The 57,671-nt window shown below is 54.3% G+C and carries 55 protein-coding genes and 1 other annotated feature (2 of these 56 running past the window's edge); of the genes, 12 read left to right on the top strand and 43 right to left on the bottom strand.

The features are described from left to right. Positions 1-303, top strand: the 3' portion of a protein-coding gene (locus tag IAE55_RS05425; protein ID WP_105444480.1) for an MFS transporter. It extends 912 nt beyond the left edge of the window; 303 of the gene's 1,215 nt are visible here — the last part of the coding sequence; its start codon lies off the left edge, out of view; the stop codon is at positions 301-303. 138 nt (positions 304-441) lie between these two features. Here the strand turns inward: IAE55_RS05425 and murA are convergent, their stop codons facing one another. Beyond that, the gene (gene murA, locus IAE55_RS05420) at positions 442-1,737 is read right to left on the bottom strand and encodes a UDP-N-acetylglucosamine 1-carboxyvinyltransferase (protein WP_167527090.1); all 1,296 of its coding nucleotides are present in this window, start codon (positions 1,735-1,737) and stop codon (positions 442-444) included. A 220-nt stretch (positions 1,738-1,957) separates the two neighbouring features. Here murA and IAE55_RS05415 point away from each other — a divergent pair, with 220 nt between their 5' ends. Then, positions 1,958-2,851 (top strand): LysR family transcriptional regulator, encoded by an 894-nt coding sequence (locus tag IAE55_RS05415; protein WP_200631344.1) that lies wholly within the window; start codon positions 1,958-1,960, stop codon positions 2,849-2,851. 50 nt (positions 2,852-2,901) lie between these two features. On the opposite strand, the gene IAE55_RS05410 is transcribed toward IAE55_RS05415, so the two are convergent. From IAE55_RS05410 to IAE55_RS05380, 7 genes are all read right to left on the bottom strand, one after another. Further along, entirely contained in the window at positions 2,902-4,998 is a 2,097-nt protein-coding gene (locus tag IAE55_RS05410) for a multicopper oxidase family protein (RefSeq protein WP_200631342.1), read from the bottom strand. A gap of 202 nt (positions 4,999-5,200) precedes the next feature. Next, positions 5,201-6,220 carry a DNA polymerase III subunit delta gene (gene holA, locus IAE55_RS05405; RefSeq protein WP_200631340.1) on the bottom strand — a complete coding sequence of 340 codons (1,020 nt, stop codon included), beginning with the start codon at positions 6,218-6,220 and terminating at the stop codon, positions 5,201-5,203. A 376-nt stretch (positions 6,221-6,596) separates the two neighbouring features. After that, positions 6,597-7,850 carry a zf-HC2 domain-containing protein gene (locus tag IAE55_RS05400; RefSeq protein ID WP_200631338.1) on the bottom strand — a complete coding sequence of 418 codons (1,254 nt, stop codon included), beginning with the start codon at positions 7,848-7,850 and terminating at the stop codon, positions 6,597-6,599. Further along, positions 7,847-8,395 (bottom strand): RNA polymerase sigma factor, encoded by a 549-nt coding sequence (locus IAE55_RS05395; protein WP_076169765.1) that lies wholly within the window; start codon positions 8,393-8,395, stop codon positions 7,847-7,849. The genes IAE55_RS05400 and IAE55_RS05395 overlap by 4 nt, the downstream gene beginning before the upstream one ends. Before the next feature lie 365 nt (positions 8,396-8,760). Beyond that, a complete protein-coding gene (locus IAE55_RS05390; protein ID WP_200631336.1) occupies positions 8,761-11,460 on the bottom strand; it encodes a ComEC/Rec2 family competence protein in 2,700 nt (899 codons plus the stop codon). Positions 11,461-11,654: 194 nt separating this feature from the next. Beyond that, a complete protein-coding gene (locus tag IAE55_RS05385) occupies positions 11,655-12,173 on the bottom strand; it encodes a deoxycytidylate deaminase (protein ID WP_076169763.1) in 519 nt (172 codons plus the stop codon). Between the two features lie 107 nt (positions 12,174-12,280). Continuing rightward, the gene (locus tag IAE55_RS05380) at positions 12,281-12,958 is read right to left on the bottom strand and encodes a ComEA family DNA-binding protein (RefSeq protein ID WP_325168606.1); all 678 of its coding nucleotides are present in this window, start codon (positions 12,956-12,958) and stop codon (positions 12,281-12,283) included. Between the two features lie 194 nt (positions 12,959-13,152). On the opposite strand from IAE55_RS05380, the gene comER reads away from it, so the two are divergent. Then, a complete protein-coding gene (gene comER, locus IAE55_RS05375) occupies positions 13,153-13,986 on the top strand; it encodes a late competence protein ComER (RefSeq protein WP_200631328.1) in 834 nt (277 codons plus the stop codon). Here comER and leuS read toward each other — a convergent pair. Beyond that, on the bottom strand, positions 13,983-16,427 hold the full coding sequence (gene leuS / locus IAE55_RS05370; protein WP_200631327.1) for a leucine--tRNA ligase: 2,445 nt from the start codon (positions 16,425-16,427) through the stop codon (positions 13,983-13,985). The two genes, comER and leuS, sit on opposite strands and share 4 nt — an antisense overlap. A 110-nt stretch (positions 16,428-16,537) precedes the next feature. After that, positions 16,538-16,773 (bottom strand) — a binding site (T-box leader). A gap of 178 nt (positions 16,774-16,951) precedes the next feature. Here leuS and IAE55_RS05365 point away from each other — a divergent pair. The 3 genes from IAE55_RS05365 to IAE55_RS05355 all read left to right on the top strand — a co-directional run bounded on the left by IAE55_RS05365 (position 16,952) and on the right by IAE55_RS05355 (position 21,317). Beyond that, positions 16,952-19,252, top strand: coding sequence for a helix-turn-helix domain-containing protein (locus tag IAE55_RS05365; protein WP_145158011.1), 2,301 nt, complete (start codon positions 16,952-16,954; stop codon positions 19,250-19,252). A 154-nt stretch (positions 19,253-19,406) separates the two neighbouring features. Then, positions 19,407-20,270, top strand: a complete 864-nt coding sequence (locus IAE55_RS05360; RefSeq protein WP_145158008.1) for an AraC family transcriptional regulator — start codon at positions 19,407-19,409, stop codon at positions 20,268-20,270. A 72-nt stretch (positions 20,271-20,342) separates the two neighbouring features. Continuing rightward, positions 20,343-21,317: a phosphotransferase enzyme family protein gene (locus tag IAE55_RS05355; RefSeq protein ID WP_145158005.1), complete on the top strand. Its 975-nt coding sequence runs from the start codon at positions 20,343-20,345 to the stop codon at positions 21,315-21,317. Between the two features lie 103 nt (positions 21,318-21,420). Here IAE55_RS05355 and IAE55_RS05350 read toward each other — a convergent pair whose 3' ends face one another. Continuing rightward, entirely contained in the window at positions 21,421-23,034 is a 1,614-nt protein-coding gene (locus IAE55_RS05350) for an extracellular solute-binding protein (RefSeq protein ID WP_145158002.1), read from the bottom strand. Positions 23,035-23,458: 424 nt separating this feature from the next. Here IAE55_RS05350 and IAE55_RS05345 point away from each other — a divergent pair, with 424 nt between their 5' ends. Next, positions 23,459-23,617, top strand: coding sequence for an asparagine synthase (locus tag IAE55_RS05345; protein ID WP_076169753.1), 159 nt, complete (start codon positions 23,459-23,461; stop codon positions 23,615-23,617). Between the two features lie 128 nt (positions 23,618-23,745). Here the strand turns inward: IAE55_RS05345 and IAE55_RS05340 are convergent, their stop codons facing one another. From IAE55_RS05340 to IAE55_RS05275, 14 genes are all read right to left on the bottom strand, one after another. Continuing rightward, positions 23,746-24,618 carry a PhnE/PtxC family ABC transporter permease gene (locus IAE55_RS05340; protein WP_397351440.1) on the bottom strand — a complete coding sequence of 291 codons (873 nt, stop codon included), beginning with the start codon at positions 24,616-24,618 and terminating at the stop codon, positions 23,746-23,748. After that, the gene (locus tag IAE55_RS05335; protein WP_234489371.1) at positions 24,615-25,421 is read right to left on the bottom strand and encodes a PhnE/PtxC family ABC transporter permease; all 807 of its coding nucleotides are present in this window, start codon (positions 25,419-25,421) and stop codon (positions 24,615-24,617) included. Before IAE55_RS05335 ends, IAE55_RS05340 begins: the two co-directional genes overlap by 4 nt. Then, complete coding sequence (gene phnC, locus IAE55_RS05330; RefSeq protein WP_145157999.1) at positions 25,393-26,181, bottom strand: phosphonate ABC transporter ATP-binding protein; 789 nt, start codon at positions 26,179-26,181, stop codon at positions 25,393-25,395. The genes IAE55_RS05335 and phnC overlap by 29 nt, the downstream gene beginning before the upstream one ends. A 48-nt stretch (positions 26,182-26,229) precedes the next feature. Then, positions 26,230-27,288: a phosphate/phosphite/phosphonate ABC transporter substrate-binding protein gene (locus IAE55_RS05325; RefSeq protein WP_145157996.1), complete on the bottom strand. Its 1,059-nt coding sequence runs from the start codon at positions 27,286-27,288 to the stop codon at positions 26,230-26,232. Between the two features lie 70 nt (positions 27,289-27,358). Then, positions 27,359-28,108: a phosphonate C-P lyase system protein PhnL gene (locus IAE55_RS05320; protein WP_145157993.1), complete on the bottom strand. Its 750-nt coding sequence runs from the start codon at positions 28,106-28,108 to the stop codon at positions 27,359-27,361. Beyond that, complete coding sequence (gene phnM, locus IAE55_RS05315; RefSeq protein WP_260986839.1) at positions 28,056-29,342, bottom strand: phosphonate metabolism protein PhnM; 1,287 nt, start codon at positions 29,340-29,342, stop codon at positions 28,056-28,058. The genes IAE55_RS05320 and phnM overlap by 53 nt, the downstream gene beginning before the upstream one ends. Beyond that, positions 29,329-30,174: an ATP-binding cassette domain-containing protein gene (locus IAE55_RS05310; protein WP_145157987.1), complete on the bottom strand. Its 846-nt coding sequence runs from the start codon at positions 30,172-30,174 to the stop codon at positions 29,329-29,331. Before IAE55_RS05310 ends, phnM begins: the two co-directional genes overlap by 14 nt. Continuing rightward, entirely contained in the window at positions 30,171-31,034 is an 864-nt protein-coding gene (locus IAE55_RS05305) for an alpha-D-ribose 1-methylphosphonate 5-phosphate C-P-lyase PhnJ (RefSeq protein WP_145157984.1), read from the bottom strand. Before IAE55_RS05305 ends, IAE55_RS05310 begins: the two co-directional genes overlap by 4 nt. Continuing rightward, complete coding sequence (locus IAE55_RS05300; protein ID WP_145157981.1) at positions 31,025-32,173, bottom strand: carbon-phosphorus lyase complex subunit PhnI; 1,149 nt, start codon at positions 32,171-32,173, stop codon at positions 31,025-31,027. The genes IAE55_RS05305 and IAE55_RS05300 overlap by 10 nt, the downstream gene beginning before the upstream one ends. Further along, the gene (gene phnH, locus IAE55_RS05295) at positions 32,161-32,769 is read right to left on the bottom strand and encodes a phosphonate C-P lyase system protein PhnH (RefSeq protein WP_145157978.1); all 609 of its coding nucleotides are present in this window, start codon (positions 32,767-32,769) and stop codon (positions 32,161-32,163) included. The genes IAE55_RS05300 and phnH overlap by 13 nt, the downstream gene beginning before the upstream one ends. Before the next feature lie 12 nt (positions 32,770-32,781). Continuing rightward, a complete protein-coding gene (gene phnG / locus IAE55_RS05290) occupies positions 32,782-33,207 on the bottom strand; it encodes a phosphonate C-P lyase system protein PhnG (RefSeq protein ID WP_145157975.1) in 426 nt (141 codons plus the stop codon). Between the two features lie 58 nt (positions 33,208-33,265). Next, entirely contained in the window at positions 33,266-33,967 is a 702-nt protein-coding gene (locus IAE55_RS05285) for a GntR family transcriptional regulator (protein WP_145157972.1), read from the bottom strand. A 22-nt stretch (positions 33,968-33,989) separates the two neighbouring features. Beyond that, positions 33,990-34,631, bottom strand: coding sequence for a DapH/DapD/GlmU-related protein (locus IAE55_RS05280; protein WP_145157969.1), 642 nt, complete (start codon positions 34,629-34,631; stop codon positions 33,990-33,992). A 13-nt stretch (positions 34,632-34,644) separates the two neighbouring features. Continuing rightward, on the bottom strand, positions 34,645-35,493 hold the full coding sequence (locus IAE55_RS05275) for a PHP domain-containing protein (protein WP_145157966.1): 849 nt from the start codon (positions 35,491-35,493) through the stop codon (positions 34,645-34,647). A 397-nt stretch (positions 35,494-35,890) separates the two neighbouring features. On the opposite strand from IAE55_RS05275, the gene IAE55_RS05270 reads away from it, so the two are divergent. From IAE55_RS05270 to IAE55_RS05260, 3 genes are all read left to right on the top strand, one after another. Next, the gene (locus IAE55_RS05270; RefSeq protein ID WP_145023468.1) at positions 35,891-36,181 is read left to right on the top strand and encodes an ArsR/SmtB family transcription factor; all 291 of its coding nucleotides are present in this window, start codon (positions 35,891-35,893) and stop codon (positions 36,179-36,181) included. A 74-nt stretch (positions 36,182-36,255) separates the two neighbouring features. Then, positions 36,256-37,437, top strand: coding sequence for an MFS transporter (locus IAE55_RS05265; protein ID WP_145157963.1), 1,182 nt, complete (start codon positions 36,256-36,258; stop codon positions 37,435-37,437). A 19-nt stretch (positions 37,438-37,456) separates the two neighbouring features. After that, the gene (locus IAE55_RS05260; RefSeq protein ID WP_145157960.1) at positions 37,457-38,791 is read left to right on the top strand and encodes an ISL3 family transposase; all 1,335 of its coding nucleotides are present in this window, start codon (positions 37,457-37,459) and stop codon (positions 38,789-38,791) included. A gap of 102 nt (positions 38,792-38,893) precedes the next feature. Here the strand turns inward: IAE55_RS05260 and IAE55_RS05255 are convergent, their stop codons facing one another. The 16 genes from IAE55_RS05255 to spoVAC all read right to left on the bottom strand — a co-directional run bounded on the left by IAE55_RS05255 (position 38,894) and on the right by spoVAC (position 52,663). Continuing rightward, positions 38,894-39,613 (bottom strand): 3-ketoacyl-ACP reductase, encoded by a 720-nt coding sequence (locus IAE55_RS05255; protein ID WP_089550323.1) that lies wholly within the window; start codon positions 39,611-39,613, stop codon positions 38,894-38,896. A 179-nt stretch (positions 39,614-39,792) separates the two neighbouring features. Further along, positions 39,793-40,560: a class I SAM-dependent DNA methyltransferase gene (locus IAE55_RS05250; protein WP_089548254.1), complete on the bottom strand. Its 768-nt coding sequence runs from the start codon at positions 40,558-40,560 to the stop codon at positions 39,793-39,795. A gap of 48 nt (positions 40,561-40,608) precedes the next feature. Beyond that, positions 40,609-41,529 (bottom strand): CvfB family protein, encoded by a 921-nt coding sequence (locus tag IAE55_RS05245; protein WP_116229462.1) that lies wholly within the window; start codon positions 41,527-41,529, stop codon positions 40,609-40,611. Then, complete coding sequence (rsfS, locus tag IAE55_RS05240) at positions 41,526-41,873, bottom strand: ribosome silencing factor (RefSeq protein WP_076169738.1); 348 nt, start codon at positions 41,871-41,873, stop codon at positions 41,526-41,528. Before rsfS ends, IAE55_RS05245 begins: the two co-directional genes overlap by 4 nt. Then, a complete protein-coding gene (gene yqeK, locus IAE55_RS05235) occupies positions 41,870-42,448 on the bottom strand; it encodes a bis(5'-nucleosyl)-tetraphosphatase (symmetrical) YqeK (RefSeq protein WP_145157957.1) in 579 nt (192 codons plus the stop codon). The genes rsfS and yqeK overlap by 4 nt, the downstream gene beginning before the upstream one ends. Then, complete coding sequence (nadD, locus tag IAE55_RS05230) at positions 42,420-43,022, bottom strand: nicotinate-nucleotide adenylyltransferase (RefSeq protein WP_145157954.1); 603 nt, start codon at positions 43,020-43,022, stop codon at positions 42,420-42,422. The genes yqeK and nadD overlap by 29 nt, the downstream gene beginning before the upstream one ends. A gap of 15 nt (positions 43,023-43,037) precedes the next feature. Next, a complete protein-coding gene (yhbY, locus tag IAE55_RS05225; protein ID WP_076169735.1) occupies positions 43,038-43,328 on the bottom strand; it encodes a ribosome assembly RNA-binding protein YhbY in 291 nt (96 codons plus the stop codon). A 42-nt stretch (positions 43,329-43,370) separates the two neighbouring features. Next, the gene (locus IAE55_RS05220) at positions 43,371-44,243 is read right to left on the bottom strand and encodes a shikimate dehydrogenase (protein ID WP_145157951.1); all 873 of its coding nucleotides are present in this window, start codon (positions 44,241-44,243) and stop codon (positions 43,371-43,373) included. Between the two features lie 54 nt (positions 44,244-44,297). Beyond that, a complete protein-coding gene (yqeH, locus tag IAE55_RS05215) occupies positions 44,298-45,425 on the bottom strand; it encodes a ribosome biogenesis GTPase YqeH (protein WP_145157948.1) in 1,128 nt (375 codons plus the stop codon). Then, on the bottom strand, positions 45,422-45,949 hold the full coding sequence (locus tag IAE55_RS05210) for a YqeG family HAD IIIA-type phosphatase (protein ID WP_116229458.1): 528 nt from the start codon (positions 45,947-45,949) through the stop codon (positions 45,422-45,424). The genes yqeH and IAE55_RS05210 overlap by 4 nt, the downstream gene beginning before the upstream one ends. 119 nt (positions 45,950-46,068) lie before the next feature. Continuing rightward, entirely contained in the window at positions 46,069-48,300 is a 2,232-nt protein-coding gene (locus IAE55_RS05205; protein WP_145157946.1) for a transglutaminase TgpA family protein, read from the bottom strand. Beyond that, a complete protein-coding gene (locus IAE55_RS05200; protein ID WP_186381893.1) occupies positions 48,297-49,541 on the bottom strand; it encodes a DUF58 domain-containing protein in 1,245 nt (414 codons plus the stop codon). Before IAE55_RS05200 ends, IAE55_RS05205 begins: the two co-directional genes overlap by 4 nt. 3 nt (positions 49,542-49,544) lie before the next feature. Further along, positions 49,545-50,501, bottom strand: a complete 957-nt coding sequence (locus IAE55_RS05195) for an AAA family ATPase (protein WP_076169730.1) — start codon at positions 50,499-50,501, stop codon at positions 49,545-49,547. A 285-nt stretch (positions 50,502-50,786) separates the two neighbouring features. Continuing rightward, the gene (gene spoVAE / locus IAE55_RS05190) at positions 50,787-51,137 is read right to left on the bottom strand and encodes a stage V sporulation protein AE (RefSeq protein WP_076169729.1); all 351 of its coding nucleotides are present in this window, start codon (positions 51,135-51,137) and stop codon (positions 50,787-50,789) included. Between the two features lie 3 nt (positions 51,138-51,140). Then, positions 51,141-52,163 carry a stage V sporulation protein AD gene (gene spoVAD, locus IAE55_RS05185; protein WP_105444465.1) on the bottom strand — a complete coding sequence of 341 codons (1,023 nt, stop codon included), beginning with the start codon at positions 52,161-52,163 and terminating at the stop codon, positions 51,141-51,143. Beyond that, on the bottom strand, positions 52,160-52,663 hold the full coding sequence (spoVAC, locus tag IAE55_RS05180; protein WP_076169727.1) for a stage V sporulation protein AC: 504 nt from the start codon (positions 52,661-52,663) through the stop codon (positions 52,160-52,162). The genes spoVAD and spoVAC overlap by 4 nt, the downstream gene beginning before the upstream one ends. A 511-nt stretch (positions 52,664-53,174) precedes the next feature. On the opposite strand from spoVAC, the gene IAE55_RS05175 reads away from it, so the two are divergent. Continuing rightward, positions 53,175-54,248: a M42 family metallopeptidase gene (locus tag IAE55_RS05175; protein ID WP_145023442.1), complete on the top strand. Its 1,074-nt coding sequence runs from the start codon at positions 53,175-53,177 to the stop codon at positions 54,246-54,248. Positions 54,249-54,384: 136 nt separating this feature from the next. Here the strand turns inward: IAE55_RS05175 and IAE55_RS05170 are convergent, their stop codons facing one another. Then, positions 54,385-54,966: an NADPH-dependent FMN reductase gene (locus tag IAE55_RS05170; protein ID WP_145157943.1), complete on the bottom strand. Its 582-nt coding sequence runs from the start codon at positions 54,964-54,966 to the stop codon at positions 54,385-54,387. A 222-nt stretch (positions 54,967-55,188) separates the two neighbouring features. Here IAE55_RS05170 and IAE55_RS05165 point away from each other — a divergent pair, with 222 nt between their 5' ends. Next, a complete protein-coding gene (locus tag IAE55_RS05165; RefSeq protein ID WP_076169723.1) occupies positions 55,189-55,542 on the top strand; it encodes a LytTR family transcriptional regulator DNA-binding domain-containing protein in 354 nt (117 codons plus the stop codon). A 220-nt stretch (positions 55,543-55,762) separates the two neighbouring features. On the opposite strand, the gene IAE55_RS05160 is transcribed toward IAE55_RS05165, so the two are convergent. After that, positions 55,763-56,899 carry a glycerate kinase gene (locus IAE55_RS05160; protein WP_200631325.1) on the bottom strand — a complete coding sequence of 379 codons (1,137 nt, stop codon included), beginning with the start codon at positions 56,897-56,899 and terminating at the stop codon, positions 55,763-55,765. A gap of 114 nt (positions 56,900-57,013) precedes the next feature. Beyond that, positions 57,014-57,671, bottom strand: the 3' portion of a protein-coding gene (locus tag IAE55_RS05155) for a D-2-hydroxyacid dehydrogenase (RefSeq protein ID WP_200631324.1). Its footprint extends 314 nt past the window's final position; 658 of the gene's 972 nt are visible here — the last part of the coding sequence; its start codon lies off the right edge, out of view; its stop codon occupies positions 57,014-57,016.

Genomic DNA, 57,671 nt, shown 5'->3' with positions numbered 1-57,671 from the left:
GTCGTCCGCTTCCTGTACGGCTGCTTCTTCTGCGCCGTGTTCCCGGCGCTGAACGGGCTTGTCGTCCGGTCTACGCCGAGCGATTTCCGCGGAAGGGCCTTCAGCCTCAACCAGACCGCGAACCAGCTCGGCGGTATGCTGGGACCGCTTGCGGGCGGCGCAATCAGCGGCGTGTTCAGCATTCATACCGTGTTCCTCATTACAGGGTTATTCCTGCTGCTGACGATGGGCCTCGCCTACTGGTCCCAGCGTTTCGGGAGCTTGTCCGCTCAGCAGGCCTCGACTAAAGCGATTGACGGGTAGAAACCTCTGTATCTCGCATAAGGTTGATCCGAGTCATAAAACAAATCGAAATAGCCCCCGCTGCCGTTCTTCCGGTTTGGGGGCTGTTTGCCGTCAACAACACATAAGCTAAAACAGCCCTAAGCAGCCGGCCGGCGCTCACGCCGTTGTCGTATATTCGGTGCCGTCCGGAGCGGGTTCGCCTTCGTGGATCACCAGCCCGATCCCCGCCTGGCCGAACAAATGCACCGCGTCCTCATAGCCGCGCTCAATATGCTCGATGCCCGTGATTCGCGTCGCCTGCTCCGACTGCAGGCCGGCCATGATCAGGCAGGTTCCCGCCCGGACATCGGTCGCATGGGCGTAGCCGCCGTGCAGCGGCCTGCCGCCTTTAATGATGGCATAGCCGTTCTTCGCCTGGATATCGGCGCCAAGCCGGTTTAATTGGGCGACATGGCTGAAACGGTACGGGTACACCTTTTCCCTGACGGCACTGTAGCCCGGCGCCTTCAGGAGCAGGCTCGTAATCGGCTGCTGCATGTCGGAGTTGAACACGGGATACATGCCCGTCCGTACCCGCGTCGGTTTGATATTCCCCTGGCTGCTGGCGATGATGTAATCGTTCCCGCTTTCAAATTCAATGCCGATTTCGCTCAGCTTGGCCATGATGGACCGCACATGCTCGGGGATGACCTGTTTCAGGGTCAGCGTGCCGCCCGTAATGCCCACCGTCATCATAAACGCCCCCGCAATGAGCCGATCGGGGATGACCCGATACCGGCATCCTGTCAGAGACTTCACGCCGCGTATACGGATCGTGTCCGTACCGGCTCCGGTGATGTCAGCTCCCATCCGGTTCAGCAGCTGGCAGACGTCCACCACTTCCGGATCCGTCGCGCAGTTGTGCAGATGGGTTATTCCGGCCGCCAGCGAAGCGAGCAGCACCGCATTGATCGTTGCGCCGGATGTCAGCAGATCGAAGCAAAAGTCAGTGCCCGTGAGCTTTTCCGCCGATACTGTGTACTGTTTCTCTTCCAGCGTCACGTCCGCCCCGAACGCCTTGAATATTTTCATATGCTGGTCAATGGGCCGCTCTACGAAATTATCACCCCCCGGATAACCGAGCGTCACCCGCTTGTACTTACTGAGAAGCCCCCCGATCAGATAATAGGAAGCGCGGAACGAAGACGTCAGCGCCTGATCGAGGACGGATGAATGAATCCGGGATGAATCCACAACAAAATGGCCGTCATCATTTTTGCTCACCTGCAGGCCGATGCGGCTTCCAATTTCTCCAATGGCGCGGATATCGTTAATATCCGGTATGCCCTCCAGTATTGTCGGTGTGTCTCCAAGAACGGCAGCGGCGATGAGCGCGAGGGAACTATTCTTGGACCCTGGAATGATCACGCTCCCGTCGAGCGGGCCTCTCTGCTTCACTTCTAACCAGCGCATGCGAACTCCACCATTTCTATATAGTTTTTGGTCTGGAACAATCATAAGGTAGAATATGCTGCACACTTGCCGGAGGACAATCTGAATTGGAGAAATAGCCTCGCACCCCGGTTAAGGCACAATAATATGCCTCCTTTCCCTCTTCATCATTTATTGATTCACATGAGTCTATTTTTATCTATAATAAAATAGATCCACAGGAATGTGAGGTGCATATACTTTGGAACTGCTTCAGCTTGAGTACTTTCGAACGGTAGCTCGTTTGGAACATATGACCGAGGCTGCGGGGGAATTACATGTTACCCAGTCTTCGCTTAGTAAGACGATTCAGCGGTTGGAAGAAGACCTGGGCGCCCCTTTATTCGACAGAAGCGGCCGCAATCTACGGCTAAATGCGTTTGGCCGTTCTTTTTATCAACGTGTCGAGCGGGCTTTGTTTGAATTGGAGGAAGGTAAACGCGAAATCGCGGATATGACCAGTGCTGATTACGGAACACTGACGCTGGCCGTTAACACGGCTTACATGCTGCCCGATATTCTTAACCGATTTCGTAAAATTCGGCCGCAGGTTCAGTTCCATGTAGAGCAGCTGGGAACCCATGAAATGGAAACCCGGGTAAAGAAGGGTGAGGTTGATTTTTGTTTGTCTTCCCCACCCATTCTGGGCAGCGAACTCGTATGCGATGTCGTTTTCCAAGAGCAGATCTATGTGACCGTTCCAGCAACCCACCGGCTGGCGGGCAGAAGCCGAATTCGTTTATCCGAACTTAAGGAGGAACGGTTCGTCAGTTTAAAAAAGGGTTACGGGATCCGCGACTTGATGGATCGTTATTGCGAACAGGCCGGATTTGTACCCAGTAACGCTTATGAAGGCGATGAGCCCGCAACCTTGGGTCCTTTGGTCCTAACCGGGCTTGGCATTGCCTTTATACCCGAATCCGCATTACAAGCGGGGTCCCGTGCCAACGTGGCTTGCCTGCAAATCGAGGATCCGGTGTGTACACGGGAAATTGGGCTGACAAGACACCAGAGCCGCTATTTTACAAGTGCAGCCAAGGAATTCCGCCAAGTCATCATCGAGCACTTCCGGAACATGGCTCAAACCGAGATTTAACTTCGACCCGCTGTGTCTAGTTAAAATATAGCTCAGGGTGAACCCATGGCTTATTCCGGCTGGTTGGATGTTTTCTTTCCGACTTCAAACGGTGTGGTGATCCCTTCATAGGACAAGTGCATCGTCATTCCCTTTTCGGCATGCCATAAATTATGGCAATGATCCATCCAGATCCCCGGATTATCTGCCTGAAACGCAACTTCATAGACTTCACCGGGAGCGACATCCAGCGAATCGGTCCACCAAGGGCTCCCTGTCGTTGGTTTTCCGTTCCGGCTGAGGACGAGCATCGTATGCCCATGAAGATGCATCGGATGATGATCCCACCCGCGGTTAATAAAAGTTGTTTTTACCAGATCACCTTCTTTGACCGTTAACATAGGTGTGTCCGGAAAGACGCGTCCGTTAATGGTATATAAAGCGTATATTTTACCATTATAGAACCCGAGGCGCGAATCCAAAACGATGTTGAAGGTCCGGTCAAACTTGCTGTGGATGCCGAAAGGAGTCGGTTGCTTTTCCCCGTAAGTCCCCGGATCAAAGACAGCATTTTTTTCATTTATAGCCGGGGTTGAATGGGTGACCGCCTCACTAAACACGATCCCCGGGGTGACGCCTGCCTCACTTCGGCTGCTCAATCTTACAGGCGTTTTGGGCATGGTGAATAAAATATCATATCGTCCTCCGCCGGCGATCATTAGCTTCTGATCCTTTATGTCGGTGGGCGAGTGAATCTCGTTGCCGTCAATAGCCGTCACTTCGAACGGGACTCCCGATAGTTGGAACGTTTGCGGGTAGTTCTGGGCGTTAATCAGGCGCAATTTGACCTGGGTGCCGGCTGGAATCGTTTGACGATCCAGCGTGTCCTTTAGCCCATACGTCGGGGTTAATGCGCTGCCGTCCGACAATTGCCAAGCGTGGCTTAGTATGGTGATGTCCTTCGTATTGAGCTGGGAAAGATCGTTGGGTTCAACGATAAGCGAACCGAACAGCCCTTTGATCACTTGTTTGGCCGATTGTTGATGGGAGTGGTACCAATACGTTCCCGCTTGTTTGGCTTCGAAGCGGTATACATGCGTTCCACCGGGCGGCACAGAATCTTGGGTCACCCCGGCAACTCCGTCTTCTGCATTCGGCACATTATAGCCATGCCAGTGAATCGTCACCCCCTCTTCAATATCTTTATTTTTCAAAACAACTTCAACAATCTGCCCTTGTTTCACGCGTAATTCCGGCCCCGGAGCAATCCCGTTAAAGGTCCAGGCCTCCATCGTCTTGCCGGAACTTAATTTCACTTGCTTCTTCTGGGCGACCAATTCGAAATGGCGGTCTGCTTTCTCGGTTTGAGGACCTGTTAATGCGGTTACACTTATTTCTTTAACGTTCATGGTATTACTCATGGTATGGTTCATGGAATGATTCATCGCTTGCATATCCATTTCGTGATCCATGCTACCCATGTTCATATGGTCAGGCAGCATGGACGCTTTCATCGATAAGACGTACCAGCCGCCAATGAGAATCGCAAGGCAGGCACTGGAGATTACCACATGCTGAAGTCTTGTAGATACCGTCATCGCATAATTGGCTTTGACTCGTTTTCGGCTGAGGCGTTGTTGCCGAAACCACAAAACAACGATAACCGCAGCGAAGGACAGCCATAGAATAACGGCATGTAACACATTTAACTCAAATGGGTAAACAACATAGGAAAAGTAACAGCCTGCGATCGAACTGATCAGAGCCGCTTGCGCGGGAAGCATAAGCCCGGGTGAGGTCAGGACCTTCCGATCCGTTTCGTCTACAGTGGATTGTAGATTTTCCGGTATTCGGCGGGTGAACTTGCGCAGCATCGAAAGGGGTACTATCGTAGAGATTACAGAAGGAATGAACAGCGGCATGGTAAGGAGGACCTTCTCTTTTATAAATTCCCATCCATACGTCCCTAATAAAAACAGGATGACGACTTCGGCAATGACCAGACCTTGAGCGATAAAGAAAGGGATCATTAACCGGGCGATACTTCGCTGCAGCTCCTTTTTTGTGGACCGGTAGGGTAGACGGCTCAAACGATTCGTTATCACCGCCCACATCATAATCAAGAGAAACAAGACGATAAAATCAATCAGATAGATCAGTTTGAACATGATTAGCAAGCTCCTTCCTCTATAAAAGACGAGAATATTTACTGATGTCAAACCCATCATAAAAAAATTCATTCATTTATTCCAACGCATTTAAATCAATAAAAGCATTGACTCGAAGGAATGAATAATAAAATAAAAAACACCGCCCTTACGCTCCAAAGCGCAAAAACGGTGCCTCTTTCACATCCATTCGATTGTTGCGCTACCCCGCCAGTCTGAGCAGGAACAGCTCCAGGCCGAGCACTTTATCAATAGCCCCGGTCTTCATCTGGTAATCGAGATCTCCGAGCCTGCTGAGGATCGCCTTCAGCTGGTTCGGCTGAAACTTGCGCGCCTGCTCCCCGGCAATCTTGACCGCATAAGGATGCAGTCCCAGTTGGGAAGCGATTTGCTGCTGCGAATAGCTTTGGCCGCCGAGGTCCTTCACCTGCAAAATAATGCGGAATTGGCGGGCGATCAGCGCTGCGATTTTGATCGGCTCCTCCTTCTGCTTCAGCAGCTCATAGAAGATGCCCAGCGCCTGATCCAGCCGCAGATTGGCGATCTCCTCAACGAGGGCAAATACGTTCTGCTCCGTGCTCCGCGCCACCAGCCGGTCCACGATGTCCGTCGTCACGGTACCGCCGCTGCCAGCATACAGGCACAGCTTGTCCACTTCGGCTGCAAGCGTCTGCAGCTGTGTGCCCGCGTTGCGGACCAGCATCTCCGCCGCCCCCGGGGCGAAGCTGCATTCGCGCTGCTTGGCCTTCTTCTCGATCCACCGCAGCAGCTCGTCGCTGCCCATCGGCATAAAGGAAAGCACCGTGCCGGCGCTTTTAACCGCCTTAACGACCTTTTTGCGCTCGTCCAGCTTCTCGTTGTTCACCAGGAAGATCAGCACGCTGTATTCCGCCGGATTACCTATGTATTCAAGCAGCGATTCCATGCGGTGTTCGACTTTGCCTGAGTCCTTCCCTGCGGTAAATACGGCTGCGTCCCGAACGAAAATAAGCTTTCGCTGCACCATAAAAGGAATCATTTCTGCCTCTTCCACGACTTCCTGGATCGGGGTGTCGGCCAGATCATAGTGTACGATCGCAAAATCCCGCTCCTCCTTCTGCAGCAGCTGGTCCTCCATAAGTGAGGTAAATTCATTCATCTGGTATTTCTCGGTTCCGTACAGGAGGTAGACCGGCGATACATCACCCTGTCTGATCGCTTTCACCGCCGCCTTTACATCCATTGTTGCTCCCCCTTCTCTCTATCCATGCCCATTTGATATCTGCTATTCCCGTTCGCAAGGTACATCGTTCCAATGCCCCATCCATCCGGCCACAAAAGCGCTACATCCATTCTACCAAAAACGGCGGGGAAGAAAAACAGGCCTCCCCCGGCAGGCCGAATTATGGTGAACGCGCAACAACAAAAGGACCCCTGCTGTTCGCATAAGGTCCCTTTGTTCCAGCACATCTATTATAAACACCAGCGTGAAAAGCTCTAGAAACTTAACCGCCGGTGGTCATACGACGTTTTGGATCCTGCGTAATATAACCTATTCCATATCTCTATCATGTGTGCATCATGAACAGCACATTTTTTATGCTTTATCATCAGGCGGCTTACGGTGTGGAGCCGTCCTGTTTGCCCACCTGATACGTCTGGCTTACCGTCGAGCCGCTGGCATCCGTGGTCTGGTACGTAAACACGGTGCTGTCGGCAGACCACACGCCCGATACCCACGTTCCCGGCAGATCAAGGGAACTTACCTGCTTGGAGCTTCCGTCCGAAGTTACGCTGTAGATGACCAGCTTTTTGTTTTCGACAGAGGCCGCATACTGACCGTCAGGAGAATAGAACTTGTTCGAATCAGTTTTGGGCTTAATGGCCATAATGCCCATTTGTCCCGACGTGTCGCCTTCTTGAGATCCGTTAACCTCAGGAGTGGAGCTATCCGCCGCTTGACCGCCGTCTCCATCCGGAGGAGTAACGTCCTTCTGGACATCATCCCCTTTCGGAGGCGGGCTCTCTGTGTCGGTTGGAGCGCTTAGCGTCGCCTGGCCATCATCCCCTTCCTGCATGCCGGTGCTGTTGTCAGCCGATTCGGTGGACCCGGCTTTGCCGGCATTGTCCTGGCTGCCGGTGTCCGCTTTCCGGCTTGCCTCCGCATCCTGGGCCGGAATTTTGGACGAGTCCTGCTGCTGCGCATAGGTCTGGGCCTCCTGGCCGGTGGCCTTGTCGCTAGACGCTGTGTCGCTGCCGCCAACTTGGCTCTCGCTGAGCTGCGAAGGATCCGAAGATGCCGGCGTTTGCCCTTCGGCAGGGTCCTGCGCGGGCTCCGAAGAACTTGCATTTTGTTCGACGACGTTGCTCTTCGATGCTTCTGAGCCTGAGGTCGCCGCCGATTCCATGCTGCTGGTCTCATTGGACGCCGCCGTATTAACAGGCGGCTCTTCCGCCGTAGTTAGTTGCTTCGGATTATAATTCAGCACCGCCACCCCAAGAATGACTACAGCCGCAGCGCCTCCGAGCGCTGTACGTCCAGCTACCGTATTCCAGAACTTGCCCTTGCGGGCCGGACGGGACGGAACAGGTACCATTTCGGCTGGCGCCGGCATTTCTTCGAGCGATGCGCTCTTCTCGTGGCGCGCCTGATCGATCGCATCCAGCTGAGGCATGATGGCATCGACGAGACTGAACTTAGGCGTTACTTTTGGCAAATCTTCGAGGTCTCTGGACAACGATTTCAGCAGCCGAAAGGTATCCGCACACTCAGGGCATGTCTTCAAATGTTCATAGAGCTTGACGGTTTCCTCTTCGTCCAAGTCGTAATCCAAGTAACGGTGCATCCACTCCACCACCTCTGGACACTTCATCCTGATACACCACCTTTCTGATGCTCTTGGAGCATGTTCTGCAGCTGCTGTCTGGCCCTGAATAAATAGGATTTCACCGTATTCAGCGGCAGGTTGAGACAGTCAGCGATTTCATTGTAGGAGAAATCCTGCAAATATCTAAGGACGATCACAGTCCGGTGATGATCCGGCAGTTGATTGATGGCCTCCTGGATGTCCTGGGCCAAATAAGAGGATAAAACCTCTTTCTCAACATTCTGTTTGTCCTGAAAAACGAGCTCATGTTCGTCGATCGAAACCGTAGGCTTCGTCCGCCGGAACTTGTCGATACAGATGTTCGTGACGATCCGCTGTATCCACGTTTTAAACTGTGCCTTCTCTTCATAGGAATCGATTTTGGTATAAATCCGAATCAATGCTTCCTGGGAAGCGTCGAGCGCATCCTGCTCATTATTCAGAATATAAAAAGCTGTCCTGTAAACATGTTGTTCAATTTCTCTTAATAGGGTGATTAGAGCGTCGCGATCGCCCGATTGAGCGGCTCTGATGAGTCCCTGCTCTACCACAAAGGATCCCCCTCTCCCTGCAATCTTACAGACGTGTAAGACCAGCAAATTGTTGCAATTTGTAACCACATTTTTAAAGTTGCTGAAAAGGCAGGCCCCGGGAGTGCTTGCCATTCCTAAAAAAAAAACGGATATAACCTTCAACCGAAAGCGGTTTTTTCTTCTGCTTCGATCCACCCGTATCGTTTTGTTAAATCTGCTTCCCGTAAAAATCCGGAAGGTATGTACGTCAAGAGTGACACCACCGTTTTACTTCATCTCTGCTGATGAAAACCACAATTAAGAATACCAAATTCCAGAGGCGGAGTCACCTGAAGATTCTGCGGCCAACTTCATCATTCTAAGCGTTTTTCATAGACAAATCATTACGATTTTGTTATCAGCTTGGTTCTGACGCGGATTTTCCCGGATTTTACCGAAAATTGGATTTCTCCCTGCAGATCGGTCCTGTAAACGGCCGCTCCTTCCTCGGAAATCCGCTGCAGCACATCGGCATGCGGATGGCCGTACAGATTGTTCACGCCGGCCGAAATAACGGCGGCGGCTGGCTTCCACCGGCTCAGCCATTCCGCTGAACTGGCTGTCTTGCTGCCGTGGTGCGCGATTTTGATCACATCCACGGGTGCTTCCAGCAGCTCGCCTGCGGTTTGCAGCGCCGGCTCATCGACGGCTTGCCCATTATCCGCCACCGCCTCACCAAGCCGGCCAGAGTCCAGTGTCTCAAGAATCTGCTCCTCGGACGCCTTGTCCATATCTCCGGTGAACAGGAAGCGTCCCCCGTTCATTTCGAGCAGGAACACGACCGAGTCATGGTTCTGGTCCTTGACGACCGACAGCGCTTCCTGATCGGTCTGCGACAGGATCGGGCCGAGAAAAACCAGCTGCGTCCGGCCGTCCGGGGCATAGTTCATTCCTTGGTGAATGGCATAAATCGGAATATCCTTGTCTACGGCGGCAGCCATCAGCCGATCAAAGGCAGCCGTACCGGCCATCGTCCCATTGAATAAAAACGCCCCGACCGGAATCTGTTCCAGCACCGCCTGCATGCCTCCGGCGTGATCCTGGTCCCCGTGCGTTACGATGACCGCGTCCAGCCTGTGGATTCCCCGCTTCTTTAATAATGGAACGAGAACCTTGGCGCCGACCTCAAACGGCTGCTTCCGCTCCTTCCACCCGTCCTCCGCCTTGCGGAAGCTGACGGTTCCGCCCCCGTCGACCAGAACGTGCTTTCCTTGCGGAGTCGTGATCAAAATGCTGTCACCCTGCCCCACGTCCAGTACCTGCACCGCTCCAGTACCGCGGAAGTGCTCCGGCTGGTATCCCGCGTACAGAAGAACGATGAGTATGCATATTCCCCCAAGCGCTCCGGCGGCAAGCCGGGTTTTCGTCCGGGAAGGCAAAGCCGCTTCCGAGCGGCGGGCTGCAGGAGGCACACCCAGGGGCACGGTCGCGTCCGGCTCTACTGCCATATGTCGCCGGCTCAGCGACCACCCTTTTCCGAAATAGAGCAGCCCATACAGCGCTATAAAATAGGAAGCGATCCAAACCGGCGAAGGTGACTTCCAGATCGTCACGAACTGCGGATACCCATTCATCCATTTCACCAGCCAGAAAGACAGATCGTCCAGCCACTCGGCTGCCGCCGCCAGCATCTTGCCCCCGGGCAGCCATAACGATCCGAGGAGCAGCGCTGCCGTCCCCACAGGGAGAACGAGAAAGGTAATGAAGGGAACGAGCACAAAATTGGCCGCAAACGATAGTAAAGAGAACTGATTGAAATAATAGATCGTCAGCGGAAAAGACACGAGTTGGGCAATGAGGGTAACGCCGACCGCACCGGCGATTTTGGATGGCAGAAAGGACAGCTGCGGATGTATCAACGGAACATAGACCATCAGGCCTGCTGTCACGAGAAACGACAACTGGAAGCTTACGCTCAGCAGATAATATGGATTCCAGAGCAGCATGAGCAGCGCCGCCGCGCTGAGGATGTTCAATCCGTCCTTCAGCATCCCCTTTCGGGCTGCATACAGCCCGATCATACTCATAATCCCCGCCCGCACGACGGACGGACTGACTCCTGACAGAAGAACGTACAGGGGCACGAGCAGCATGACAAGCAGCAGCGATTTTTCACGGGAGAGGCGCAGCAGGGAAAGGATATAGAGCAAACAGCCAACGTACACGGCGACGTGCATACCCGAGATCGCCAAAATATGGGTCAGGCCCAGTTGGGAGAATTCTGCGTAGGTTTCGGGATCCAGGTCGTCTTGAAGCCCGATGATCAGCCCCTTCATATAACCGGCATGGGGTTCCTGGAAAATCCGGTCGATCATTCCGCTCAGGCCGTTCCTCGCCTGATCGTTCCAGCGCAGAAGAAGGGTCATGCCAAAGCCGGACGGAGCTGAAGCCTGGACATTGGAGGCTCCGGTGGCTTTAAACAACCAATGAATTTTCTGGGTCACCAGGTACTGACGGTAATCGAAGCCGCCGAAGTTCCGGGCGCTCTGCGGCTGCGTGAGGCTGCCGGAAATCCGGACCCGGTCCCCCCGCTGCCATTGGCGGGCTGCTTCCTGCTCCTGCTGGCTTTTTAGCTTGACCTGTACCATGACCTTTTCGGACACCGCACGCTCGCTGCCCGTACTCGTTCCGGCATCCCGTGAGTTGGATTTACCGCTGGCTGCGGTCCCACCGATAGGTACCGCTTGTCGAACGCTCATGACAAAATCGGCTCGGTCCCCGTCGACTTCGACGGCGGAGGCGATCATGCCTGTCATTCGGACACTGGCTCCGTCCATTTGGGCAGCATCAGCCGCCTGAAGGGCTTCGGGGAGCTTGGATACATTTGCGGCTTCCTGCAGCTCCCAATACGCTCCCGACGCCGCTAAGGCGCACCAGATGATGATCACGGTCCGGAGGAAGTCTCTCCGGTACATACCGAGCGCTGCCAGCAGCAGCGATGCACCTGCGATCAGGAGAAGCAGCCTTGAACCCGAACAGGCATACGCTGCGCTGCTGCCGGCGATCCAGCTTACCGTGAATACGATCAGCGGTCTTTGTTTCATATCACACACTTCCCTTCTTTACATATAGGCTTCCGACGGTTTCTCATACGCACTTCGCCTGCGCCTTCTTTACGGAAACCAAAAAAGGACCCCTGCCGGCAGCCGTGCTGCGGACAGAGGTCCTTCCCCTAATGATGGTGTATTCCATATTTCCGAATATTCCTGTGTAACCGTATGTTCAGTCTTTCTGTCAATTAATCCGCTACCGTCATCACCGTTTCCCGTGGCGGCTCATAGACGGGCAGCCGGCGGAAGGTAATGCCCTTCTGCCGCATCATTTCCGTAACCTTCTCCGTATCCTTAGGATACGGACGGTGATACACGATCTCGGTCACGCCGCTGTTCGCCAGCATGTTGGCGCACGTCCAGCAGGGCTCGTCCGTAACATAGACGGAGCTGCCTTCCCGGTCGATGCGGTCGGTGAACAGCAGCAGATTTTGCTCGGCATGAATCGTCCGGACGCAGCGCTGCTTTTTCACCATTTCCTGCTTCCCGTCCACGTCCACAAGCTCGTACTCCTCAGCGATCATGCACCCCGCTTCCGAGCAGTCAGGCACGCCCATCGGCGCTCCGTTATACGCGGTGCCGAGCAGCTTCTTCCCTTGAACGAGCACGGCTCCGACATGGCGCCGGGAACAGCGCGAACGCGTCGATACCATATATGCAATATCCATAAAGTAAGTGTCCCAGTCTTTTCGGGTATCAACCGTCATGAATCCATCACCTGATTTCCGTAGAATGTGTACATATTGTATCACAAGAAAAACGTTTACCGATATACCTACATGGGAGACAACGCATTTAGCGCCTAACGGATCACCTACAGCTGTATGTACGGCTTCATTTTTTCCAGCATTTTGGGCCCGATGCCTTTGACCTTGTCCAAATCCGCAACCGATTTGAACGGTCCGTGCTGATTGCGGTATTCCAGAATGGCTTTGGCCTTGGCCTCACCGATCCCCGGAAGATCGGTCAACTCCGTTAGTCCTGCGGTATTGACGTTGACCTTTTTGCCCTGCGCTCCGGCATCTGTCTGCGAACCGGACACCGCGTCAGCCGAACCTCCAGGCGGTGGCTGCTTGGATGAAGTTCCTGCCGGCCCTGAAGCCGCATTCGCCGCAAGTTCAGCGTCAGAATGAGTGCTTCCGTTTGCCGCTTGGCCCGCCGCCACTTCATCTCCCGAACTCTGCGCTTGATCTGTCGTATTTCGGCTGACATTCGCCTGCGCGGATCCCGAGGGTACGGCGTCCTGCTTGGCAGCCGGGTTGGCGTCCTGCTTAGAACCTTGCTCCTGCTTTTGTTTGTCATCCGCTGCCGCGGCGCCTTTAGGCAATTCGCCTGCCGAACCGCCCGTTTTTTCGTTCAGAACGCTTTCAACCCTGCCGTTGAGCGGCTGCCACTGCTCCATGCCGCTGCTTGTATGAATTCCTGACAGCAGAATGGCCCCGCTTCCCAGCACGGCACAAACGATGCTGACGACTGCCGATATTCTTTTCACAACATGACACCCCGATTCTATGAAATGACTTGAAATGACTCGCTGTCGGTCCATAGATGAAGTACAAAATAACATACACTGAAAATTTATAACTCTATAATGCTGAATTAGCCGTCATGGTGGCCAAGTTATAGCGCATACACTAATGGGAACGATCATGTCGTTACTGCGAAGCACGAAAGGAGGGAACCTATATGAAGGTAGGATTTATCGGAACCGGCAGCATGGGCAGCCTGCTGCTTGAGGCCCTGATTGCTTCGGGTTCGCTCGCTCCAAACCAGGTCTATGCCAGCAACCGTACCCCCGAGAAGGTTATCCGGCTCCAGCAGCGACACCCCGGTCTGCATGTATGCACCAGCAACGCGGAAACCGCGCACAACAGCGATCTGATCTTTTTGTGCGTGAAGCCGCTTCAATTTAAAGCAATTCTGGATGAAATCGGGAGCACGCTTCGGCCCGATCAAATGGTGGTATCCATCACGAGTCCGGTGCAGATCCATCACTTGGAGTCGGCTTTGTGCTGTAAGGTGGCCAAGATCATTCCGAGCGTGGCCCACCGCGTTCAAAGCGGCGTCTGTCTATGTATGTATGGCAGCCGGATAAAAGAGGAAGACAGGCAGCTCATCGAGCATCTCCTGTCTCCCATCAGCAAGCCCATCATCATCGATGAATCCTTTGTCAGGATCACATCGGATTTATCCAGCTGCGGGCCTGCCTTTTTAAGCTTTTTTCTGGATCAGTGGATCAACGCCGCCGTAGAAACGACCGGCATGGACCGCGGCGAACTGACGTGGATCGCCGGGGAAATGCTCCTCGGTACGGGTAAACTGCTGACGCAGGGAGGCTTAACGCCCCATGAGCTGCAGAAGCGGGTAACCGTTCCCGGCGGCATTACCGCCGAAGCGCTTGCCCTGCTGGACAGCAGCTTAACCGGCGTCTTTCACCGTCTGATCGCCACAACCCACGGCAAATATAAAGAGGATCTGGAAAAGTGTGACGCCCAGTTCGGCGGCCCCGGTGCCGATTAGTTCGCAACGATGTTTACAAGCTTACCCGGTACCGCAATGACCTTACGTACGGTTTTCCCGTCAATGGCCTGCTGCACGTTCTGCAGCGACATGGCATGTTCCTGCATGGCTTCCTGGCTCATATCTTTGGCGATCATCGCCCGCTGAACGATTTTGCCGTTGACCTGAATGACGATTTCGACTTCCGATTCCACGGTCCAGGATTCGTCATAGGACGGCCACGGTACGTAAGTAATGCTCTCCTGATGGCCCAGACGCTCCCAAAGCTCTTCCGCGATGTGCGGAGCGAGCGGCGACAGCATCTGCACGAAGTTCTCGATCGCCAGACGCGGCAGCGCATCCGCTTTGTAGGCTTCGTTGATGAAAATCATCAGCTGGCTGATCGCGGTGTTGAAGCGCAGATTCTCCAGGTCGTCGGTCACTTTCTTGATCGTTTTATGCCATGTCCGCTTGAACTCATCGCTGCCATCGCCGTCCGTAATTTTGCTGCTGAGGCTGCCATCCTCGCTGACGATCAGGCGCCACACGCGGGAGAGGAAGCGGTGCGCGCCTTCCACGCCGTTCTCGTTCCAAGGCTTGGTCGCTTCCAAAGGCCCCATAAACATTTCGTATACGCGCAGCGTGTCGGCACCGAACTGCTCTACGATTTCGTCCGGGTTAATGACGTTGCCGCGCGATTTGCTCATTTTCTCATTGTTTGTTCCCAGAATCATGCCTTGGTTGATCAGCTTCTGGAACGGTTCCTTGGTCGTGACGACACCGAGGTCGTACAGGAATTTATGCCAGAAACGGGCATACAGCAGGTGAAGCACCGCATGCTCGGCTCCGCCGATGTACAGATCGACAGGCAGCCATGCCTCCTGCTTCTCCGTCGAGCACAGCTCATCTGCATTATGCGGATCGATGTAGCGCAGGTAATACCAGCAGCTGCCGGCCCATTGCGGCATCGTATTGGTCTCGCGGCGGGCTTTCATGCCCGTCTCGGGATCGATCGTCTCCACCCAGTCGGTGACGTTGGCCAGCGGCGACTCCCCTGTACCCGACGGCTTGATTTGATCCACATCCGGCAGCAGCAGCGGAAGCTGATCCTCGGGAACGGTCTTCATTGTGCCGTCCTCCAGATGCAGAATCGGAATCGGCTCGCCCCAATAGCGCTGGCGGCTGAACAGCCAGTCACGCAGGCGGTAGGTTACCTTGCCCTGGCCTTTGCCGTTCTCCTCAAGCCACGCGATCATTGCAGCGATGGCTTCTTCGGTGTGCAGTCCGTTCAGCGGGCCCGAGTTTACATGCTCTCCGTCCCCGGTATAAGCTTCCTCCTGCACGTTTCCGCCTTTGACCACTTCGACGATGTTCAAGCCGAATTTCTTGGCGAATTCCCAGTCGCGGGAATCATGCCCCGGCACCGCCATAATGGCTCCGGTTCCGTAGCCTGCCAGCACGTAATCCGCAATCCAGATCGGGAGCATCTCGCCGCTCACCGGATTGACGGCATAGGCTCCGGTAAACACACCGGTTTTGTCTTTGGCCAAATCGGTGCGCTCCAGATCGCTCTTGCGGGCTGCCTGCTCCTGGTAGGCCTTCACCGCATCCTTCTGTTCAGGCGTCGTAATGCGCTCTACCAGCTCCTGTTCGGGAGCGAGCACGCAATAAGTAGCGCCAAACAGCGTGTCGGGACGGGTCGTAAATACCGTCAGCTTGGCGTCATGCCCCTCGATGTCGAACTGCACTTCAGCGCCCTTCGATCTTCCGATCCAGTTGCGCTGCATATCCTTCAGGCTTTCGCTCCAATCCAGGTCATCCAGATCTTCCAGCAGCCGGTCGGCATACTCGGTAATCTTCAGAATCCATTGGCGCATCGGCTTGCGGACGACCGGATGGCCGCCGCGCTCGCTCTTCCCGTCGATGACTTCCTCGTTGGCCAGTACGGTCCCGAGGGCTTCACACCAGTTCACAGGCACTTCGGCAACATAGGCAAGGCCGCGTTTGTACAGCTGGATGAAAATCCACTGCGTCCATTTATAATATTCCGGATCGGTCGTGCTGATCTCGCGGTCCCAGTCATAAGAGAAGCCGAGCGACTTGATCTGACGCCGGAACGTGTTAATGTTCTTGATCGTGATTTCCCGAGGGTGCTCGCCCTTATCCATCGCATGCTGCTCCGCCGGCAGGCCGAATGCGTCCCAACCCATCGGATGCAGCACGTTATAGCCCTTCATCCGTTTGAAGCGGGAAACGATGTCCGTCGCCGTGTACCCTTCCGGGTGGCCGACATGAAGCCCGGCTCCGGACGGGTAAGGAAACATATCCAGCGCGTAAAATTTCGGCTTTTCAGGATCCTCTGTCGTCTTGAATGTGTGATGCTCATCCCAATACTTCTGCCATTTCGGTTCAATCACCTTGTGCTGGTAGCCCTGGCCTTGAACCTGCTCTTGGTTACTCATGCTCATTTGCCTCCTAAAGTGCGCCCGCTGCCCGCCCGTTATTCCGGGACGGCACGGCGCTCGTCTTTCATGTTTGCAACAAAAAAACCTCTCATCCATAGCGTATCATCGCTAGGGACGAGAGGTTTGATTCCCGTGGTACCACCCTAGTTAGCGGAGGACATGCTTTATCCCCGCTCCCTTTGCACCCTTAACGCGGGTGAATCGATGATCTTTGACGCGTTCTGAACGCGCTTCACATCATAGCTCAAAGGCGAGTTCATCCCAAATCGTCAACCGGCTTGCACCCCCCGCCGGCTCTCTGTATGACATCCCTGGAACTAATACCCCTTATCATCGCTTCATTTGCAGTTTTTCATGGTTGAAACATTGAAACATATTATATATAAAAAAATCCATCGAGTCAACGTATCCAGCCTGGCGGACAAGCCCCGCTTTTCCCGCCAAAAAACCCGCCAGCCGGAATTATTCCATGTCCGATAGGGAATTTTTTGTTATGATTGAACCAAAGGGAGGCGGAAAGTTTGAAGCGTAACCTCAGAAGGTACTTGAAATCGAAGCTGTTTTTGAAATATATATGGTCTTATCTGTTTATTTTGCTGCTTCCTCTCGTTTTTGTAACCGTCTTCATCTACCAAAGCGCCGCGGGCAACCTCCGGGAGGAAATCGAGCAAAGCCATCTGAACCAGCTGACGCAGGCGGAAAGCATCGTCGACGGCCGTATGAAGGAGCTCGGCGACATCGCCTCAAGGATCGCCTACGACGACCGCCTGATCTCTTACCGGGTCCATGATCCGTTCTATTCCCGGGAGGCGATCGACGCTCTGGATCAATATAAGTCAACCAGCTCCATCATCGGAGATGTATTTTTATATTTTCATCATGACGACCGGATTTACTCCTCGCAGGGGCTTAGCAGCCTGGACGTGTTCAGCGAGAAGTACATATTCCAGAATTGGTCCAAAGACAGCCTGATGGGCGATTTAAACGACGTGTCTTTTCCCACTATGCGTCCGGCGGACCGGGTGATCCGGGGCACTTACAGGCAGCAGTCGCTGCTTGCCTACCTGGTGCCGATTACGCCGAACAGCCCGAATCCCCACGCAACGGTCATGTATTTGATCGATGAGTCGGAGCTCACGGGTCTGATCGATTCCATTCTGGGCAGCTACAAGGGGCTGGCGTACATTTTCGACAACCACGGACAGGTGCTGGCCGCCAACAATCACGGCGAAACGATCAACGGCCTGGACACGGGACATCTGTTTTCCCTCGATCCGGGCATTCACAGCGTGGAGCTGGGCGGAAAAGCGCATTCCGTCGTGTCCACCAAATCGGACATGAACGGCTGGACGTATGTGACGCTGATGCCAAGCGATCAGTTTTTCAGCAGCGTGCTGCACATCCGCAGCTTTATCATCATGCTGTTCAGCATCGTGGTGCTGGCAGGCATCGGCATCGCCCTGCTTCTGGCCCGCAGACAATATCACCCGATTTCGGCCCTAGTCGATTTCGCCAATTCGAAGTCCAGAAACGACCGGGGAACGGGAGATGCGCTCCTTCCGGGCAATGAACTGGAGCATATCCGCTCCGCGCTGCAGGAATACAGCTCCCGTGCCGACCTACAGGAACCGTACGCCCGGAATCATCTCCTGCTGAGACTGCTCCAGCAGGGAGAAGACCGGGAGCTCGAGCCGGATCTGCTGGAAGCCTTTAATATCAGGTTTGACCGTTCGCAGTTTTTTGTCATCGCCATGGAACGAGGCGAGCTTGCTGACCCTTCCCAGGATTACCAGGATTGGCAGACGCTCGCTTCCCTCCTAGCTGAAGTGGACATCCCCGGGCTCCGGGCATCCGCTTACAGCGTGGAGCTGCCGCGCCGGGACCAGATGGCCCTCATTGTCTGCTTTGACCCGCACCCGGCGATGGAGAGCTTCATCCATATGAGCCGGATCGTCGATGCAGTCCGCAGCAATATCCTGGAGGCGTTCGACTTTAACCCCATCATGGGCGTCGGCACCGGATATTCACAGGCGGGGCAGCTCAATCAGTCTTTTATCGAAGCCTGCTCGGCACTGGAATTCCATACTCCGTCGGAGAAAGGCGGTATTACGTTCTTTGAAAAACTGGCGCCGGCGAGCGAGGAAGCCTTCTGGATTCCGAAAAACGTGCTGCTGAAGCTGTCCCAAAGCTTGAAACAGGGCAGCCATGACGTCTCTGCCCACATGATCGGCGAAGCGATGACGAGCCTAAAAGAGGGCAGCCCGTCACCGCTGCTCTCCCGCTGCATCTGCTTTGACATTCTCAATACGATGCTGAAGACCGCCTCGGAGCTTGGCATCCACCATATTACGCAGGAGATTCCGACCAGCAGCGCTTTTCAGTCCCTGGATGAATTCGAGGGGCAGCTCAGGAAGCTGGCCTCCTATATTTGCACGCAAGTGCAGCAGGAGACCAAGCATAAGGAGAGCTCGCTGAAGGACCAGATGCTCGGCTATATTGACCAGCACTTTATGGATCACAGCCTGAGCCTGGAGAGCCTGGCGGATCTGTTTGAAATTTCTCCATCGCATTTCAGCCGGACGTTTAAGGAAAATGTGGGGCTGAACTTTACCCAGTACATCTGGCAGAAAAGGATGGAGGAGGTCAAGCGGCTGCTCGTGACGACCCAGGAACCGCTCAAGGAAATCATCGGCCGGGTCGGGTATGCCGACACCCCGAATTTTATCCGCAAGTTTAAAAAGGAAACCGGCTACACGCCGGGACAATTCCGCAAGCTGAACCATCCGGACGGCGTGTTGCTCGGCGAAATGCTTCAGGACTGACAACGAACAGCTGATTTGTTCAGCTGTTCGTTTTTTCTTTTAGGAACTGCAGCGTATGTGGTAAGGCAAGACGGAAAACCTGATATTTCTGTGCATGGAATGCAAGGCTTCATTTTCGGTACTCCATATAATTAATGTTGAAGGGACGATCTGTATGGATTGGCTGAAACGCATGAATCATGCGTTGGAATACATCGAAACGCATCTGTCGGAAGAGATCAACTATGACCAAGTGGCCGGAACGGCCTGCTGCTCGGCTTACCATTTTCAACGCATGTTTTCGTTCATCACAAACGTTTCGCTGTCCGAGTATATTCGGCGCAGACGGCTTACCCTTGCCGCATTTGAACTGCAATCCGGTGGTGTAAAGGTGATCGATATTGCACTGAAGTATGGTTACGAATCACCCGAGGCATTTTCCAGGGCGTTCAAAAAAATGCACGGTGTCATGCCAAAGGCTGCGCGCGACAACGGTGTGTCGCTTAAGGCTTATCCTCGGTTATCCTTTCACATTTCGATTCGCGGAGATGTCGAGATGAACTACAGAATGGAAGGAAAACCTGCCTTTGAAATGTTCGGCGTTTCGACTGTGATCCATGCCGACGGCGAGAATCCGTTTATCGAAATACCCGCGTTTTGGCAAAAGTGTATTTCCGATGGAACGGTCAAACGAATCCGCGCTGCCGCAGGTTTAGGCGAACACGGCCAGCTCCATGCGGTTTTATACAACAAGCAAGGAGAACAACTTTCGTACATGATCGGTTACTTTTTACCCCAAAGCGGCTTGCCTGAAGGATTTGAAAAGCTTCAAATCCCCCCTCAGTCTTATGCGATTTTTTCAACCGGAATCAATCCGAGTGGACAGAATGACATTCATGGATTGTGGAGGCGGATCTGGGGCGAGTGGTTTCCAAGCTCTCATTACGAAGCGGCAAACGGTCCCGAATTTGAAATGACTTACGATCGTGGTAACAACATGTACGAAATGGAGGTTTGGATTCCTGTCATTAAGCTGTAGTTCAGCTCTAGAGCGAGTATCATATCAATCCCCCGGTGTTAGGGGCTATTTCCTTTAGAAGGTGTGAATCGAATGGATCTTGCAATCATCGCGCAGCATGCGTTTGCTCAGTACGATATAAATGCTGTATCCGTGTCGCCCGTAGCACAAAGCGGTGCCGCGGTTTTCAAAATTGAAGATCATCATGGGCTGCTGTACAGCCTGCGTGTTCACAAATCTAAAATCAGTACGCTTGAAACCATGTGGACGCGCCGGGATGTACTGGAATCTGAGCTGGTATGGTTGGATGCGCTTAATCGTGATACCCATCTCACCCTCCCTGTGCCAAAACGTAATCGGCTGGGTTCTTATGTTACACAAGTGGACGATATAAGTTGTACGATGCTCAGTTGGGTGGAAGGCGAGCAAAAACAGTACTTTACCAGCGATCAGGAATTGAAGTCCACCGCTGAAATGACGGCAGCTTTGCATCAGCATGCCAGTATGTGGCAGCCCCCTTCGTCTTTTATCCGTCCAACGGTTCATCGTGAACGCATACAGAACGCTCTGGACCTGCTCAAGCAGCAGGTGCGGGAAGGGTTATTAGATGCACATGATGTTCAGATTCTTGAAGCCGCCGGGGAAAAAGCGATGGCTTTGCTGGACACACTCCCTAAAAACAAGTTGACTTGGGGTGTATTGCACGGAGATATCGTTCCTCCCAATATCGTGTTTGCAGATGGGGCTGCCAATCCCATTGACTTTGGCGCGTGCGGATTCGGTCCTTTTCTCACTGACCTGGCCATCACATGTACCTTTATTCATCCCACTGCCAGACAACAGTACATAGACTGGTACGGAGAGCACTTTCCGCTGCCCAATGAGTATGTGGCCCAAATCGAAGCATTATTTATTTCGCTCGTGCTAATCGGGATGAGGAACGCTCTTGGTATGCCTGAATCGAAGCAGGGATTGCCGACGCATGCGAAAAAGTGTGCTTCTCGCGAATTTGGCAGGTATGTAAATGGGGAAGGTTTTTTATTTACAGGCACGCCATTTTGGGAATGAAACGCAATGGTTGTCGTCATTTTAGTTCAATTCGTGCTCAACAAAAAAAGGCCGCCACATCGGCGACCTTTTTTCCATCCCTTGCTTCACGCGCACTGCTGATCTACTTGGACTCTTGACCGTCCCAGCGGTCGTAGGCGGCCTGGTAGATTTCCACGATGCGGTCTCCGCCCATTTTCTTCACCTGGGCTTTATACTTGTCCCAGTTCGACAGCGGCTCCTGCCCGGTCACAAACTTGGCTTCCATCTGCTCCACGTAGTTGTTCAGGTCCGACAGCAGCGAAGTCACCTCGGTTTGTTCCTCTTCCGTCAGGAATACGTTCGGATACGGCACTTTGGCATACGGCAAAATTTTCTCCTGGTTCTCCTTTTCGACCCACTCGTCGATGTCGGAACGCAGTCCCTTGCTCACTTCCGGAAGGCTGACGCCCGGCGTCGTGATGCCGTAGTTCGGAGTCAGCTTGCCGCGGTAGTTTTCGCGGTCGCCTCCATCCGGTACCGGAAGCCATTCTTTGACGTGGTTTGCCTCGTCTTTGTATTTCCACAGCACGCCTTCTGGCCCCTGGTTGAACAGCGTAGAACCTTCATAGCTGTACTGGTAGTCAACCCAGCGCATCGTTGCCTCCGGAGCAGGGTTGGTGCTCGAAATGGCAAACGTTCCATTTTTCGAAATTCCCGAATTCTTGGCCACGACCGGCGAGTCCGGGAAGCCCGTTTTCAGTGGCTCCATGAACGGGTTGTCGGTGTTCGGCTCACCGCCCAGCATAAAGTACGGCAGCCAGTCGTTGAACAAAGCCACCTGATTGTTTTTGCCCTTGGCCTTCTTCTGGTCGTCAGTCTGTGAGAATGTTTCATGGTCAAGCAGATCGTCCTTCCACAGCCGGTTCAGAAAGGTCAGATACTCCTTGAACCCTTCCTCCTGCGGCGTGTAGTGAACTTTCCCCTGCTTGTCGGCATAATACACCTCGTCGTAGATGCCCCAGAAGCCTAGCATCTGCACGCGGATATCCTTCAGCTTGGTCGACGTGAGCGGAATTTCGTCCGCCTTGCCGTTGCCGTTCGGATCCTCGGTCTTAACCCGTTTCAGGTAATCGAACAGCTCGTCCGGCGTTTCCGGAAGCTTGGTGACACCGAGCTTCTTGAGGAAGCTTCCGTTATAGTACAGAGGACTCTTGTACCATACCGCGCCTTTATCCACATAAGGCAGGGCGTAAATATGCCCGTCGGGGGTCGTGATCGACTTTCTGACGTCCGGATTTTCGTCCAGCAGCTTCTTGATGTTCGGCGCATATTCATCAATCAGCTTTTCCAACGGAATCAGCGTTCCCTGACTTCCGTACGTCACCTGCTCAGCCGGCGTCAAAGCCGAAGCGTAAAAAATATCCGGCAGGTCGCCGCTCGCAAAAATCAGATTTTTCTTTGTCTCGAAGCTGTCGACCGGAACCGTCTGGAAAGTGAGCTTGATGTTCGTCATTTTCTCCATGTCTTTAAACACCTGCATCGTATCCCACTTGGCGCTGCCCACGTCAGGCGCAAATACCGACAGCGTGATCGGCTTGTCGACGATCGGGAAGCCCTCCTTGTGTACACTATCCGCCGAGCCGGAGGCTTGACCGCCGTCCCCGCTATCTTTCGAGCCGGAACCGCATGCGGCCAGCAGCGAGACGACCATGGACAGGCACAGTACGATGGCCCAAGGCTTTAAACTTTTTCTCATCAGATGATTCCTCCTGTTCATTGTTGTGCGCGGCTTTACGTTGGCCCTTCGGAGTTTCCCCCCTTGAATTCGGACTAAAGCCTACTCCACGCTTTTTCTCCGCAGCTCTGGGTGAAGGATGGTATCGACTGCTGCTGCGCTTTGTTTGTTAGCGTTTACAAAAAGTGTAGTAACAGGCCGGTTTCGCGTAAATATGTTATTTTTGATATGTTGAATATGTATACAAACTCCAATGTTTAACAGGGATGCGGAAAATAGCAGTGCTAAGCCATTGTATAGCAAGTATGTCAAATATGCCATTGGGAAAATCTACATATCGGCCTGAATTCCGCCCCCACCATGTTAGCCAACGGTGAATAATTCGACGGACGGTAAACAAAAATAACCCTTGTCTATCCAAACCAACAGCCAAAGGAGTGTCGTCATGCGTGAAGGAATGATTCCTGCCGTTCTTGGAACTGTAGTTACCGCTTCCGGCGCCGCACTGCTGGGCAGCAAGTATAAGCTTGCCGCCACGGGGATTGTCGGATTCGGTCTGGCCCACATCGTACTGGGTGCGATCGATCTGATCGAACACCGGTAATCCGTTTGGAGGACCGTCCGCAAGCGTTACGCGCTTCGGACACAAAGAACCTTGGACATTCCCTGTCCAAGGTTCTTTATTTGTGCAGGCGGCCGATCCCAAATGGGACGCACGCCTTGCGGCTGCTGTTATTTTCCCTGCATCAGCTTCCGCTTTGCACGATTTGCGGCGATTTCGAGCAGAATGGCAAAGCCCAGAATAAAATAGGTGATCGCTCCGATTTCCTGCAGATCAAAGTAAAAGCCGCTGGCCATAAACATATCATAGCCGATCCCCCCTGCCCCCGCGGCCGCTCCCATTGCAACCGCCACAGAGAAGTTGATTTCGAACCGGAGCAGCGTCCAGGACATCAAATAGGATAAGGAGGACGGAATGACGGCTTGGAACACGATTTGCCACCAGTTCGCACCGCTGGACTTCAGCGCTTCGATCGTGCCCTTGTCCATCTCCTCAAAGGCTTCCGAGTAGGCTTTGATCAAATAACCGATGGAGTGAAAGGTCATGCCGATGACGGCGGCGACGCTGCCAAGACCTGCTGCGACGGCAAAAATCAGCACCCACATGACCGTAGGCACCGCGCGGATGAACGCGACCAGGCCTTTAATGACGGCGGACGCGATCGGCGAGGACAGGTTGCGGGCCGAGAACAGGCCGAGAAACAGCGCAATAACCGCTCCGAACAAGGTGGCAAGAAAAGCAAGCCCCAGCGTAATCAGCACTTCGAACAAAGCCGCGGCAAAGGTGAAATGGTGCAAACGGGGCTGCAGAAACATCGTCTTCAGGTTCAACAGCGTGGCGTAGATGCCTTGAAAGACCTGGATCCCTTTGTAGTCAAAGCTGACGAAGGCGAGCACGGTCAGCAGGCTTAGCCCAATGAGGGTCAGCCTGATCGTTAAAGCGGTCTTGCTAAAAGGCTTCTTAAGCGGGATGCCCGGAAGTCTTCGGTCCGGACGGAGATGGAGCTCGGCGGCAATCATCTTGTCGACGGCCTCGGTGCTCATCCGATCATCACCTTTCGGATATTATTCGAGGTGAATTCGATGACCAATATTGAGATCACGATCACGAGTACAATCAGACTGGCCGCGTTGTAATCGAGATTCTTATAGTACAGATTGAACAGGAACCCAACCCCGGTGCCGGTCAGAATCCCGATCAGTGTCGCGTTGCGGATGTTCGTTTCGATCATGAACAGGATCCAGCTGATGAGCTGGGGCAGCGCAGCCGGGATGACGGATTGGCAAATGACGGAGATATAACCGGCCCCGGTTGCCCGCAGCGCTTCCGCCGAATGGCCTCCCGTCTCATCGATGGACTCCAGGAAGGCGCGGGTCAAAAACCCGAACGAGCCAAAGAACAAGGCGAAATAGCCGGTCATTACGTTTTGTCCGAAGGAAAACAGAAGGATCATCGACCACGCGGTGACATCGATATTCCGGAATACGGTTGCGATCGAACGGCTGGCCAGCTTAATCCCGGCATGGACGCCGATCGTCTGGGAGCCCAAGAGGGCAAACACGAACGCAAACACTGAAGCGACGGTTGTAGCGGCGATGGACATCAGCAGCGTTTCGACGAGCGTGCGGAGAACGTCTGGAAACTTGGCCAGAGATTCGGCATTGGGATAAAAATGGGTGACGCCCCAAACCAATGCGCCCGGAATGGAGCTCAGCCCCTGGATGAAATCATACTGGGTCAGTACGGCCGCAACATAGGTTACAAGCAGAAGCAGCCCCCAAAACAAATACGCATGCCTACGTTTGGCCGTGAAGTAGTCAACCTGCTTGCGTCTCGCCTTGATCAGCACGCGTCTCTCTCCTCTCGCTTCCGTAAATTCGCTGGAGTTCTTCGGATGTCATTTGTCCCGGCGTTCCGTTATAGACGATTTTCCCTTGATTGACCCCGATGATCCGGTCGGAATATTTCAGAGCGGTCTCCACCTGATGCAGATTGACGATGACGGTGATGCCCAAATTCGTGGAGATGTGCCTTAAATGATCCATGATCACCTTGGATGCATTCGGGTCCAGGGAAGCGATCGGCTCATCGCAGAGGAGCATTTTGGGCCCCTGGATCAGCGCCCTGGCGATGCCGACCCGCTGCTTCTGTCCCCCGCTGAGCTGGTCGCAGCGCTTGTAGACCTGCTCTTCCAGGCCGAGAATGCCGAGAATTTGGTACGCCTGCTGCTTCTCCTCTTCACGGTACAGCCCCAGCATGCCGGCAAGCGTGGATTTGTAGCCGAGCCGGCCGTGCAGGACATTTTCCATCACGCTCAGCCGGTCTACCAGATTGTAGTGCTGAAAAATCATGCCGATGCTCGTCCGCATCCGCTTCAGCTCTTTCTTGCGAAATTCCAGCACATTTTTGCCTTCGATGCATATTTCTCCGCTGCTGGCATCGATCATGCGGTTGATACACCGGAGCAGCGTTGATTTCCCGGCCCCCGAGGGGCCGATGATCGATACAAATTCCCCGCTCCTCACCGAGAAGCTTACATCCGTTAATGCCCGTGTTTCAGACCCATACTGCTTGGACACATGCTTGAATTCCAATAACGCAGTCATCGTATACCTCCAGGCGGTTTGGTATGGAGTTCATATGCCGGCTGCCGGTTATTTGGACAGCTCGCGGATCGGTTCAAACCAGGCGTCTTCGACCGGCAGGAACCGTTCATTCCCGCTTTTTTGCTTGAACAGCCCGCTGTCTTTGGAATCTTTGGGAAGGAAAATTTTCGGATTATGCGTCACGTCATCGGAAGTAAACGCCTCGGTAATCTTCTTCTGCTCATCCTCGCTCACCGTTTTCGTGTTCGCCACAAACGGGGAGTTGAGAACTGGCGTCACCGAAACGACGACAAACTCTTTTCCCGCGAGCGTATTGAATGGTTCGGCAGCTTCATCCTTTACTTTATAGACAGCCCCGGGTTTGTTGGCCGTTCCGTCCGCCAGCTCCACGTAATTGGATACACACGTATCGCAAAACGCGGCGACGTCGGCCTTGCCGGTCAGCAGATTCACCGCGGAACCCTGGTGGGAGCCGCCAAACAGGACATCGCTGAAAAATTTATCTTTGCCGCCCTGCATCAAATCGTCTTCCTTTAAATCCTTGTACTTGTCCATCTTTCCAAAATAGCTGATGATGCCTGCAGACGGCACCTTGAATCCCGAAGTCGAGCTGTTCGATACAAAGGAGAATTTTTTCCCGGGAAGAGGGTCAAGGGTAAAGCCATCTCCGCTTTTGAACTCGCCTTCGTCGCCTTTTCTGACGTTCAGCCAGGAAAAATATACGGCGTCATCCAGCGTGCCCGATTCCCCGCTGTTGGTGAAGAGAGGCTTCACGTCCTCGGTCTTGTTTCTTGCTTCCACATAACCCTGAGGGCCCATATAGGCCAGGTCCGCGCTTCCGCTCGCTATCGCCTCGATGGCGATGTTGTAATCGGTCGTCATCTTATGCTCCACTTTTTTGCCTGTAGCCTGCTCCACGATCTTTCCGACCTCGTCGCGCGCATCCTTCAAATCCGCTGCGGATTCGTTCGGATACCACACGATCGTCAGGGTGTCCTTGTTCTTCGAGCCGCCAACGTTCAGGCCTAATGAAGCCGCTCCTGAAGAACATCCGGCAACGGCCACAGCCAATATCAGCATCAAGAGAAGTGAAATCGATCTTTTCATGGTTCAGCGCCCCTTTTTCCTGGGATAATGGGATACAATTTTATGATGAAGATGAACGGTCAGCAGAAGATTAACGGGGGGACATGTTTGTGTAAGACAGACCCGCGGCTTCCGGCCTGCCGCCTTCATGAAACCGGCCGTCCTGCATGTGGTATTGGCGGCTGCACAAGCCCTCCATAAATTCCAAGTCGTGAAAGATCCCGAGCATCGTCGTTCCCTCGTGCATCAGCTGCTCGATCAGCGTCTTCACCTTGACCTTGGAGGCATGGTCCAGACTGGCGGTAGGCTCGTCAAGAAGGAGCAGTCGGGGCCGCTTCACCATTGCTCTGGCGATGTTGAGGCGCAGCTTTTCCCCTCCAGAAAACGTGGCGGGATAGCTGTCGCGCAGCTTGGAATCCAGCTCAAAATGATCCAGCATGCGCGCTGTCTCCCTGGCAGCCTGGTGCGGATCCTTGCCCATTTCCAGCAGAGCCTGCGTGACCAGCTCCCGGGCAGTCGTCCGCGGCATGACGTTCAGAAACTGCGAGACGTAGCCAATCTCCCGCTTTCGCAGGTCGATCATCACCCGGTCCGACGCGGTAGCCAGATCGATTTCACCGTACGCTGCCGATTGGTACCGGATGGTCCCTTTCTGGGGGAGATAGGTCCGGTAAATACAGCGGAGGACGGTCGACTTCCCGCTTCCGCTTTTGCCTGTAATACCGATAAATTCGCCTTCGCTCACATGCAGGCTGACGTCTGCGGCAGCCTCGATCTGCTGATCCAGGTTATACAGTGTGAACGTTTTGGACAAGTGTTCGATCATGAGCAGACTGTTCAATCCCTTTACCCCCTTCATGATCCCTGTAATGGGTTCTCTGAATGAGCTTCCCGTCCACAAATACGGCCGTAATGACCGGGAAATCCCCGTCGATCTTCTCGATCAGAATCAGATCCGCTTTTTTCCCCTCGCGCACCGAGCCGATTTCATGATCCAGATTGACGGCCCGCGCGGGATGAAGCGTCACCAGGCGGAACATGTCGGCCAGCTCCTGCCCGCAGCGGTCCACGAGGTAAAATACCGCGTGAAGCAGCGCCGCCGGATAATAATCGCTGCACAAAATGTCGATGCTCTTCTCCCGAATCGCTTCGGCTGCGGACAAGTTCCCGCTGTGCGAGCCGCCAAGGATGACGTTCGGCGCACCGGCCACGGTGTACATGCCCTGCTGTTTGGCCCGCCGGGCAATCTCCAGCGTAATCGGAAACTCGCTGATCGTTGCGCCAAAGCCTTGGACGAGTTCCAGCTTGTCGAGAGAGTCGTCATCATGCGAAGCGACCGCGATTCCGGCTTCCCGTGCCAGTTCGGCAATTTCGCGGATGCCTTCGATCGTCATTTTCTCCTTGCTCTGGTGCTTCCGGATCAACTCGTCGATCCCCTCGTCGGTCATATCGTCATAGCCCTTCACCGTGGCCTTGTAAATCTCCAGATCCCGGTATTGCCCTTGGCCGGGGGTATGATCCATAAACGAAACGAGGTGAACCTTCTTTTCGGCAATATAGTTTCTGAGATTGTCTACCTCCAGCAGGTTATCGATTTCAAACCTTGCATGGAATCGGTGGCGTACCAAATGCTGGCTCGTATGCGATTCCTCGATCAGCTCCAGCAGCTTGCGCACGTTATCCGGCTCGCGGATCGGGCGGTATTTGTACTCCGACCCCCTGAAAATGGACAAGGAATGAAACATCGTCGTAATGCCGTGCGTGATCAGCTCCTTTTCCGTTTCCCGGAGGCTCAAACGAAAATCCATCAGCGATGTCGGCCTCGGGGCAGCCATATGCTCGATGTAATCTGAATGGATGTCGATGAACCCCGGGGACAGATACCCGCCTGCGGCGTCCAAGACCTCCGTTTGCGTATCCACAGCAATGACGCCGTGCGGGGCGATTCTGCCGATGCGATCTCCCTGAATGAGTAGGTCGTATCCGCTCAGAACCCCTTCGTCCGTAATGATGCGTGCGTTCGTAATGAGATACAAAGGCGACTCCTCCTTCGAAAATAAGCTAGAGCAGGGAATGGACCAGCTGCTGGGTATAAGCTTCCTGCGGGTCCTCCAAAATTTGATCGGTCAAGCCTTCCTCCACGACTTTCCCGTCAAGCATGACCAGCGTCCGGTCGGCTAGCATCCGGACCACGCCCAGGTCATGGGAGACGAGCACAATGCTGATGCCAAGCTCCCTTTGCAGCGCCTTGATCAGATCCAGCACGCTGGCCTGAACGGACAGGTCGAGGCCGGTGGTCACCTCATCGAGCAGCAGCACCGGAGGACGGTTCGACAACGCTTTGGCAATCTGGACCCGCTGCTGCATTCCTCCGGAAAAATGCTTGGGCGCTTCCTTGATGCGGTGAAGCGGGATGTGGACTTTTTCCAGCAGCTCCATGCCCCGATCTTCCATCTCGGAGACGCGGCGGCTGCCCGCAGCGATCATTTTCTCCGCAATGTTGCCGATGGACGTGAAATCCATCCGCAGACCGAGCATCGGGTTCTGGTACACTTTTCCCATGAGGTGATTCCGGATATAACGCTTCTGCTGCGTCGACTCCGCAAACAGGTTTCGGATACCGTCTTTGTACACCTGAAGATAGACTTCGCCGCTCGTCGCCTCTTGGTCAAAGTACAGGCATCTCATCATGGTGGATTTTCCGCTGCCGCTTTCTCCTACCACCCCGATGATTTCTCCCGGATACAGGTCAAACGACACGTCTTGGCAGGAGTACACGGTATGGCAGACGGTGCAAAAGTTTTTGTAAAGCTTCCGGCTGCCCGGATTCATGCAGTGCGGACAGCCGGGCCCGAACTGCTTGTTTAAATGTTGTACGGAAATCATCGGTTGTTCCGTCTGGATCATCGGCTCTCAGCACCTTCCCGCCAGGATTGTTCATTCATCCGCTCCAAACAGTAGCTCGTATCATTACACTGAAAATAAGCCGTGCCGCTGGCGTCATCGTACAATTCGTCCATGAACACGCCGGTGGATCCGCACAGTCTGCAGGACCGGTCTTCAAAAGACTCCGTCTCAAACGGGTAGTCTTCAAAATCAAGAGATACGACCTTGGTGTAAGGCGGCACCGCGTAGATCTTCTTTTCCCTTCCGGCCCCAAGCAGAATGAGCGCTTCAGAGGAATTCAGCTTGGCATTGTCGAATTTGGGGATCGGGCTTGGTGCCATCACATAACGGTCATGGACCATCACCGGGTGATCGGCGCCGGTCGTCATGCTGCCGTAATTCATGATTTGCTCGAACAGCATGAGCCAGGCGCCGCTGTATTCTTTTTCGGCGTGCAGCTTCTTCGTCTCGGCTTCCCGCGGCTCATACATCCGCAGCGGTTCCGGCATGGGCACCTGCAGCACCAAAATTTGACCCGCCCGAAGCAGAATCTCCGGAACGCGGTGCCTGGATTGAATCAGCGTCGCCTGCGCCGTTTCATCCGTGGTACGGATATCCGTCGTGTTCTGGACCAGCTTCTTGATGCTGACAGCATTGACGGATTCATCGGAACCTTGGTCAATTACCTTGACTATATCATCTAGACCTACCAATGACAGGGTGAGCTGCAGCCCGCCGGTTCCCCATCCCCTGGCAATCGGCATTTCTCTGGATGCAAAAGGAACCTGGTACCCCGGAACGGCGATCGCCTTCAGCGTCGCTCGGCGGATTTCCCTTTTGGAGCCTTCGTCGAAAAACGCGAAATTGTAGTTTATTGGCACAGCTCCTCCACCTCCTCCGTTTCGTCCGCCTTAGGCGTCGTCGCTGTCGTCTTCGTTTTCCGCACGTCGTTCATTTTGGACTGGAATGTGACGTAATGCGGCAGCTTCAAGTGGGACATGAAACCGGTGGATTCCACGGAATCGATATGGTACAGCACAAACTCCTGATCCTGGGTCGGGAAACGGCTGTCTCCCTGCTCCAGGCTGTGATCCAGAATGCCCATGGCAATCGCCTTGGTCTCGTTTTGCCCGTAACAGAGCCCATAGCCGATCTCAAAGGACAACTCTTTCCCGCCCTGCTCCTTCGCCACCGCGGCGGACATGAGCATTTCCGCCTCTGTTACCTTGATTTCGCCGATATAATAGCTGTCCTCATCATCGGCGCCAGTCCCCAGCGGATCGTCAATACATATCGGCACACGGCCGACCCGCAGCTCACCGACGGTGGGATGCAATGCGCCGTATCCGCGGATGACCGCGTAAGCGAGCGAGGTAACCGTCCCGGTCTGGCCCCGGGTCAGCACCTGCAGCTTCTGGCTGCGGCTGGCCGGAAACGTGATGCTTCGGCGCGTCACATCATCCGGTTCAGTGTTGTCGTCCGCAGGGCTGATTATGAGCCCCTGCTCGATCAAATAGTCCATGACTTTCATCAGCTCCGGCGGGTGGCCTGCCTCCGGCAAGCTTCCGAGCTCACCCGCAAAAGCCTCCAGCCACTGGGCGGCATCTTCGTCCGTTTCATGCATCAGGTCAAAGTCCAGCAGCCGGTGGCTGTAATCGACCGATGCGCCGAGAATTTGCCCGCCCGGAATATCCTTGAAGCTGGCGGAGATCCGCCGCTCCACCCTCATCTCGCGGGTGTGCACCGCTCGCGAATAATGCTTCCGGGGAAGCGTGGAGCGGTAGGCCCTCAGCAGAAACACCGCTTCCTCCGGGCTTCCTTCCGCCTGCTTGATCGCCAGCGCCGCCAGCGTTTCGTCGTACAGGCTGCTCTCCGACATGATCTGATCGATCAGCCCTCTCATCCCGCCTTCAATGCGGGTGACGTCCAGTACCTTTCCCTGCTTGATCCGTTCGAATTTGATCCGCTTCAAGGATTCCTCGATCGCAAGCGTTCCGCCTTTTACCGCTACATATCCCATAGAAGCACCTCCCTCTCCTCGATTTGCGTCGTCCGGGGCAGGCACAGCAGCTTGTTGTTTTTGTCGACGACCAGCATGTCAATTCCCAGGGGATACTCCGCGTTTTTCTCCGCCCGCGCCTCCAGCCAACCGGGAGCCAGCGGAATCCGGACAAAGCTTTCATCCTCGATACCCGGCCCTTTGAGGCTCAGCTCAAAGTCTCCAGACAGCTCCTCCAACTCCACGATCACGGTGGCAGAGGCATGCGGATCGGCCAGCGTTCCGACTTTGGCGCCCTGCAGAGCCTTCAGCAAATCCCCTTCCTTCGCGTCGTGCAGGACAAAAATGTAATCCGCCTTCTCCGGCTCCGTCCGGACGGCGAAGGTCAGCTGGTTCAGGAGCCGCGTAAGCTCCGCTTCCCGCTGCGAGCAAATGCAGAACGTAACCTCCGTATCCAGCAGCATCAATGCGAGCACCCAGGTGACGGGTAAACCTCCCCACTGGCCATCGGCCTTAGCCGCTTCCGCCGTCAGATCCGAGATCAAGCCGGGTCTCGACATGGAATCCACCACTTTGCGGTAGGCGCGCTGTATATCATGAACTGCGTCGAAGTTCATCGCTCTCTCCCCCTAATCCACATCCATCGTTTCAAAATCGACCTTCGTTTTGGTGATCGCGGCGAAAGCCCGGCTGCGCATGGCAGCGATCCGGGCTTCTTCATCCAGCAGCGTCTGATCCCATGCCCTGGTCTCCTGCAGTCCGGCCTGATACGCCGCGTCGATGAGGGCGAGCTGATAGGCCAGCTCATGGTCATGCCCTTTGACCACGCCGATGCCCATGCTGCCTTCGACCTGCACCTTGCATTCGCTCACCAGCACTTCCCCCAGATAGAACAAGCTACGCTTGGCGGTCTCTCTCACTTTGACCATGACCAGTCCCTGGCTTGGCTGCTCGACCAGCTTCACTTCATAACGGTCAGCAATAGCCTGCGCCATACGGGCGGCGAGTTCCCTGGAGCCTTCAACCAGAATTTCAGTCCGTTGTCTTCGTTTCATCCATTCCCGGCCTCCCTGTTTGAGGTTGTTCAAAAAATCCGCTTTTGAACACGCACTTTTAGAGCTCGTACGTAAAGTAGTCGCTCCGGTACATAATTCTCGTATATTCCAGCGGCTTGTTCGTCTGGCTGTCCAGACAGCCGGTCTCCACGACGAGCAGTGGAATGAGGCTGGTGCAGGCGAGCAGCTCCCTTTCTTTCCTGCCGGGATAGGTCACGCTGAGCAGCGTCTTCATCGACTCGAACCCCGTATACCCTTTTTCCCGGTAGAAATCGAACATCGAGGTAATGTCCCTGCCTGTCCGTCCGATGTCCGGAAACATCGACTCCGCCACATACGACGCGTGAATCGCAATCGGACGGTTGTCGATGAGACGGAGCCTGCCAATCCGGAACACCCGCTCTTCCGGCTGCGCTTCAAGCGCTTTATACACTTTGTGGTTATACTCGATGGGATCGCAAAAAATGTTGCGTGACTGATAATCATACCCCATGTGGATCATCTTCCGGCTGAAGCTTTCGTTGCCCGAGAAGAGGAGCGGGATGCGCTGATGCTGGTCGCGGACAAAGCTGCCCTTGCCCTGCCTGGAGTACACATACCCCAGGTCCTGCAGCTTCTCGTAAGCTTTCCGGGCAGTCATACGGGGCACTTTGAACAGCCTGGCCAAATCGTTCTCCGACGGCAGCTTGTCATCCGGCTCATAGATGCCTGCCTCCATATCGGCTATGAGCTTATCCATGATCTCCATTTCGTCATGCATCCCTTACGCTCACCCTCCTCTTTTAAACCCCGTACTTCCGGATAAAGGAAGCCGTATCGTTCAGTTCTTCGAACCGCTCCTGGATGACCTCCCGCGGCCAATCCCACCAGGCGATCTGCAGGAGCTTCGCGACGACATCCTCCGAAAATCTCTTTCGGACCGGTTTGGCCGTAACCCCGACGACGATGGCATACGGTTCGACGTCTTTGGTGACGATAGCTCCTGATCCGATCACCGCTCCGGTGCCGATATGGACCCCCTTCATGATGATCGCGCCGTGACCGATCCAGACATCGTGCCCGATCGTTACCCGGTTGCCCCGCCGCCGGTTGAAAATCGCCTCGTCATCGGTGGCGGCAAAACCGTAATCTCTTCTCCGGTAAGTCATATGGTGCTGCGTAACCCGCTCCATCGGGTGATCCACCGGATTGATGCATACATGCGAGGCAATCGAAGTATATTTGCCGACTTCCGTGTAGTTGATCGTCACGTCGTCCATGGTGTAGGTGTAATCCCCGATGTCGGATTCGATAATTTGATTACCTGGTCCGACGGAGGTCCAGAATCCGAACGTGCTGTGAAGAATATGCGCGCTTTCGTGGATATCAGGCTCCGGGCTCAGCCGTTTACTTTCCGCAGGGCGATGAATCGAATGCTTTTCCATGAATATTCCCCCTTTACTTCGGTCTGCGCTTCTTGAGCTCTTGGACGCAGGAAAAGCCCGGATCTTTGCTTCCCAGCCGGACCTCCTTCTCCCCGTAAAACCCATGGAAGTCAGAACCCCCGGTCATGACGAGATCGTAACGGCGCGCATATTCCATGGCCCGCTCCTCATCATCGGCACCATGCAGCGAATGCCACACTTCAATACCCTGAAGTCCCATGCCCACCAGCTCCCGGACATATTCAAAGTTGCCATATTGGCCCGGATGGGCGAGAACAGGCACCCCGCCAGCCTGAATGACGGCCTCAATGGCGTCACGGGCGTGAAGGTAGTCCAGCCGGACGTAAGCCATGCCGGGCTCCTCTCCGTTTCCTCCGCGGGAAAACAACTTTTTGTACAGCTCACCATATATGGATTTGGCATAGCCATTGTCGATCAGCGCGTGCATAATGTGCTGCTTGTAAACGCCGGTTCCCCCATCCGCATACCGCAGAACTTGGTCCCAGGTGATGCTGTACCCCGCCTCAATCAGGCGTTCGACCATCACACGGGAAGCTTCATGCCGCTTGTGGATCATCGGGGTGCATACCTGCTCCAGAGCCGGATGTCCCGGCTCGATGAAATAGCCCAGGATATGAACCCTCCTGCTTCTTTCCATGTCATAGGCCGATATTTCGATCCCCGGGATCATGTCAAGGCCAAGCTCTCTTCCCCGTTCCAGCATGGCGGCAAGGCCCTTTGTCGTATCGTGGTTTGTGACCGCCAGCACGCCAATGTTCTCATTCAATGCCGCCTCGGCTAATTCCTCAAATGAATACGAACCGTCCGAAATGGTTGTATGACAATGCAGTTCCGTCTTGATCGCTCAGCACCACCTTATCTTGGATAAGCAGACAACCGCCGCCACAACCGATGATTCACGCCCGCTACATCGCTTCGGCTGTCTGTAGTGACAGTCTAACTTGGTGCCAAGTTGCAAGGGTTAAGGCACGGTAAAGCTTCTGTAAAAAAAACGCCGTAACCGTAAACTTTGCCTCGTCTCAAGCTTTTTCGCACAAAAAAAGCCCCACATTGGTGGGACTGTGCTGCAATATTCATATTCAGATACTTTGCGGTACATAGACATCCAGTCATATGAAAAAGGGTATTCGGAAATTTATGGTGGAGACAAAATCAAAACATTTCACTTAAAAATCGGAGAATATGGTGGTAATTATCTAAAGACTTGATTTGTAGCGGTATCTTAGTACAATGGTTTTATGACTACTCAAAAAATGATAAATGATGAGCTCAGAGTCAAAATATTTAAGGCGTTAGCTGATGAAACAAGATTGGACATTATTCGAAATCTATACATCAGCAAGAATGAGATGAATTGTGGAGAAGTCGGCCACATTCGCGATACTACGAAATCTAATACTTCGTATCACTTGCGTACTTTAAAGGAGGCGAAATTGATCAAGGTACGAAAAGAAGCTCAAGCGAAGTATATGAGCATCGATTTGGAGACATTTCAAACTTACTTACCCGGATTTCTGGATACGTTGTAGAAAGAAATTCTCTTTTTTTCTTCATTAGTTCAATAATCATTGAACAATAGAACTAATTATAAAGGGTGAATAGAATGATCAAATTAACTACTTTATTTTTCCTCATCATGTTTGTTATCGGTACAGATACGTTTTTGATTTCTCCGCTCATCCCCACTCTTCAGAACTTGTTTCATATCCCAACGGAATATTCCGGTTGGATGGTTGGGGCTTATGCTTTAGGTTATGCCATTTTCGCATTAATCGCTGGACCGCTTTCCGATGGATGGGATCGCAAAAAAGTAATGCTTTTTGGCATGGTCTGCTTCTCGGTTTCAACCATATTATGCGGCTTTGCCACAAGTTTTTGGTCGATGTTCGTATTCCGTTTTTTAGCTGGAGTCAGCGCAGCATTTACGGCGCCTCAAGTCTGGGCATCGATCCCTGCTCTGTTTCCAACACCAAAAATAGCCAAAGTATCAGGAATCGTCATGGCAGGCTTAGCTGCTTCCCAAGCGTTCGGCATCCCTATTGGAAGTCTGCTTGCCTCAACCCATTGGTATTATCCTTTCTTTACAATCGGTGCATGTGCACTATTGGTGGCGGTATTCATCTTCTATGCTTTGCCCGAAATGAAACCAATTCAAGGCCAAAAAACCAAGACTCCGATTTTCAGTAGATACATCCCCTTATTGAACAGCCGAATGGCGAGAAGGGCTTTCCTCGCTCACTTCTTATTTCAGTGTGGATTCTTTGCTGCCTTTTCTTTCATTGGAAAATGGGTGACAGATCGCTTTCATCTTTCAATTGATCAAGCGGGGTACGTGATGTTTTTTCTTGGTCTCGGGAATATAGTCGGAAGCTTCGGCGGTGCCTATGTGATCAAAACGTTTAACCGTTTCAATACGCTAGTTGTGGGCTTTCTTGTCTCTATCGCATGTTTTATTGTTTTGCCTTACTTGCCATCGGTTGCGGCTTTCGAAAGTGTTTACTTTTTCATATTCGTTAACATGGGGATCGCTTTTCCCCTAATATTGGGAATGTTGAATTCATTAAATCCAACCATCCGCGGCACGACTTCAAGCTTGGCCAATTCAATCATGTATGCTGCGACAACGCTCGGGTCTTGGATCGCTGGCCTCATTTACGCGGCTTTTAACGGTTTTTCCGCCGTTGGCATGTTTGCGGCTATATGCTTTGCCGGTTCATTGTTATCTTTCATATTCAGCGGTATTTTGACCAGCCAAGTGAAAACAAAGAAGGAGATTGCATCATAAATGCATAGAAGAAACTCATATGGATATTCTAAACTTTCCGAAATTTAACATCCTAAGTATTTGTGAGAATGAATTTGAATTTCTAATTCAAATGGTGTCGAAATCTCCACCTTTGGCTTGCCCTCATTGTGGATGTATAGCCAACCTCTACAAACACGATAGCAGGGAACAGATTTGTATGGACTTACCTCTTCACGGCAAGCGCGTAGTCCTTCTCATAAAGCGTCAGAGATATTGCTGTAGAGACTGCAATCGAACCTTTTGGGAACACTTAGACCACACCATAGACAAAAAGCGAAACTGCACCAAACGATTATTGTCTTATATAGAGACGCAAAGCCTTAAACGTACGTTTGTTAGCATATCCGAGGATGTTGGATTGCATGAAAAAACAATACGCAACATCTTTCGTGATTACATCAACCGTCTTAGAGAAACGCATCGATATGAAACTCCCAATTGGCTTGGAATTGACGAAATTCATATCATTAAACCAAGATGCGTTTTAACCAACATAGAGGAATGTACTTTGTTGGATGTTTTGCCCAATCGTAACAAGGAAACCGTTGTAGATTACCTCTTACGCCTTCCAAATATAGGGCAAATCCGATACGTCACTATGGATATGTGGCAACCGTATAAAGACGCCGTAAGGGTTGTATTGCCAAAAGCATTTATCATCGTAGATAAATTTCACGTTGTCCGTATGGCAAACCAAGCGTTAGAAACCATTCGTAAGCAGATCCTTGAAGGATTATCGCCAAAAGAACGCCGCGGGCTAATGCCAGGCCGTTTTATCCTCTTAAAACGGGATATAGAGCTTACAGAGAAGGATAGGATTACGCTAGACCTTTGGACAAAGAATCATCCGTCTCTCGTCACTGCTTATGGCTTAAAGGAATCATATTTGGATATTTGGGAATGTGATAGCAGACAAACGGCATTTCTTAAATACAACGAATGGAAAGCTAAAGTACCAACGGAACTGCAATCCGCTTTTGAACCATTGACAAAGGCTATGAAGAACTGGGAAGAAGAAATATTCGCTTATTTCGACCATCGCATTCCAGGTGCTTATACGGAATCTCTAATTAGCCTTATTCGAGTCATTAATCGTTTAAGAAGGGGATACTCTTTTGAGGCCCTAAGAGCCAAGATACTCTTTACAGAGGGACTTAGAAAGCAATTCAAACCAAAGTACCAGAGGAGGTTTGATAGCTACCATCTACGAGAGGAAAACTTCCCGATGTTTAATAAGCCAACTTTGGAAGTTGTTCGTGAGCCAGAAGAAATAATCTTCCTGGGAATTGATTTTCCCACCTTGATCGAGAAATTGGAGAAGGGCCAGCTATAAGCCCTTCCACCATAAAATCCGAATACTAACGAAAAAAAGCCTGCCTCTTAGCAGATCGGCTTCCGATCCATAAGAGACAGGCTTACAGTCCGTACAATATTGTTATTGCGGGTTGGTCGTCCAGATGCCGGCCGATTTCACAAATACGCGCTGCGGCAGCTTCAGCGTGGCGAGCGCCAGCTCGGCCACGTCTTCCGGCTGCATCATGCGGTCCTCATCGCCGACCTTCAGGTTGTTGTCGCGGGCCAGCGCCGTATTGACAGTGCTTGGCGTCAAGGCAACGACGCGGATGTTGTTCTTGCGCACTTCCTGAAGCAAAGACTCTGTCAGCCCCATGACCGCAAATTTGGACGCGCAGTATGCGGAGCCCGTGGCAAAGCCTTTTTCCCCGGCTGTGGAGGAGATGTTGATGATGCTGCCGCTGTTTTGCCCCACCATGTCCGGCAGGACGGCCCGGGACATGTAATATGTACCCATCAAATTCACCTGAATGATTTGTTCCCACTGCGCCGGATCCATTTCGAGTACGGTCCCGAACGAAGCGATGCCCGCGTTATTGATCAGAATATCGATCGTGCCGAGCTCCGCCTTCAGCGCACTCACCGCGCTTTCCGCTTCCTCCCGCTTTGATACATCCGCCGCTGCGGTCGCAACACGGATGCCGTGTTCGCCGGCCAGCGAAGCCTTCAGCGCATCCAAATCGGAGGCGGTGCGGGAAATGAGGCCCAGATTCACGCCTTCTTTGGCCAGCAGCTCAGCGATCGCCAAGCCGATTCCTTTGCCCGCTCCAGTAATGACCGCCGTTTTTCCTTGTAGATCCATCAAACTCATTCTGTTCTCTCCGTTTCTGTTTGAATTTGTTGAAGACGATGCCTCAGTTAGGCATCTCCCATTATACTATTAGCCGCAAATAGCCCCGGAACCTTCGTTCCGAGGCAAAATCCCGCAAAGCATCCTCTCCAATATAGACCAGATGCTTTGCAAGGACATGAGTTCTTAGCCTATTTGACCGCGACGAAAAACAGCCGCTGCGCCTCGTCGTCCGCTTCCACCCACTCAAAGTCGGCATAGGTCTGCACGTCCCGGAATCCGGCCTTGAGCAGTTCGCTCTTCATCCATTTCGGATCATAGCCCCGCTGCACGTGCACTTCTTCAAAGCGGCGGTACAAATCGCTGTCTTCTTCCTTCGCAAAGATGCTCAAATGATGCTCGATTTCGCACCGCGGCGCGTCCAGGTCGCAGGTCCAGATGTACGAAACCGACTTGTCGTCCCATACGAACGGCTGCTCCTCGTCATAGCGGATGATCGTATTCGGATGATGCACGTCAAACACGAAGATCCCCTTTTCCTTCAGCCCATTATAGGTCTGTCTAAAGGTCGCGACGATATCGGCTTCTTCCAGCAGGTAGCTGATGCAGTCGCAAAATGAAATGACCGCATCGACGGGCTCGGGCAGCTCCCAGGCGCGCATATCCTGCTGCACCCAGCGGATGGAGCCCTCCCGGAACAGGCGGCTGCCCTGCGGCGTCTTTTCCATCTTCCGCCTTGCTACGGACAGCATGTCCGCCGACAGGTCGATCCCTGTCACTTCGAACCCCGAGTTCACAAGCGGAATCGTGATGCTGCCCGTGCCGCATCCCAGTTCTACCACACTTTTCGGCATGCCGTATTTTTCCCAGGCCTGTCTTGCAAACCGAAGCCAATCGGGATACGGCATATCTTCCATCAGTTCATCGTAAACGTATGCAAATTTTCTGTAAGAGGACATGATGACACCGCACTTTCTGTTAACGTTCCGAAAATCCTCCCAGCCCTGTTAGGACGGATCGGCGTTCCCGCCCGTTTCCGGTTTGGAACTTTCCGGCTGAACCAGATAAGTCCAGTTCTCCTTCTGTGTGATAAGACCTTCCTTCATCAATTTGCCGATTGCGCGCTTGAAAGCCGACTTGCTGATGCCGAAGCGCTGCTTGATAATGTCCGGAGGCGTCGCATCCGAATACGGCATGCCTCCGTTCGGACGTTCCTTCAAGAACGCCAGCAGGCGGTCGGCATCCAAATCCCGGCCAACTTCCTTGCGCTGCGCCATGGACAGGTTGACGCGTCCGTCCTCACGAATGTGACTGACCCGCACCTGCAGCTCTTCGCCCAGACGCAGCATACGGGTTCGCTCCGAGGAGTGGATCATGCCGATGGCGCCGAAGCCGAGCACTCCACCGTCCACGATTACGAATGTTCCCATCTGCAGCGGGCGGTACACCGTCGCGGTGAACCACTGGTTTACCCAGGACTGCGGCGCCTGGAACGTATGCTGCGACAGCTCCTGTTCGCCGGCCAGCTTCGCGCGCAGCCGTCCCTGCTTGTCATGCTCCATGATGACGAACACTGAGTCTCCGACCCGTGGATGCAGCTCCTTCAATTCCGGAAGCTCGCGAATCGGCAGCAGCAGCTGACGGCCAAGCCCCATTTCGAGGAAGCATCCCAGTCTCGGATGCACGTCCGCCACAACCAGCTTGGCCATCTCGCCCAAGGTCAAATACGGCTTTTTCATCGTTGCCGCCAGCCGGTCTTCCGTATCGTAAAAAATAAACACTTCCACGCGTTCGCCCGGCTCGATCTTCCGGGTCAGCTCTGTGTAATGGAGCAGCACATCTTGTCCGCCGGCATCGAGAAAATAGCCGTAAGGCGATACTTCGCGCATCACCTCATAGGTTTGAATCGTTCCTGCAATCGGACTCATACGGTTTCCACGACCTTGGCATCCGACCACAGGCGCTCGATGTTGTAATAATCCCGTTCATCCCGGTGGAAAATGTGCACGATCACGTCGCCCAGGTCCATCAGCACCCAGCGTGCGGAATCCATTCCTTCCACGCCGCGGATTTCGAGACCAGCTTCATGCACGCGCTTGCGGATTTCGGTCGCGATCGATTGGACCTGGGTATCCGAATTCCCGTGACAGATGACGAAATAGTCGGAAATGAGGGAAATCCCCCGCAGGTCGAGTGCCACGACGTTCATGGCCTTTTTATCTTCAGCGGCAGCTACGGCCAGATTTAACAATTCTTCAGGTTTCAAGGTCATACATTCGCCTCCAACTGTTTAATAAGATCATTGCGGGCAAATACGGTCAGCGGGTAAATGATCTGACGGCGGGAGATAAGCAGACTGATCGTGGAGTCCAGTCCGGCGATCAATCCCTCTTCAAGGCTATGGTTGGCCAGTTCCCGGATATTATTCACGCCCGGAAAATCCCTTCCCGGTTCGATGTAATCCGCCAGGCACACGACCTTGTCCATCAGGGTCATGCCAATGCGGCCGGAGGTATGATACCGGATCGCATCCAAAATTTCAGGATCGGTAATCCCGTAATCCCGTTCCGCTACAAAAGCACCTACTTCGGCATGCCAGAGCGGCTTATCGTAAAACAGCAGATCCTTGGACAAATCATTTTCCTTAATGATCGCTTCCATTTGCTTCACAGGCCAGTATTTGGCCACGTCGTGCAGAATCGCCGCCGTTTCGGCCTTAACAGGGTCCGCTCCGTAACGCTCCGCAAGCATGACGGCGGATTGAATCACGCCTTCTGTGTGCTTCCAGCGCATGGCCGGCATTTGTCCGGACACGGCTTTAATCAGTTCTTCGCGGCTGAATGCCATACATTCCCCTCCTTCTGATATAGTCGTAGACACTGTCTGTCACCATATAACGAATGGAGTGTCCGGTGGCCAGCCTTTCCCGGATTTCGGTCGACGAGATGTCCACCTGGGGCATGTCGGCCAGTAGAATTTTTCCCTTCAAATAAGCTGGGAGCGCATCCAAGTTCAGCGTGGAGCCCGGACGCCCGACACCGATAAAGCTCATCAGCTCCACCAGTTCCTCAATGCCCTCCCACTTCGGCAAATAATTGACCATATCGGCCCCGATGATGAAATGAAAATCGATGTTTTCAAACGAGCTGCGGATTTCCTTGACCGTGTCGATCGTATAAGAAACCCCGCCTCTTCTGATTTCGATATCCAGGGTCCGAAAGCAGGGATGGTCCGCAATCGCTTCGGCGACCATGCCGAGACGCTGTTCGCCGGTAGCTCCCGCCTGTTCCTTATGGGGCGGAATATGACTGGGCATAAACCAAACCTCGTCCAGTCCGAACGTGTCCCGGGCCGCTTCGGCAGCGAGCAGATGTCCGATGTGGATCGGATCAAAGGTACCTCCCATGATACCTACCTTCATGCTGATCCCTCCCGCTTATGGCAATTCAATCTGCTTATGATCTTTGGATTCTTTATATAAAATAATCGTGCTGCCGATCACCTGCACCAGTTCAGAGCCCGATTTTTCGGCCAATTCCTCGGCAATTTCGTGCTTGTCTTCCAAGCAGTTGTTGAGAATGCTGACCTTCATCAGCTCCCTCTTCTCAATGGCCTCGACGATATGACGGATTAACTGGTCGTTGGTTCCGCCCTTGCCGACTTGAAAAATCGGGTCCAAATGATGCGCCTGGGACCGGAGATAGCGTTTTTGCTTACCTGTTAACATAAAATGTCAAAACTCCTTAATCTTCAATGTACAATTCAATAATCATGATTCCTTCATACTGGCCAGAACCGCTCTGCGCATCGCCTCTACCGGGGCGGGCAGTCCGGTCCAATACTCCAGGGCAAAGGCTCCCTGATTCACAAACATCCCGAGACCGCCGTGAATGACGCAGCCCTTCTTCTCGCAGTCGGTGAGCAGCCGGGTCTTCAGCGGATTATAGATGAGGTCGCTGACCACGATTCCCGGAGGAATCCGCTCGGAATCTAGCGGTGTTCCGTCCGTATGCGGATGCATGCCGACCGATGTCGTATTAATGATCACATCCACTCCGCCTAGAATGGCCAGAATGTCGTCCATCGCCATCCCGCGAATGTCTGCCAGCGCCTTCCATTCAGCCGCCAGCGCCTCGGCTTTATCGGCCGTCCGGTTGGCGACATAAATCCGGTCCGGATGCTCCAGCGTCAGGGCGTATACGATACCGCGAGCGGCACCTCCGGCTCCGAGCACCAGAATGCTTTTGCCTTTCAGCTCGGCAATCGCTTCTTCCTTCAGGGAACGGACATAACCTATACCGTCTGTATTATACCCCGTGAGGTAGCCTCCGTCATTCACGATCGTGTTGACGGCTCCGATCTTCAAGGCCGTTTCGTCCAGCTCGTTCAGGAACGGAATAACCTCCAGCTTGTGTGGAATCGTGACGTTGATTCCCCGAAAGCCAAGCGCCTTGATGCCTTCCAGCGCCGTTCCGACCTGCTCCCGCGATACGCGCATCGGAACATAGGCGCCCGGGATGCCGAGCGCGGCCAGCGCTGCCTTATGCATCACGGGCGATTTGGAATGGGCGATCGGATCCCCGATGACGCCCAGCAGCAGCTCCCCTGTATGTTTCAGTAACTCCGGTTTAGCCAAATTCATGGTTTCCCCTTTCCTGCTCTCACCTGTCAGCTCTTGCAACGTTCAAAGGCAGCGTCAGATTAAAGAAGGTCTTGCCAGCACCTTGACTCCCCGCGGCGCATGAACAGCGCACAGGGCTCCCTGATCGCTGTTCACTTTAACCCAGCCCAATCCGGAGACGAACAGATCCATGCGCATACCGCGCTTGATGCGGAATTCATGCCTCGTCCATTCCGGCAGCTTCCCGATGTTCTCCCGGTTCGGCGGGGACAGCAATTCTCCGGCATGCTCCGCGTACAGCTCATCGGCACGTTCCAGCTTGGTGCGGTGTATGCCTACGCGGCTGCCGACAAAGCAAGTAAACGACTGGCGCTCGCCCTGAATAAAGTCAAACCGTGCCATGGCTCCGAAAAACAGCGTCTGTCCTTCGTTCAGCTGGTACACGGCCGGCTTCAACGGGTTGTCCGGCATCACTGCGCCCAGGTCCTCCCGGGTGACGAGCTCACTGTAGCGCCAAGGGTATACGATCCCCGGCGTGTCGATAATAAAGCGGCCGTCGTCGAGCGGAATGTTGACCATATCCAAGGTCGTTCCCGGGTAACGCGATACGGTCAGCTCCTGCTCCAAATCGCTGTAATCCCGGATCAGCCGGTTGATCAGCGTCGATTTGCCGACATTGGTCGCCCCCACCACATAGACGTCGCGGTCCCCGCGATATGAGGCAACCGTGTCCAGCAGGCGGTCGAAGCCCTGATTTTTCTTGGCGCTGCAAAGGACGATTTCTTCCGTCTTGAGGCCGTGCTCCTTGCATTGTTTCTGCACCCAGTTAAGGACCTTGTTCCAGTTTGTCACTTTAGGCAGAAGGTCGATTTTATTCACGGCGAGAATGACCGGATTGTTGCCGACAAACCGCTGCAAGCCTGAAATGAGGCTTCCTTCAAAATCGAACAGGTCTACAATATGAATAACGAGCGCGTTCTTCCCGCCGATTTGGCTGAGCAGACGCAGGAATTCATCCTGGTCGACGGCAACGGAAGAAGCCTCGTTGTAGTTTTTAATCCGGAAGCAGCGCTGGCAGATGACCGGATCCCGGTCCATCGCTTTCTCCGGGGTATACCCCGGAAGCTCGGGCTGCTCCGTTTGGATGGCAATGCCGCAGCCGCTGCATTTTACGGCTTGACTGCCGTCTATCGGGTCTTTCATTGTTGGTGTTCCTCCTCCAGCCATAATCCCTTTTTCCGCAATCGTGCGAGCGCAATTTTCTCCAGACGCCGGTTAATGCGCGTACCCCAGCCTTCATCCTGAATGGATATCGGGAGAACCAGCACGGTAAACAGGCCGAGCCGGTTGCCGCCGTACACATCGGTCAGCATCTGGTCGCCGACCACGATCGTCTCCTCGCTCTTCAGGCCCATCATCTGCATGGCTTTCCGGAAAGGCGCGTTCGACGGCTTGCGGGCTTCATGGACAAACCGGATATCCAGCGGGGTGGCAAAAGTTGATACCCTCGCCATTTGGTTATTGGACACGATGACAAGCTGAAACCCCGCCTTTTTCACCTTTTCGAACCAGGCGATCAGCTCGGGGGTGGCCAAGGGAGCCTTGGCACCGACCAGCGTATTGTCCAGATCCGTGATGATTCCACGGAATCCCTGCGAATACAGCCGCTCCAAATCCAGATCAAACACCGTTTTTACCCTCATTTTCGGGATAAGCATTTCAAACAAATTGATGTCACCTCAGTTTCATAGGACAAACTATACCATAATCTGCGTAGTTAGTAAAAAACTTATGTTCGGGCGAAACAAAAAAGAAAACGCCCGGAGGGCGCCTTCTAAAAAGTCCATCACGCTGCATTCTTCGGTATCTTTTTCATTGCAGCTTTCAATTCCTTCGCATGGGCATGGACGCTTCTCCATTCCGATTCCGACACCGATGAAGGGCTGTAGCGCGCCTTCTCGAACAGCTGCAGCAGCGGCTCCAGGAAGGATCCGAGCGCCGGGGACCGTCCTTCCCAGCGGCTGACCGACTCCCGGAGCGTTTCGTCCGCGCCGCGTTTGAGTCCTCTCCGGCGCAGCTGCTTGATCCACCGTTCGGTCATGACGATGACCTTCTGGTCGGGAGACAGCTTTTGTCCCGTACGAAGCCGGAGCCATCCGAACCGGAGCTGGAGCCGATTCCGCCACAGCACATACACTGCAAATGCTGCGATGATGAGGAGGGAAGCGCCGTATACGATTTGCACCACTGGTCCGCGATCCTGGCTCTGCGCTGCCTGTTGCGGCGCCTGCTCAGGCTGGTCTTCCTCCACTTCCGGCTGTTTCTCCGGCTCGGCCGGATCTTGCGCCTGGGCGTCATGCGTGAGCAGCGGCATGCTGAAGCCGGGGGTTGCTTCCACCGGAATCCAGCCGTACGGCCCGAAATAGACCTCGGCCCACGAATGCGCATCGGCATTGGTCACCGTATACACGCCGGAGTCCGAGGTGCCCTGCACACCTTGGACCTGCACGTCGGCGGTGCTTCCCTGCACCTGGCCGGGAGCGTACCCTTTGACCCACCGCGCCGGGATGCCGAGGGAACGGGCCATCATCACCATCGAAGTCGAGAAATAATCGCAGTATCCTTCCTTGATCTCAAACAGGAAGCTGTCCACGAAATCGTCGCTGACCTTTTTGGACAAGTCGGGCTCGTTTGTATATGTGTAATTCGTTGTTAAATAGTTTTGAAGCAGACCGATTTTTTCATAAGGCGTTGCTCCGGAAGCCGTCACTTCTTCCGCAAGGTCGCGGGCCCGCTTCGGAAAATCGTTCGGCACCTGCAGATAGGCATCCTCGGTCCCTTGGGAGCCGTACAGGTCGGCGAACGACTTCTGACGGATTTCATCCTCCGAAACGACCGGAACCTCGGACACCACCGTGTAGGTTTTCGGATAACGGTCCCGCTTTGACTCGGCGGTCCAGCGAAGCTCCGACTGGGAACTGTTCCAGCGGAGGCTGCCTGTATTTTTCCCGTCATCGATAAGCTCTACTTTGGACAGGTTATACGCACCAAACAAAACGGGGTACTGATTGTCGCTCAGCATCGTAACCGTCTGTCTTACCGTCATCGAATCGCCGGCGGTTGGTCCATCACCGGAAAGCTTCGTATCCGCCGTCACCTCATCGGTCTCCCTGCCGGAATTGCGCTCGTCCCCCCAGCCGCTGCCTGTATACAGCCTGCGGGTCTCCCCGCGCCAATAGCTTCGCTGGTCCGAGCTGATTTCCATCACCGGCGTGTAGTCAAAATTGAACCCGCCGCCAAGCTTGGTGTCGTTGCGGCTGTATCCCGAGGAAGTCCGCAGCACCGAGTCAGCCGGATCCCCGTCAACGCCAGCCGTGGCAGCCGTCTCACCTTGGACGACCCAAGCCGTGTAGGGATCGGTCAGGGACGGCGGCACTTCCGGCATGTTGACGCCGACCGAAAACACGAGCGAAAAAATGACCGCCACGTTCAGCAGCATTTTTAGCGGGTACTGGCGAAGATAGCGCCAGCCATGCGGGTATTTCTGCTGGAAGCGGCGGAAGTGCTCGCTGACCAGCCAGCCGAGCGCCGCAAACACCGTCCAGGCGACTTCCTTCCATAAATCGTACACGGTGAAAGAATCCAGTATGGAGAACGCCACGATCAGCATGCCTGTGAACACGAGGATTCTGCGCTGATTGTTGACCAGCTTGGCACTGAGCAGCAGCAGAATCCAAGCGCCTACAGCAAAACCGATGTACGGCAGCGCGTTGCCCGTAAACTGCTGAATCCGGTTCGGCAGGCTTCCTGCCGGAAAGTAAATCCAGTACGCGATCATCTCCCGGTGAATGATGTACAGCACGGCGATGCCTTCCAGCACGTACCGGTAAATGCTTTTGATTGGCAGCAAGATTTCGATCGCCGTGATGACCGTAACGCTGATGATGACGATGGCTGTCGTCTCGCTGTACCAAATGTTGTTCATAAAGTAAATCCACTGCAGCGCCATAATCCACAACCACACCAAGGATAAGGTGCGGAAAAACGAAGTGCGCAGCGAATACAGCCAGTTGATCAAACCCTTCCACCCCCTAATACGGCCGGCAGCTCACTCAGCGATTGAATGCTGCACGCAAAGGTTCCGCGAGAAGCGAGCATCGCTCCCCAGCCTTCTACGCCCTTTTCTCGCCCGGAGCTGATCCGGATGTGCGAAGAGCTCATGCCCCGGGTCTCGGCCCAGCGCAGAATGTCGAGCACCTGCTGGCCGCTGGCCGGTGAAATGAAAACGAGGAAGGCCCCTGCCGGGAGAAACCGTGCGTTCTGCTCCAGCTTCGGGAGCAGCTTACCGTATCCGTCGGCGGACAGGTCCACCAGGTGATGCATCATCCGCTGGCGGTCTCCCTGCACGCTGCTTGGCGGAAACAATTTGAATGCGTCGCCGAGGGTTGCGAGGCCCATGTTCATTCTGCCGCGCCCGCCATACTCGAGCAGGGAAGCCGCTGTGGAAACAGCCAGCTCAAACTGCGCGTCGGAGCTGTAGTGAGCCTTCGTGGCGTCCAGCAAAAGCATCGTTTTCGGAACGGAATCGTACTCGAATTCCTTGGATTTCCACTGTCCGGTCTTTGCCGTAGCGTTCCAGTGAATCCGGGAGATCCGGTCCCCGTACACATAATCGCGGACGCCGTTAATCTGGGTCGTCTCTTTGCGCGAAGCTGCCGAGGCGGTTTGCGGCCCCGCAAGCGGGGAATTCCGGTCGAACAGCTTCCATGTGGGGATAAACACGGTTCGGGGCATCACGCGAAACTGGCCGGGCACATGAAAACGGCCTTTATGCTCGATAAAGCCGAAAATATCCTCACTGACACATTCCGTCTCCGTAAAATAATATCTTCCCCGCTCCAGCGGCGGCGTCTGGAACACCAGCGTACCGCCGCCTCTGTAATTGGGAATGACGCTTTCCTCAAACGACCAGGAATCTCCGTTATGCCGCTTCATGACTTCACGGATAATGATATAGGGCATCGGCAGAAATCCCGGAATCGAAAAATGGAGCCTGACCTTGATCTGCTCGCCGGCGTGAAGCACGGTGCCTTGTCCCCTTTCGGTGGACAGCTGACGCGTTCCCCGCGTCAGCCGGACGCCGCTGATGCCAAGCACGATCAAATACAGCACGATGACGCTGATCATGACAAACAGCATCAGGGACGTCTTGCCCCCCTGAAACAGAACATAGAACAGGCTGGCGACCCATACGAGCAGTACGGCCCAATACCTCGGGGTTTTGAGTCCGGATCGGATACCGGTTAACAGCCTTGTCATCATTTATCGCTCCATCGCTACAGGCACATGCACCTGCTGAAGGATGTTTTTCAGCACGGATTCCGGACTGACGTTGTCCAGCCGGGACTCCGGACGAAGGATGATTCGGTGGGCGAGAACATAAGGAGCGAGCGTCTTAATATCGTCCGGAAGGACGTACTCCCGCTGCTGCAGGAAAGCAAACGCCTTAACCGCGTTCAGGAACGACAGGGAAGCGCGCGGGCTGGCTCCGAGCAGGACGGAGGCATGCTCCCGGGTACGGCGTACGATGCTCAGCAGATAGTCCGTCACCGCCTCGTCGATATAAATGCTGCGGATTTCATGCTGCATCTCCGCGATCTGTTCCATGTTGGTCACCGGAGTCAGCCGGTCGACCGGCTGGCCCTGCTTGTGCTGGTACAGCAGGCTTTTTTCCGTGGCCGCGTCGGGGTAGCCGAGGCTGATCTTCATCATAAAACGGTCAAGCTGCGCTTCGGGCAGCATGTAAGTGCCTTCAAAGTCGATCGGATTCTGGGTGGCGCACAGCATAAACGGACGGGGAAGCTCATACGTTTCGCCGTCCACCGTCACGTTGCGCTCTTCCATGACCTCAAGCAGGGCCGACTGGGTCTTCGTCGTGGCCCGGTTAATTTCGTCAGCCAAAAGAATGTTGGTCATCACCGGACCCGGACGGAAGTAGAACCGCTCCTCGCGCGGATGAAATACGGAAACACCGGTAATATCGCTCGGCAGAATGTCCGGGTTGCACTGGACACGCCGGTAATCGCCGCTCATGGACCGGGCGAGCGCCTTGATGAGCTGCGTCTTCCCCGTTCCGGGTACATCTTCGATCAAAACATGCCCTTCGGCCAGCAGAGCAGTTAGAAGGAGCTGTATTTCAAATGATTTTCCCAATATGCAAGATTCGAGATTAGATCTTACTGCTGCAATAATGTGAAGAAATTCGCTGCGTACGGGCATATCAGTTCCTCCTAGAATTCGTAATCAATGAACATGCTCGCAGATGCGTTCACTGGTAAATCGATAACATCGTAAAATAGCTGGATACATATAAGTATATATTTTACATTGTACATGAAGGAAGAACAGAAAGTATATTGGGCACATTTCCTAAAATCGTCGTATACCCCCACATACCCGCCGAAATGAACGGCAAAACACCCCGGAATACACAATTCCGGGGTGTTTATTCGGGCAAACCATTTTCAGCTCAAGCAAGGAAATGCAAACGGCGGATTGGTGGAATTACCCGCGGGGACGGACGAACAGCGCGGCGATAAACGAAAAGATGATCGCCGCCGATATCCCCGCGCTGGTGACCTCGAAGATGCCTGTCACAACCCCGATCCAGCCGTCCCTCTGAAGCTCCGACAGCGCTCCGTGAACAAGCGAGCTGCCGAAGCTGGTGATGGGAACGGAAGCGCCGGCACCGGCAAATTTGACGAGGGGATCGTACCAGCCGAGACCGTCAGCCACCGCTCCCGCCACCACCAGCGTGCTCATCGTATGCGCCGGCGTCATCTTGAACAAGTCCATCATGAGCTGGCCGATGACACAAATCAGACCGCCGATAATAAACGCCCATAAAAACTGCATTCGTTAATCCTCCATTTCCAGCGCTACGGCGTGGGCGATGCACGGAATGCTCTCTCCCTGCTGAACCGACAAGGGGGAGTGCAGCGAGCCGGTCGCCACGACCAGCACTTTATGTAATTCGCGTTGCAACATCCGTTTGACCAAATGGCCGTAGGTCACCGCCGCCGAGCAGCCGCAGCCGCTTCCTCCGGCCAGGACGGCCTTCTGCTTCTCACGGTTATAAATCATGAGCCCGCAATCGCCGAATTTCGTCTCGTCCATCTGGTAGCCTTCCTTCTCCAGCAGCTCCTTCGCAATCGGCAGACCGACCGAAGCGAGATCGCCGGTCACAATCAAGTCATAATAATCGGGAGACAGCCCCGTATCCCGGAAATGCGCGGCGATCGTATCGGCAGCGGCCGGCGCCATCGCGGCGCCCATATTGAACGGATCTTTGACCCCAAGGTCCATGATCCTGCCGATGGTCGCCCGGGCGATTCTCGGGCCGGCTTGGCCCTGTCCGCCTTTGGCGATGACGCCGCAGCCCGCCCCGGTGACCGTGTATTGGGCGGTCGGCGGCTTCTGCGAGCCGTATTCGGTCGGATACCGGAACTGCTTTTCGGCCGTGCAGTTATGGCTGCCCGTTCCGGCCATCACCCGTTCCGCGGCCCCCGTGTCGACCATCAGGGCGGAAATCGCTAGGCTTTCCATGGACGTCGAGCAGGCCCCGAATACGCCCAGGTATGGCACGCCAAGCTTGCGGGCGGAGAACGTGCTGCTGATGATCTGGTTCATCAGATCCCCGCCAACATAGAACTGGATCTGTTCCTTGTCCAGGCCCGACTTGATGACGGCAAGCTGGGCGGCCTGCTCCAGCAGCCTCCGCTCCGCTTTCTCCCAGGTTTTCTCATTGATTTCGAGATTGTCGTACACATAATCGAAATCAGGAGACAGCGGGCCTTGTCCCTCATCAGGACCGACGACGGCGGCGCTTCCGATCAGAACAGGCCGGGTGTCAAACTCCCAGGTCTGGCCGGTCAGCTTCATGGCTGATGCACTCCCTGGATGCCGAAGATGGCGTATACGAGTCCCACGACGAAGGCGGCGACGGTTCCAAACACGATCACGGAGCCGGCGAGCTTGAACATGTTGGCCCCTACACCAAGGACGTAGCCTTCCGCTTTATGCTCAAGTGCCGCCGAGCACATGGAGTTGGCGAAACCCGTAACCGGTACCGCCGTGCCCGCTCCGGCCCATTGTGCGATTTTGTCGTACACGCCAAAGCTGGTCAGGATGACCGATATAATAATGAGCACCGCAACGGTCGGATTGCCCGCTTCTTTGACCGTCATGTCAAACCAGCTCATGAACGCCCGCTGAATCGCTTGTCCGATCAGGCAGATCAGGCCGCCGACCACAAAAGCACTTACGCAGTTTTTGAATGTGCTGCGTGAAGGAGAATGCTTTTTGCTGATCGATTTATATTCCTCGGGCGTCAAGGAATCGATCTTGAATCCGGTTCCCCTGTTCTTCGTATTGGCAGGCATTACAGGCACCTCCTATTCATCATTCCTTTTCATTATTTGTCATTTGCAGGAGAGTTATGTATGTTATGCGGAGGTGGGCAGCAAACAGCGCCAGGCAGCCGGGCGCTAATATTTGAAACCTGGCGGCTGTTTAATGAGGGCTATCCATGGCAGGCAGATTATAATAAGAAGAGAAGCACGATGACCAGCAAAATCAACAATACGAGGATCAGGATGTTTTCTTGGCGGCGATCCATGTGTATCGGTTCCATAACCAGGCTCCTTCCGGCTGACTTCAGGGCATCCGTCCAGGATATCCTATTCATCAGGTTCGCCATTTGTGCTTCTGCCCGCCGGACGTGGACATTCGGATCAAGTGGGTTCATACTAAGGATTGAAGTCAACTGCATAGAATGAACTAAAGAAATGAATATTATTGGCCTCTATAGGCCGTAATAACAGGAAGTTCAATGCAAAACTTTGGTTCAATCTAAATACATAACCACATTCATAATAAAGGAGATAAGGTACGATGGATCAAAAAACAAAAGATATGTTCCGCAAGCTGACGGAATTCCCCGCGGCTTCCGGATTTGAAAAAGACCTGCGCGCATATTTCAAGGAGGCGGTGACCCCGTTCACGAACGAGTTCGTACAGGATCGCCTCGGCAGTCTGTTCGGCGTTCTCCACGGGGATGAGAACGGCCCGAAAGTCATGGTGGCCGGCCATTTTGACGAGGTCGGTTTCCTGGTCACCGGCATTACCGAAGCCGGAATGGTGCGCTTTCAGCCGCTCGGCGGCTGGTGGAGCCAAGCCGTGCTCTCCCAGCGGCTGCAAATCATCACGCCTAACGGTCCGGTATTCGGGGTCGTCGGATCGACGCCGACCCACCTGCTGGACGAATCGCAGCGCAGCAAACCGGTGGACATCAAAGCCATGTACATCGACATCGGTGCGGATAATCGCGAGGAAGCCGAATCCTTCGGCATCCGCCCGGGGCTTCAGGTGCTGCCGGTCTGCGAATTCACGCCGCTGGCCAATCCGAAGAAAATCATGGCCAAAGCCTGGGACAACCGCTACGGGGTCGGCCTTGCGATCGAACTGCTGGAGGCGCTCCACCAGGAGAAGCTGCCGAATACGCTGTACTGCGGCGCAACGGTTCAGGAAGAGCTGGGACTGCGCGGCGCGCGCACGTCGGCCAACCTCATCCAGCCGGATATTTTCTTCGCGCTGGATGCGAGCGCAGCCAACGATATGACCGGCGACAAGAGTGCCTTTGGGCATATCGGACAGGGAGCGCTGCTGCGCATATTCGACCCGACGATGATCACCCACCGCGGACTCGTGGAATATGTACAGGATACGGCGGACACCCACAACATTAAGTATCAATATTTCGTATCCCCTGGCGGCACGGACGCCGGGCAGGTGCATTTGAGCGGAATCGGCGTGCCGTCTACCGTCATCGGCATTTGTGCCCGCTACATTCATACGTCTTCGTCGATTATCCATACCGACGATTACGATGCAGCCAAGGAGCTGCTGACCAAGCTGGTTAAAGGCCTCGACCGCACGACGCTGAACACGATTATCGAAAATGCCTGAAGCACGGTTGTCCCTCCGGCGGCGAAAGCTCATTGCTTCCGAAGTTCCGACACGGTAACACGAAAAAGCCTGCGCGCTCCAAATCTCAGAGTTGGAGCGCTGCAGGCTTTTGTATTAGGAAATCCGGTTATCTAACTTACCTGAACCCGTTCATGCCATTTGCAGCTGCCTCTCGTACAGCCTCTTCCAGCTTCCCTAGCATGCCCTTCAGCCTCTCGTTCAGCTCCTCATCCTTAATCTCTCCGCCCCGGAGCTTCTGATTGAGGAAAGGTACCGTGAAAGACCCGCCCTCCACCAGGTCAGCCGTCATCATCCTAAGGGTCATCTGAAGGGACTCATGCGCCTTCTCTCCACCGGTTTCCATCGGCGATCCGCTGACGACAGCGACGGGCTTGTAGACGAATTCTCCGGACGATACCAGCCAGTCGAGCGCATTCTTCAGCACGCCGGGCACGCCATGGGCATATTCGGGGGTGCTGATGATCACACCGTCCGCCTGACGGATCGTGTCACGAAGCCGGGCCACCGAAGGGGCCGGGTCGTCTCCATCCAAATCCGGGTTAAAATGGGGAAGGTCTCCGATGCCTTCAAATATCGAAATCTCCATCGTTTCCGGCGCCAGCGGATAGAGGGCGTGAATCAGGCTCGTATTGGACGATTGTCTCCGGAGGCTTCCGGAAATCGCCGTGATCTTTATAGGACTTGAGTTCAAAGGCATTCGTCCTTTCTCGGTTTGACATTGGCGGGCGACCGCGCATATCGCAGCCGTCTATGACCATTGTGGCCGTAATGGAAAATTTGGTCAATACCGTGAGCGCTTTTGTCCAAGTTCACAAAAAAAATCATAAAATTCACAAATTTACTCTTATGCAGGACGAAAAAGTGTGGTAGAATGAAAGCGCTAACACTTTATCATCTTCTAAAAGGGGGCTTTGGTAAGATGACTTCATCCGACAAGGTGCTGCAGGAATATCATCAATTTGATCCGGTGACGGACGCGTTTTTCTTTAAGGTCGGCGGTCAGGGACAGGTTATTTTCCACGGCAGAAACTATATTATCAAGAAACGGTTAACCAGCCAGGAAATCTCCGCTTTGATCTCGCAGCCCAATTTTGTCCGAGCCGCATCCAACATCCATGTCAACGTGAATAAAATTACTTCCTTTGAAGGCAACGTCCTTCACTTCCGCGATGATTTTGCTTACCCCCGCACCATTTCCGTTTCCAAACGCATTTTGGAGCAGATTAAGAAACGGATGTCCAGCCCGCTGACGGATATGACGCTGAAGAAATAACACAAACCAAAATCAAGGGGTCATCACAGAAAAAAGCAGCAGTTGGCCGGGCTTTCCGGACACTGCCGCTTTTTTTATATCCAAAAGTATAAACTTCCTGGGCTAAACATCCTGATCTCGCAAAAAATTTTCCGCTAAACGCGGTCTGGCTTCTTGGCATGTACGTCGATAGTCTTTATGATATTGCCCTTTAAAAAGACGATTCGTTGACGGCATAATTCTACCCACGGACGATTCCGGCAAAAGTCCGGATCACCTGCTCAGCCGATATCTCCAGCAGCTCTCCGGCACGGGCCACCGCTTCCTCCAGCGCCATCGGTCCGTTCACGATGCTGTGCACGCTGAGGATTCCCGCATCATACAGCGGCTCGATCCCCGGCCCCACCGATCCGGCCAGGGCGATGACTGGAACCCCGTGCCGCCGCGCTTCCTTGGCGACGCCCATCGGCGTCTTGCCGGAAGCGGTCTGCGCGTCCATCCGGCCTTCGCCGGTGATGACGAGGTCCGCGCCTTCCAGGTGCGCCATGAATCCCGAATGCTCGATCACGAGATCGATGCCGCTCCTCATCTCGGCTTTGAAAAAAGCGAGCAGCCCCGCTCCTACGCCGCCGGCTGCGCCCGCTCCCGGCAGGTCATGCACGCGCAGGCCCGTCGCCTCCAGGATGCGGTCCGCCCAGACGCGCATCCCCTGTTCCAGCACCGCGACCATCTCGGGCGTCGCGCCCTTCTGCGGGCCATACACATGGGACGCGCCGTTTGGGCCGAGCAGCGGGTTCTGCACGTCGGAAGCGATCACAAAGGTCGATTCGGCAAGCCGTGCATCGATTCCGCCCATGTCGATCGCCGCCACGCGCTGCAGCTCCAGGCCCCCGCGTCCAACCGGCTGCCCGGCCTCATCCAGCAGCCGCACGCCAAGCGCCTGCAGGATGCCGGCGCCTCCGTCGTTTGTGGCGCTGCCGCCGATCGCCATAATAAATTGGCGGCAGCCCGCATCGAGCGCGCGGCGGATCGCCTCGCCGGTCCCGTACGTCGTCGTATGCAGCGGGTCCCGCTCCTCAGCGGCGATCAGCTCAAGCCCGGACGCGCTGGCCAGCTCCACCACGCAGGTGGATCCTCCGTGGATGAGGCCGTACTCGGCGTCGACCGGCCTTCCCAGCGGATCGGATACCTGCACTTTGGCCTTGGTACCGCCAAAGCGGGTCAAGCTGTCCAGCGTCCCCTCTCCGCCGTCCGCCATGGGGACAAGCACCGTTTCCGCGCCAGGCAGTGCGCGTCTTATGCCCCTGTCAATGGCGGCCGCCGCGTCGGCGGCACGGATGCTGCCTTTGAACGAATCCGGAGCGATCACAATTTTCATGCGGTCCATCCTCCTTTTGTAGTCTCTCCTTGCCCTATGTTTATGCCTTCCATGCACTGATTCAACCCGTACATTCAATAGAGCCTCCATGCCCCTTAAAGCAGTACGTCGTTCTCAGCGGGAGTGCGGCCCAACCGTGTTCACCGGCCGGCCTTCCAGAAACGCGGCCACGTTGCCCGCAGCAATGCTCATCAGCCGCTCCCGCGCTTCCACCGCCGCCCATGCCATATGCGGGGTGATGATGCAGCGCGGGGCATGCACAAGCGGATGGTCTGCGGCGGGAGGCTCCGCCGCAAGCACGTCAAGGGCCGCGCCCGCAAGCCGGCCTTCGTTCAGCGCATCGGCCACATCCTGCTCCTGCAGCAGCCCGCCGCGGGCGGTATTGATCAGGAAGGCCGAAGGCTTCATCAGCGCCAGGCGTTCACGGTTGATGAGCCCCTCGGTTTCCGCCGTCAGCGGACAATGCAGGCTCACCACGTCCGACTCGGCCAGCAGCTGCTCGAGCGGGACACGCCGGACGCCGATGTCTTCGTCCCCGTCCGCCTTCCCCGGTCTGCCGGATACCAGTACGCGCACGCCGAAAGCCTCCGCCAGCCGCGCGACCTGGCGTCCGATCCGGCCATAGCCGACGATCCCCATTGTCTTCCCCCAGAGCTCGATTTGCGGAGTCAGCGTGTAGGAGAAATCCACCGCCTTCGCCCAATCTCCCGAGCGTACGCTGTCCCCATGCCGCCCGATCTGGTGGCAGAGCTCAAGCAGCAGCGCGAACACA

It is taken from the genome of Paenibacillus sp. S28 (genome assembly GCF_016624415.1).
Classification (GTDB): Bacteria; Bacillota; Bacilli; order Paenibacillales; family Paenibacillaceae; genus Paenibacillus_AQ; species Paenibacillus_AQ favisporus.
Note: the sequence above shows the minus strand (reverse complement) of the source record. Positions and strands in the feature narration are given on the sequence as shown.

Excerpts from the sequence above, each read along its gene's own strand:
- murA (WP_167527090.1), bottom strand. The coding sequence starts at position 1,737 with ATGCGCTGGTTAGAAGTGAAGCAGAGAGGCCCGCTCGACGGGAGCGTG.
- IAE55_RS05410 (WP_200631342.1), bottom strand. The coding sequence starts at position 4,998 with ATGTTCAAACTGATCTATCTGATTGATTTTATCGTCTTGTTTCTCTTG.
- holA (WP_200631340.1), bottom strand. The coding sequence starts at position 6,220 with ATGGATGTAAAGGCGGCGGTGAAAGCGATCAGACAGGGTGATGTATCG.
- IAE55_RS05400 (WP_200631338.1), bottom strand. The coding sequence starts at position 7,850 with ATGAAGTGTCCAGAGGTGGTGGAGTGGATGCACCGTTACTTGGATTAC.
- IAE55_RS05390 (WP_200631336.1), bottom strand. The coding sequence starts at position 11,460 with ATGAAACAAAGACCGCTGATCGTATTCACGGTAAGCTGGATCGCCGGC.
- IAE55_RS05385 (WP_076169763.1), bottom strand. The coding sequence starts at position 12,173 with ATGACGGTTGATACCCGAAAAGACTGGGACACTTACTTTATGGATATT.
- comER (WP_200631328.1), top strand. The coding sequence starts at position 13,153 with ATGAAGGTAGGATTTATCGGAACCGGCAGCATGGGCAGCCTGCTGCTT.
- leuS (WP_200631327.1), bottom strand. The coding sequence starts at position 16,427 with ATGAGTAACCAAGAGCAGGTTCAAGGCCAGGGCTACCAGCACAAGGTG.
- IAE55_RS05360 (WP_145158008.1), top strand. The coding sequence starts at position 19,407 with ATGGATTGGCTGAAACGCATGAATCATGCGTTGGAATACATCGAAACG.
- IAE55_RS05355 (WP_145158005.1), top strand. The coding sequence starts at position 20,343 with ATGGATCTTGCAATCATCGCGCAGCATGCGTTTGCTCAGTACGATATA.
- IAE55_RS05350 (WP_145158002.1), bottom strand. The coding sequence starts at position 23,034 with ATGAGAAAAAGTTTAAAGCCTTGGGCCATCGTACTGTGCCTGTCCATG.
- IAE55_RS05345 (WP_076169753.1), top strand. The coding sequence starts at position 23,459 with ATGCGTGAAGGAATGATTCCTGCCGTTCTTGGAACTGTAGTTACCGCT.
- IAE55_RS05340 (WP_397351440.1), bottom strand. The coding sequence starts at position 24,618 with ATGAGCACCGAGGCCGTCGACAAGATGATTGCCGCCGAGCTCCATCTC.
- phnC (WP_145157999.1), bottom strand. The coding sequence starts at position 26,181 with ATGACTGCGTTATTGGAATTCAAGCATGTGTCCAAGCAGTATGGGTCT.
- IAE55_RS05325 (WP_145157996.1), bottom strand. The coding sequence starts at position 27,288 with ATGAAAAGATCGATTTCACTTCTCTTGATGCTGATATTGGCTGTGGCC.
- IAE55_RS05310 (WP_145157987.1), bottom strand. The coding sequence starts at position 30,174 with ATGATCCAGACGGAACAACCGATGATTTCCGTACAACATTTAAACAAG.
- IAE55_RS05300 (WP_145157981.1), bottom strand. The coding sequence starts at position 32,173 with ATGGGATATGTAGCGGTAAAAGGCGGAACGCTTGCGATCGAGGAATCC.
- phnH (WP_145157978.1), bottom strand. The coding sequence starts at position 32,769 with ATGAACTTCGACGCAGTTCATGATATACAGCGCGCCTACCGCAAAGTG.
- phnG (WP_145157975.1), bottom strand. The coding sequence starts at position 33,207 with ATGAAACGAAGACAACGGACTGAAATTCTGGTTGAAGGCTCCAGGGAA.
- IAE55_RS05285 (WP_145157972.1), bottom strand. The coding sequence starts at position 33,967 with ATGCATGACGAAATGGAGATCATGGATAAGCTCATAGCCGATATGGAG.
- IAE55_RS05280 (WP_145157969.1), bottom strand. The coding sequence starts at position 34,631 with ATGGAAAAGCATTCGATTCATCGCCCTGCGGAAAGTAAACGGCTGAGC.
- IAE55_RS05270 (WP_145023468.1), top strand. The coding sequence starts at position 35,891 with ATGACTACTCAAAAAATGATAAATGATGAGCTCAGAGTCAAAATATTT.
- IAE55_RS05265 (WP_145157963.1), top strand. The coding sequence starts at position 36,256 with ATGATCAAATTAACTACTTTATTTTTCCTCATCATGTTTGTTATCGGT.
- IAE55_RS05260 (WP_145157960.1), top strand. The coding sequence starts at position 37,457 with ATGGATATTCTAAACTTTCCGAAATTTAACATCCTAAGTATTTGTGAG.
- IAE55_RS05255 (WP_089550323.1), bottom strand. The coding sequence starts at position 39,613 with ATGGATCTACAAGGAAAAACGGCGGTCATTACTGGAGCGGGCAAAGGA.
- IAE55_RS05250 (WP_089548254.1), bottom strand. The coding sequence starts at position 40,560 with ATGTCCTCTTACAGAAAATTTGCATACGTTTACGATGAACTGATGGAA.
- IAE55_RS05245 (WP_116229462.1), bottom strand. The coding sequence starts at position 41,529 with ATGAGTCCGATTGCAGGAACGATTCAAACCTATGAGGTGATGCGCGAA.
- rsfS (WP_076169738.1), bottom strand. The coding sequence starts at position 41,873 with ATGACCTTGAAACCTGAAGAATTGTTAAATCTGGCCGTAGCTGCCGCT.
- yqeK (WP_145157957.1), bottom strand. The coding sequence starts at position 42,448 with ATGGCATTCAGCCGCGAAGAACTGATTAAAGCCGTGTCCGGACAAATG.
- nadD (WP_145157954.1), bottom strand. The coding sequence starts at position 43,022 with ATGAAGGTAGGTATCATGGGAGGTACCTTTGATCCGATCCACATCGGA.
- yhbY (WP_076169735.1), bottom strand. The coding sequence starts at position 43,328 with ATGTTAACAGGTAAGCAAAAACGCTATCTCCGGTCCCAGGCGCATCAT.
- IAE55_RS05220 (WP_145157951.1), bottom strand. The coding sequence starts at position 44,243 with ATGAATTTGGCTAAACCGGAGTTACTGAAACATACAGGGGAGCTGCTG.
- yqeH (WP_145157948.1), bottom strand. The coding sequence starts at position 45,425 with ATGAAAGACCCGATAGACGGCAGTCAAGCCGTAAAATGCAGCGGCTGC.
- IAE55_RS05200 (WP_186381893.1), bottom strand. The coding sequence starts at position 49,541 with ATGACAAGGCTGTTAACCGGTATCCGATCCGGACTCAAAACCCCGAGG.
- IAE55_RS05195 (WP_076169730.1), bottom strand. The coding sequence starts at position 50,501 with ATGCCCGTACGCAGCGAATTTCTTCACATTATTGCAGCAGTAAGATCT.
- spoVAE (WP_076169729.1), bottom strand. The coding sequence starts at position 51,137 with ATGCAGTTTTTATGGGCGTTTATTATCGGCGGTCTGATTTGTGTCATC.
- spoVAD (WP_105444465.1), bottom strand. The coding sequence starts at position 52,163 with ATGAAGCTGACCGGCCAGACCTGGGAGTTTGACACCCGGCCTGTTCTG.
- spoVAC (WP_076169727.1), bottom strand. The coding sequence starts at position 52,663 with ATGCCTGCCAATACGAAGAACAGGGGAACCGGATTCAAGATCGATTCC.
- IAE55_RS05175 (WP_145023442.1), top strand. The coding sequence starts at position 53,175 with ATGGATCAAAAAACAAAAGATATGTTCCGCAAGCTGACGGAATTCCCC.
- IAE55_RS05170 (WP_145157943.1), bottom strand. The coding sequence starts at position 54,966 with ATGCCTTTGAACTCAAGTCCTATAAAGATCACGGCGATTTCCGGAAGC.
- IAE55_RS05165 (WP_076169723.1), top strand. The coding sequence starts at position 55,189 with ATGACTTCATCCGACAAGGTGCTGCAGGAATATCATCAATTTGATCCG.
- IAE55_RS05160 (WP_200631325.1), bottom strand. The coding sequence starts at position 56,899 with ATGAAAATTGTGATCGCTCCGGATTCGTTCAAAGGCAGCATCCGTGCC.